Origin of the sequence: Acinetobacter sp. B51(2017) (assembly GCF_003711395.1) — a bacterium.
GTDB lineage: Bacteria > Pseudomonadota > Gammaproteobacteria > Pseudomonadales > Moraxellaceae > Acinetobacter.
Genome location: NZ_PJRJ01000004.1, coordinates 1 through 57,671 on the forward strand (window position 1 = coordinate 1; position 57,671 = coordinate 57,671).

Annotated in this window: 50 protein-coding genes and 3 tRNA genes; 21 read left to right on the forward strand and 32 right to left on the reverse strand. The window is 41.7% G+C overall.

What is annotated here, in order from left to right; all coding sequences use genetic code 11:
- Positions 1–500: 500 nt before the first annotated feature.
- The gene (locus tag CYK47_RS02910; protein WP_122898765.1) at positions 501–2,021 is read left to right on the forward strand and encodes a catalase; all 1,521 of its coding nucleotides are present in this window, start codon (positions 501–503) and stop codon (positions 2,019–2,021) included.
- A gap of 46 nt (positions 2,022–2,067) precedes the next feature.
- Here CYK47_RS02910 and CYK47_RS02915 read toward each other — a convergent pair whose 3' ends face one another.
- The 8 genes from CYK47_RS02915 to hcaE form a co-directional block, all read right to left on the reverse strand.
- Complete coding sequence (locus tag CYK47_RS02915; protein WP_122898767.1) at positions 2,068–3,123, reverse strand: MBL fold metallo-hydrolase; 1,056 nt, start codon at positions 3,121–3,123, stop codon at positions 2,068–2,070.
- Between the two features lie 187 nt (positions 3,124–3,310).
- A complete protein-coding gene (locus tag CYK47_RS02920) occupies positions 3,311–4,216 on the reverse strand; it encodes a DMT family transporter (protein WP_122898769.1) in 906 nt (301 codons plus the stop codon).
- Between the two features lie 258 nt (positions 4,217–4,474).
- Positions 4,475–5,704 (reverse strand): 3-phenylpropionate/cinnamic acid dioxygenase ferredoxin--NAD(+) reductase subunit, encoded by a 1,230-nt coding sequence (gene hcaD, locus CYK47_RS02925; protein ID WP_122898771.1) that lies wholly within the window; start codon positions 5,702–5,704, stop codon positions 4,475–4,477.
- A gap of 7 nt (positions 5,705–5,711) precedes the next feature.
- Positions 5,712–6,677 (reverse strand): 3-carboxyethylcatechol 2,3-dioxygenase, encoded by a 966-nt coding sequence (locus CYK47_RS02930; RefSeq protein WP_122898773.1) that lies wholly within the window; start codon positions 6,675–6,677, stop codon positions 5,712–5,714.
- 56 nt (positions 6,678–6,733) lie between these two features.
- Positions 6,734–7,552 (reverse strand): 3-phenylpropionate-dihydrodiol/cinnamic acid-dihydrodiol dehydrogenase, encoded by an 819-nt coding sequence (gene hcaB, locus CYK47_RS02935; protein ID WP_122898775.1) that lies wholly within the window; start codon positions 7,550–7,552, stop codon positions 6,734–6,736.
- 2 nt (positions 7,553–7,554) lie between these two features.
- Positions 7,555–7,881, reverse strand: coding sequence for a 3-phenylpropionate/cinnamic acid dioxygenase ferredoxin subunit (gene hcaC / locus CYK47_RS02940; protein ID WP_122898777.1), 327 nt, complete (start codon positions 7,879–7,881; stop codon positions 7,555–7,557).
- Complete coding sequence (gene hcaF / locus CYK47_RS02945; protein WP_122898779.1) at positions 7,881–8,399, reverse strand: 3-phenylpropionate/cinnamic acid dioxygenase subunit beta; 519 nt, start codon at positions 8,397–8,399, stop codon at positions 7,881–7,883. The genes hcaC and hcaF overlap by 1 nt, the downstream gene beginning before the upstream one ends.
- A complete protein-coding gene (gene hcaE, locus CYK47_RS02950) occupies positions 8,396–9,763 on the reverse strand; it encodes a 3-phenylpropionate/cinnamic acid dioxygenase subunit alpha (protein WP_122898781.1) in 1,368 nt (455 codons plus the stop codon). The genes hcaF and hcaE overlap by 4 nt, the downstream gene beginning before the upstream one ends.
- A 282-nt stretch (positions 9,764–10,045) precedes the next feature.
- On the opposite strand from hcaE, the gene hcaR reads away from it, so the two are divergent.
- Positions 10,046–10,951, forward strand: coding sequence for a DNA-binding transcriptional regulator HcaR (hcaR, locus tag CYK47_RS02955; RefSeq protein WP_122898783.1), 906 nt, complete (start codon positions 10,046–10,048; stop codon positions 10,949–10,951).
- 343 nt (positions 10,952–11,294) lie between these two features.
- Here the strand turns inward: hcaR and CYK47_RS02960 are convergent, their stop codons facing one another.
- From CYK47_RS02960 to CYK47_RS02990, 7 genes are all read right to left on the reverse strand, one after another.
- On the reverse strand, positions 11,295–12,155 hold the full coding sequence (locus CYK47_RS02960) for an alpha/beta fold hydrolase (RefSeq protein WP_122898785.1): 861 nt from the start codon (positions 12,153–12,155) through the stop codon (positions 11,295–11,297).
- A gap of 275 nt (positions 12,156–12,430) precedes the next feature.
- Entirely contained in the window at positions 12,431–13,687 is a 1,257-nt protein-coding gene (locus tag CYK47_RS02965; protein WP_122898787.1) for an OprD family outer membrane porin, read from the reverse strand.
- A 403-nt stretch (positions 13,688–14,090) separates the two neighbouring features.
- Complete coding sequence (gene dmpG, locus CYK47_RS02970) at positions 14,091–15,110, reverse strand: 4-hydroxy-2-oxovalerate aldolase (RefSeq protein WP_122898789.1); 1,020 nt, start codon at positions 15,108–15,110, stop codon at positions 14,091–14,093.
- Positions 15,111–15,121: 11 nt separating this feature from the next.
- A complete protein-coding gene (locus CYK47_RS02975; RefSeq protein WP_004729408.1) occupies positions 15,122–16,018 on the reverse strand; it encodes an acetaldehyde dehydrogenase (acetylating) in 897 nt (298 codons plus the stop codon).
- Positions 16,019–16,043: 25 nt separating this feature from the next.
- Positions 16,044–16,841 (reverse strand): 2-keto-4-pentenoate hydratase, encoded by a 798-nt coding sequence (locus CYK47_RS02980; protein WP_122898791.1) that lies wholly within the window; start codon positions 16,839–16,841, stop codon positions 16,044–16,046.
- Between the two features lie 496 nt (positions 16,842–17,337).
- A complete protein-coding gene (locus tag CYK47_RS02985) occupies positions 17,338–18,006 on the reverse strand; it encodes an HAD-IA family hydrolase (RefSeq protein ID WP_122898793.1) in 669 nt (222 codons plus the stop codon).
- 303 nt (positions 18,007–18,309) lie between these two features.
- Entirely contained in the window at positions 18,310–19,275 is a 966-nt protein-coding gene (locus tag CYK47_RS02990) for an RluA family pseudouridine synthase (protein ID WP_122898795.1), read from the reverse strand.
- Between the two features lie 735 nt (positions 19,276–20,010).
- Here CYK47_RS02990 and CYK47_RS02995 point away from each other — a divergent pair.
- The 5 genes from CYK47_RS02995 to CYK47_RS03015 all read left to right on the forward strand — a co-directional run bounded on the left by CYK47_RS02995 (position 20,011) and on the right by CYK47_RS03015 (position 25,823).
- Positions 20,011–23,427 carry an Rne/Rng family ribonuclease gene (locus CYK47_RS02995; protein ID WP_122898797.1) on the forward strand — a complete coding sequence of 1,139 codons (3,417 nt, stop codon included), beginning with the start codon at positions 20,011–20,013 and terminating at the stop codon, positions 23,425–23,427.
- 145 nt (positions 23,428–23,572) lie between these two features.
- Positions 23,573–25,414: a long-chain-acyl-CoA synthetase gene (locus CYK47_RS03000; protein WP_122898799.1), complete on the forward strand. Its 1,842-nt coding sequence runs from the start codon at positions 23,573–23,575 to the stop codon at positions 25,412–25,414.
- 124 nt (positions 25,415–25,538) lie between these two features.
- Positions 25,539–25,614 (forward strand) — tRNA-Lys (locus tag CYK47_RS03005).
- Positions 25,615–25,638: 24 nt separating this feature from the next.
- Positions 25,639–25,714 (forward strand) — tRNA-Lys (locus CYK47_RS03010).
- Positions 25,715–25,747: 33 nt separating this feature from the next.
- A tRNA-Lys gene (locus tag CYK47_RS03015) sits at positions 25,748–25,823 on the forward strand.
- Positions 25,824–25,883: 60 nt separating this feature from the next.
- Here CYK47_RS03015 and CYK47_RS03020 read toward each other — a convergent pair.
- Positions 25,884–26,480 (reverse strand): hypothetical protein, encoded by a 597-nt coding sequence (locus CYK47_RS03020; protein WP_122898801.1) that lies wholly within the window; start codon positions 26,478–26,480, stop codon positions 25,884–25,886.
- Between the two features lie 248 nt (positions 26,481–26,728).
- Here CYK47_RS03020 and CYK47_RS03025 point away from each other — a divergent pair, with 248 nt between their 5' ends.
- Positions 26,729–26,968, forward strand: coding sequence for a PspC domain-containing protein (locus tag CYK47_RS03025; RefSeq protein ID WP_122898802.1), 240 nt, complete (start codon positions 26,729–26,731; stop codon positions 26,966–26,968).
- Between the two features lie 329 nt (positions 26,969–27,297).
- Entirely contained in the window at positions 27,298–30,363 is a 3,066-nt protein-coding gene (locus tag CYK47_RS03030; RefSeq protein ID WP_122898804.1) for an autotransporter outer membrane beta-barrel domain-containing protein, read from the forward strand.
- Between the two features lie 54 nt (positions 30,364–30,417).
- Here CYK47_RS03030 and CYK47_RS03035 read toward each other — a convergent pair whose 3' ends face one another.
- Positions 30,418–31,599, reverse strand: a complete 1,182-nt coding sequence (locus tag CYK47_RS03035; protein WP_122898806.1) for a hypothetical protein — start codon at positions 31,597–31,599, stop codon at positions 30,418–30,420.
- A gap of 199 nt (positions 31,600–31,798) precedes the next feature.
- On the opposite strand from CYK47_RS03035, the gene glyQ reads away from it, so the two are divergent.
- Positions 31,799–32,782 carry a glycine--tRNA ligase subunit alpha gene (gene glyQ / locus CYK47_RS03040; protein WP_122899009.1) on the forward strand — a complete coding sequence of 328 codons (984 nt, stop codon included), beginning with the start codon at positions 31,799–31,801 and terminating at the stop codon, positions 32,780–32,782.
- Positions 32,782–34,851, forward strand: coding sequence for a glycine--tRNA ligase subunit beta (gene glyS / locus CYK47_RS03045; protein ID WP_122898808.1), 2,070 nt, complete (start codon positions 32,782–32,784; stop codon positions 34,849–34,851). Before glyQ ends, glyS begins: the two co-directional genes overlap by 1 nt.
- Positions 34,852–34,892: 41 nt before the next feature.
- Here the strand turns inward: glyS and CYK47_RS03050 are convergent, their stop codons facing one another.
- Positions 34,893–36,026 (reverse strand): DUF4268 domain-containing protein, encoded by a 1,134-nt coding sequence (locus CYK47_RS03050; protein WP_252150241.1) that lies wholly within the window; start codon positions 36,024–36,026, stop codon positions 34,893–34,895.
- Positions 36,027–36,151: 125 nt separating this feature from the next.
- Between CYK47_RS03050 and CYK47_RS03055 the strand changes: the two genes are divergently transcribed.
- Both CYK47_RS03055 and CYK47_RS03060 read left to right on the forward strand, forming a co-directional pair.
- The gene (locus CYK47_RS03055) at positions 36,152–36,541 is read left to right on the forward strand and encodes a hypothetical protein (protein ID WP_122898812.1); all 390 of its coding nucleotides are present in this window, start codon (positions 36,152–36,154) and stop codon (positions 36,539–36,541) included.
- Between the two features lie 231 nt (positions 36,542–36,772).
- Positions 36,773–37,249: a hypothetical protein gene (locus CYK47_RS03060; protein ID WP_122898813.1), complete on the forward strand. Its 477-nt coding sequence runs from the start codon at positions 36,773–36,775 to the stop codon at positions 37,247–37,249.
- 26 nt (positions 37,250–37,275) lie between these two features.
- On the opposite strand, the gene CYK47_RS03065 is transcribed toward CYK47_RS03060, so the two are convergent.
- The 3 genes from CYK47_RS03065 to CYK47_RS03075 all read right to left on the reverse strand — a co-directional run bounded on the left by CYK47_RS03065 (position 37,276) and on the right by CYK47_RS03075 (position 39,881).
- Positions 37,276–38,229, reverse strand: a complete 954-nt coding sequence (locus CYK47_RS03065) for a 2-hydroxyacid dehydrogenase (RefSeq protein WP_122898815.1) — start codon at positions 38,227–38,229, stop codon at positions 37,276–37,278.
- 75 nt (positions 38,230–38,304) lie between these two features.
- Complete coding sequence (locus tag CYK47_RS03070; protein WP_122898817.1) at positions 38,305–38,499, reverse strand: hypothetical protein; 195 nt, start codon at positions 38,497–38,499, stop codon at positions 38,305–38,307.
- Between the two features lie 116 nt (positions 38,500–38,615).
- A complete protein-coding gene (locus CYK47_RS03075) occupies positions 38,616–39,881 on the reverse strand; it encodes a hypothetical protein (RefSeq protein WP_122898819.1) in 1,266 nt (421 codons plus the stop codon).
- A 121-nt stretch (positions 39,882–40,002) separates the two neighbouring features.
- Between CYK47_RS03075 and CYK47_RS03080 the strand changes: the two genes are divergently transcribed.
- Positions 40,003–40,779 carry a class I SAM-dependent methyltransferase gene (locus tag CYK47_RS03080; RefSeq protein ID WP_122898821.1) on the forward strand — a complete coding sequence of 259 codons (777 nt, stop codon included), beginning with the start codon at positions 40,003–40,005 and terminating at the stop codon, positions 40,777–40,779.
- A 19-nt stretch (positions 40,780–40,798) separates the two neighbouring features.
- A complete protein-coding gene (locus tag CYK47_RS03085) occupies positions 40,799–41,326 on the forward strand; it encodes a hypothetical protein (RefSeq protein WP_353653404.1) in 528 nt (175 codons plus the stop codon).
- Here the strand turns inward: CYK47_RS03085 and CYK47_RS03090 are convergent.
- Positions 41,323–42,522, reverse strand: a complete 1,200-nt coding sequence (locus tag CYK47_RS03090) for a TIGR03862 family flavoprotein (protein ID WP_122898823.1) — start codon at positions 42,520–42,522, stop codon at positions 41,323–41,325. The genes CYK47_RS03085 and CYK47_RS03090 overlap by 4 nt on opposite strands.
- Positions 42,523–42,525: 3 nt before the next feature.
- A complete protein-coding gene (locus tag CYK47_RS03095) occupies positions 42,526–43,167 on the reverse strand; it encodes a class I SAM-dependent methyltransferase (RefSeq protein WP_171407290.1) in 642 nt (213 codons plus the stop codon).
- A gap of 81 nt (positions 43,168–43,248) precedes the next feature.
- Between CYK47_RS03095 and CYK47_RS03100 the strand changes: the two genes are divergently transcribed.
- Both CYK47_RS03100 and CYK47_RS03105 read left to right on the forward strand, forming a co-directional pair.
- Positions 43,249–43,434 carry a DNA gyrase inhibitor YacG gene (locus tag CYK47_RS03100; protein ID WP_122898827.1) on the forward strand — a complete coding sequence of 62 codons (186 nt, stop codon included), beginning with the start codon at positions 43,249–43,251 and terminating at the stop codon, positions 43,432–43,434.
- Between the two features lie 120 nt (positions 43,435–43,554).
- On the forward strand, positions 43,555–43,734 hold the full coding sequence (locus tag CYK47_RS03105; protein ID WP_122898829.1) for a hypothetical protein: 180 nt from the start codon (positions 43,555–43,557) through the stop codon (positions 43,732–43,734).
- Positions 43,735–43,769: 35 nt separating this feature from the next.
- On the opposite strand, the gene CYK47_RS03110 is transcribed toward CYK47_RS03105, so the two are convergent.
- The 5 genes from CYK47_RS03110 to CYK47_RS03130 form a co-directional block, all read right to left on the reverse strand.
- Positions 43,770–44,414, reverse strand: a complete 645-nt coding sequence (locus tag CYK47_RS03110) for an MBL fold metallo-hydrolase (protein ID WP_122898830.1) — start codon at positions 44,412–44,414, stop codon at positions 43,770–43,772.
- A gap of 9 nt (positions 44,415–44,423) precedes the next feature.
- The gene (gene hemH / locus CYK47_RS03115; RefSeq protein WP_122898832.1) at positions 44,424–45,443 is read right to left on the reverse strand and encodes a ferrochelatase; all 1,020 of its coding nucleotides are present in this window, start codon (positions 45,441–45,443) and stop codon (positions 44,424–44,426) included.
- A 63-nt stretch (positions 45,444–45,506) separates the two neighbouring features.
- Positions 45,507–46,535 (reverse strand): DUF4062 domain-containing protein, encoded by a 1,029-nt coding sequence (locus CYK47_RS03120; protein WP_122898833.1) that lies wholly within the window; start codon positions 46,533–46,535, stop codon positions 45,507–45,509.
- 42 nt (positions 46,536–46,577) lie between these two features.
- Positions 46,578–47,444 carry a glutamate racemase gene (murI, locus tag CYK47_RS03125; RefSeq protein WP_122898835.1) on the reverse strand — a complete coding sequence of 289 codons (867 nt, stop codon included), beginning with the start codon at positions 47,442–47,444 and terminating at the stop codon, positions 46,578–46,580.
- Between the two features lie 40 nt (positions 47,445–47,484).
- The gene (locus CYK47_RS03130) at positions 47,485–48,096 is read right to left on the reverse strand and encodes a DUF1285 domain-containing protein (RefSeq protein ID WP_122898837.1); all 612 of its coding nucleotides are present in this window, start codon (positions 48,094–48,096) and stop codon (positions 47,485–47,487) included.
- A 184-nt stretch (positions 48,097–48,280) separates the two neighbouring features.
- On the opposite strand from CYK47_RS03130, the gene CYK47_RS03135 reads away from it, so the two are divergent.
- A complete protein-coding gene (locus tag CYK47_RS03135) occupies positions 48,281–49,993 on the forward strand; it encodes an electron transfer flavoprotein-ubiquinone oxidoreductase (RefSeq protein ID WP_122898839.1) in 1,713 nt (570 codons plus the stop codon).
- Positions 49,994–50,122: 129 nt separating this feature from the next.
- Here CYK47_RS03135 and tusA read toward each other — a convergent pair whose 3' ends face one another.
- Positions 50,123–50,374, reverse strand: a complete 252-nt coding sequence (tusA, locus tag CYK47_RS03140; RefSeq protein WP_122898841.1) for a sulfurtransferase TusA — start codon at positions 50,372–50,374, stop codon at positions 50,123–50,125.
- 157 nt (positions 50,375–50,531) lie between these two features.
- Between tusA and CYK47_RS03145 the strand changes: the two genes are divergently transcribed.
- Both CYK47_RS03145 and lnt read left to right on the forward strand, forming a co-directional pair.
- Positions 50,532–51,371, forward strand: coding sequence for a CorC family transporter (locus CYK47_RS03145; RefSeq protein ID WP_122898843.1), 840 nt, complete (start codon positions 50,532–50,534; stop codon positions 51,369–51,371).
- Entirely contained in the window at positions 51,368–52,927 is a 1,560-nt protein-coding gene (gene lnt, locus CYK47_RS03150; RefSeq protein WP_122898845.1) for an apolipoprotein N-acyltransferase, read from the forward strand. Before CYK47_RS03145 ends, lnt begins: the two co-directional genes overlap by 4 nt.
- Before the next feature lie 78 nt (positions 52,928–53,005).
- On the opposite strand, the gene CYK47_RS03155 is transcribed toward lnt, so the two are convergent.
- The 3 genes from CYK47_RS03155 to gspF all read right to left on the reverse strand — a co-directional run bounded on the left by CYK47_RS03155 (position 53,006) and on the right by gspF (position 55,306).
- Entirely contained in the window at positions 53,006–53,341 is a 336-nt protein-coding gene (locus tag CYK47_RS03155) for a hypothetical protein (protein WP_122898847.1), read from the reverse strand.
- 283 nt (positions 53,342–53,624) lie between these two features.
- Positions 53,625–54,089: a type II secretion system major pseudopilin GspG gene (gspG, locus tag CYK47_RS03160; protein ID WP_286206917.1), complete on the reverse strand. Its 465-nt coding sequence runs from the start codon at positions 54,087–54,089 to the stop codon at positions 53,625–53,627.
- A gap of 11 nt (positions 54,090–54,100) precedes the next feature.
- Positions 54,101–55,306 (reverse strand): type II secretion system inner membrane protein GspF, encoded by a 1,206-nt coding sequence (gene gspF, locus CYK47_RS03165; RefSeq protein ID WP_122898851.1) that lies wholly within the window; start codon positions 55,304–55,306, stop codon positions 54,101–54,103.
- Between the two features lie 154 nt (positions 55,307–55,460).
- On the opposite strand from gspF, the gene CYK47_RS03170 reads away from it, so the two are divergent.
- The gene (locus CYK47_RS03170) at positions 55,461–57,665 is read left to right on the forward strand and encodes a primosomal protein N' (protein WP_122898853.1); all 2,205 of its coding nucleotides are present in this window, start codon (positions 55,461–55,463) and stop codon (positions 57,663–57,665) included.
- The last annotated feature ends 6 nt before the right edge of the window (positions 57,666–57,671 follow it).

Sequence of the window (57,671 nt, forward strand, 5' to 3'; positions counted from 1 at the left end):
TTTTTTCGCAAGAGATGCGATGGATGTCTGGTGATTTATAGTCATAAATTTTAGTCCCCACTTGTTTTTAAGTGGGGACTAAATTAAGGCTTATAGGATGAATTCATAAGGTGTGTTCAGCGGACGCCTACTTAAAGCTTAAATCTTTAAGCCATACTTTATACACATCAGCTTAAAACAGTTCATCTACGTATATATTATTAAAAAAAATTAATCATCAGAAACTTATATCATCGAATTAAGTAGGTGATTAAAACCATATACACCATTGGTGAAAAGCATTATTTTGCTTTAAAATATAGCTTAAGCCTAGGCATATACTGATGGAAATGACCATCCACAGCAAGGCATCAGCACAAGATTGTGACCTCAATTTGTCATATCACGACTTTAGAATCAGTTAACAAAATAGTTAATGTCTGTCTGGGTTAAAACTGTTATTGATCTTTATATTTGTCTGACTTTTTTATATCCCATAAACATAATAAGGAACCAAACTCATGAGCAATGACATCAAAAAATGTCCCGTCACCCATTTAACCACGGATGCTGGCGCTCCTGTGGTCGACAACCAAAATAGTATGACTGCAGGTGCACGCGGTCCATTGCTTGCCCAAGATTTATGGCTGAATGAAAAACTTGCCAACTTTGTCCGTGAAGTGATTCCTGAGCGTCGTATGCACGCTAAAGGTTCAGGGGCATTTGGTACATTCACCGTCACCCATGATATTACCCAATATACCCGCGCTAAATTATTCTCAGAAATTGGCAAAAAAACCGATATCTTTGTACGTTTTTCAACGGTAGCAGGTGAACGCGGTGCAGCCGATGCTGAACGTGATATCCGTGGCTTCGCGATGAAGTTTTATACCGAAGAAGGCAACTGGGATTTAGTAGGTAACAACACCCCTGTGTTTTTCTTACGTGATGCCCGTAAATTCCCAGACTTAAATAAAGCGGTAAAACGCGACCCTAAAACCAACAAGCGCAGCGCTACCAATAACTGGGACTTCTGGACTTTACTACCTGAAGCCCTCCATCAAGTGACGATTGTCATGTCTGATCGTGGTATTCCAGATGGTTATCGTCATATGCATGGTTTTGGTAGCCATACCTTTAGTTTTATTAATGCCAACAATGAACGCTTCTGGGTAAAATTCCATATGCGTACCCAACAAGGTATTAAAAACTTAACCGATGCTGAGGCTGAAGCACTGATTGCTAAAGATCGTGAAAGCTCTCAAACTGATTTGTTCGATGCAATTGAACGTGGTGATTTTCCAAAATGGACCATGTACGTGCAAATCATGCCTGAAACTGATGCAGAAAAAGTCCCGTATCACCCATTTGACTTAACTAAAGTTTGGCCTAAAGGGGATTATCCACTGATTGAAGTAGGTGAGTTCGAATTAAATCGTAACCCTGAAAACTATTTCCAAGATGTTGAACAAGCCGCATTTGCACCAAGTAACTTAGTCCCAGGCATTAGCTTCTCGCCTGACCGTATGCTACAAGCACGCTTATTTAACTATGCTGATGCAGCACGTTACCGTGTGGGTGTGAACCATTCACAGATTCCAGTCAATGCAGCACGTTGCCCTGTACACTCTAATCGTCGTGATGGTCAAGGTCGTATGGATGGTAACTATGGTGCCCTGCCGCATTATGAACCAAACAGCTTTAGCCAATGGCAAGAGCAACCGCAATACAAAGAACCACCTTTGAAAATTACAGGTGATGCTGATTTTTGGGATTATCGTGAAGACGATAATGACTACTTTAGCCAACCACGCGCTTTGTTCAACTTAATGAATGATGAACAAAAACAAGCGTTGTTTAACAACACAGCGGCGGCAATGGGCGATGCTTTAGACTTTATTAAGTATCGTCATATTCGTAACTGTTTCTTGTGTGACCCAGCGTATGGTGAAGGCGTTGCCAAAGCATTAGGAATGACCGTTGCAGATGCACAAGCAGCGCGTGCCACTGACCCTGCGCAAGGGAATCCTGGTTTACTATAAAAGCTAAAGATCAAGCCTAAAAAAACCGCCCAAGTGGCGGTTTTTTTTACACGATAATTTTTTTGCCTTCATGCAAACAATAAAACGGATTAATAAATTTTGAGGTTTTTTGCATGACTTTATGCAATTCATGTTCAGGCTGTTCCCGCCCCTCTGAATTGACTTGAAAAGTACGATAACGCACAGCAACCGAGCACTTAGAATGTAGGTCTTTATGGGCTTGGAAAGCATCTTCAGGGCTTAAATGTAAATAACGTAAAACGTCTTTGGCTTCGTAGCAATTCACAGGCAACAACGCCACGCGTGGTGGTCCTAAACGCTGATGAATGGTTTTAAAGTGACTGGAATAGCCCGTATCACCTGCAAAGAAGCAATAATCTGCGCCATGCTTAATCGCAAAACTACCCCATAACGCACGATTATAATCTCGTAAACCGCGCCCAGAAGAATGTTGTGCTGGAGTAAAGACAATCTTAAACTCACCTAACTCTTGCCATTGCCACCAGTCCAGTTCAGCCACATCAAACTCTTCTGGTAAATAACTGGCATTGCCCAAACCCGTAAAAATTGGCATGGCAAACTTTTCGTGTAACCATGTGAGTGTTGCTAAATCCATATGATCATAATGGTTATGACTCAGCAGTACAGCATCAATCGGGGGGAGCTCTTCTAAAGCAAGTCCTGCAGGGCAAGCACGTTTTGGACCACGCCCTTGTTGTGGGCCTGCAAATTCTGCCCAATTAGGATCGGTTAAAAAATTATACGGCCCTATTTGAATTAATGCTGTGGCATGCCCAATAAACCACACTTGCCAATCGTCTAAGCTGGCATGTGGACGCTCTTGGGGAACGAGGCGACCTGCAACAAGGCGCTGTTCTAATTCTGCCGAATAATCAACTTGCCAAGTCGCTCGTTTACGACGCAACAGCCATTTGACCAAACTGCCACGGCTGGGCGCCTCCGGTGGATTACCCGGATTAAAAAACACCTGACCATCATGGTGGTCAGAGTGTAAATAATTCGACGTTGGCTGACGCCAAGTGTGCGTCCAACAAGAAAGCGTCGGCAATTGGAAATGATATTGTTGTAAATCTTGTTTCATGTCATCCAAGTTCTAAGCATGGTTTAGGCGAACGAATTTTGGCATTTATCGCATCTTTACTGCACTTTGCCATAGTGCCACACTTTTTGCATTAAGCAGCCAAAAAATGCTGCGCTTGATTTATCTTAACCAAAGTTTATGCAAAGTTAGTGGGTGTTTTTGTTGCTGTGGCAAAAATCAGCTTTACTCATCTTTTGAAAAATTGCTCACGCCATTCTTTAAAGAAATACAGCACAATACCACACATCACAACCGCAATACCTAACACAGCATGACTGCTAATATGTTCATGATTTAAAGTCGCACCTAAGATCAATGCAATAATAGGGGTCATCACATTACTCAGCGACACGGTAGATGCCGCCAAACGACGAATCAACCAGAAATAACACAGCATTGCTACAATAGATGACATGATCATGGTAAAACCAAAACCTAGCCATGCTTGCACACTTGGCATCTGATGCGGAAAATGCTGCCAAATAAAAGGAATCAGCAGTAATGAACCAAGCGCAGACACCAATAATGAACCTGTGGCTTGTGACATAGGTTTAAGCGGTGCATTAATTTGTTTGACCCAAAAAATTGAGCTGATATAAGACACCATACTAATTAGCATTAAAACTACGCCCCACGGGTTGATGTGACTGTCCGCAGAATCAGCAAAAACAAAACTTAAACCCGCAACTGCAATCGTCATGCCGAGCCATTGTAGCCAAACTAGCTTATGGGTTTTTAAAATCAGATGCCCAATTAAACCCGCCACCAACGGTGAAAAACCAAAAATCAGCGCCATTAAACCCGAAGTTAAATAATTGGCAGCCAAGTAAATAAACAACTGTGCGCCAATCAAATTTAAGCTACCTGCCACATAGCTTTTCATAGACGTGCTATCAAATGGCAAAGGGTTACGCATGATGCCAAGCAGAGCCAAAGCAATGACACAAGCGCCAAAATAGCGAATGATTAATACCCACATCGGATGGACTTCTGCCACACTCCATACGATAGCAAGTGGCGTAGTTGCCCAAATTAAAACCAATAAGGCATAAATACTTGCAGTGACGATCATGGGAGATGAGTTTGAATTCATATACAACTCAATTAAATCTAAAAAAATAAATTGCAGGCATTTTTGTTTCAACCCATCATAAAAATGAGGGTGGCGACATGAATGTCAGCGCAGAATAGAGATACAAGGACATCTGGTAAAGTATACTTCTCAGCCTACGCAAATCCCATCTAAATTCATCCCATCAAGGTATGATCATTAAGGCCTAAAATGCACATAAAAAAGCAGACCTAGGTTGCCCAAGGTCTGCCCTTTTGTAAACGATTTATAACAACAAAGTTACTTCACCAATTTACGAAGATCTTGGCTAAGATCCAAATATTTATCTGCTTCAAATGGCGCATTTTTGCTAATCAGCTTTTTCAAGTGACGCATTTCTTTGGCAGCATTCACAGTAATACCACCGACAATCACACCATCCGTTACACCAAACAATACAAATGATGATTGCTCGCGTAGCTCAGGATTAATTTCACCACGAACTTGCCATTCACTCGCTGCCATATCACCAACAAATTGGTAGTTGATATTCAGCTGATCTGTCCAGAACCATGCAGGATTTGCTACAGGATGCTCAACATTCATGATGTGACGCGCAAAGATACCCGCTTGAAGGTTGGCATTTTCCCATGTTTCTACACGGCGGAATTCACCATCTGCACGCAGCTGAGTTGCAACATCGCCTGCTGCATAAATATCAGCATTTGAGGTTTGGCAGTTTTCATTGACTTTAATTGCAAAATCAACATCTAAACCTGCTTCAACTGCAAGTTGTGCATTTGGCACAATGCCAATGCCGTAAACCACAGCATCTGCACGAAGTTCTTCGCCGTTTGCTAAGGTTACAACAACTTCTTCACCGTCCAATTTGCAATCTGCAATTGAAGTCGACAAACGAACATCTACGCCTGCAAGTTGTTGCTGAGCAAGTAAGAATTCGCTTAACACGCGTGGTGATGAACGACCCATCACCATTGGACCCATTTCGATCACTGTTACGTCACATTCTTTGTAACGTGCAGATGATGCAAGCTCAAGACCAATCACGCCACCACCAATTAAGATGATACGTTGACCTTTTTGCAATACAGGGACAAGGGCTTGTGAGTCTTCAAGATTACGCAGCGTGTAAACGTGTTTACCTAAAGCATCAAAGTTTGGTAGACGACGTGCTGCACCACCTGTTGCAAGCAACAATTTGTCATAAGCAACAACGTCACCATTTTGAAGTTCAACCGTTTTTGCAGTCGCGTCAATTTTTTGTACGCCATTGCCACGGATAGTTTCAACGCCAAGTTCTGTCAATTTTTCTTGTGACAAAATTTCGATTTTGGTATCAGAAGGTTTTAAAATCACATCTTTAGACAACGGTGGACGTTCATATGGAAGATGTGTTTCATCACCAATCAGGATGATTTTACCTTCATATTTATTGCCACGAAGTTCTAAAATTGCGCTTGCGCCTGCTTGACCAGCACCAACAATGACGACAGTTTCGATGTTGCTCATATTACTTTTAACCTTTTAACTCTGCAGATACGATGCCGAAGCCCGCAATCCATTCACTGATGTCTTCGTAGCAGTGCGCTGTCATTTCATATTCGCCCACTTCATGTAATGCAGCAAATGCCGCCATCCATGAACGAACTTCTTGACCGCCACGACCACCGTCACGACGGATGTCAGCTTCTGTCATCGCTTCCATGGCAGCGAAATCAGCTTTCTTAAAGGTTTCAAGTAAAGCACGATCCCACTCTGGGTTTAATGGCACTGCAACAGATTTGTCACCAGCAGCCAATTTTTGCCCTACAGCAATGATTTTACCTTGACGTGCATTACGTGCTTCAGGCGTTGGGTTACGACCTGCAATTAAGAACTCTTCCACTTCTGGTGGAACTGAACCCACTTGCGGCGTTGGTGGATCATGTGACAGACCACCTGTCCCTAAAACAAGTACACGCTCATTTTCAAGATTTAAAGATTTAATAAACTGACCTACAGCACGGCCCAAAGCGATGGTACGCTTAGTCGTTGGCATTGGTGCTGCAGCGCCATTGATAAATACTGGAATCGTTGGATAACGATCTAAATGACCACCACATAAGAAATGTAATGGTTGTGTTACACCATGGTCAGCTTGCATACGGTATGAGTAGGCAACATCAACACCTTCATCTAATACACGACGTACGAGGTTGATCGCTGTTTCTTCAGGTACATTAATATGGTCGTTATCTTTACCGTAGTCCCAGTCACCAGCTGCTTTGGCACGAATACCTACACAGAAACTTGGCATCAAATCGTAGAAGAAACCATTGAAATGGTCTGGGCCAAAAGTAATGATTAAAGTTGGATTGTAGTCTGCAACTTCTTTGGCAAGCTTGGCAAAAGTTTCGCGAACTTTATCTTCTTTGTATTTTTCTTGCGGTGAAGCAAATTCCATTAACGGACTGTGCGATGCACAAATGAGTTTAACGGCCATGAGAGACTCCTAAACGGAAGGCAGCCAAAAGGCTGCCAAGGGAAGTTCGTTGAATATTAGATTTCGTCAAAGAAACCCGCACGTGGTTGACGTAAACCACGAATACCCAAACCGCATTCTGCATTAATTAACACACCAGTGAGCGGGCGGTTATTAGCACGAGAGGCCAATAACACATATGAACCGGTCATATCTTCTGGTTCTGGTAAGAAGTTCAGCGGCATGCCACGTGCAATTTTCTCAGGATCACGCGCATCAAGTAGACCAAGATTTTCTTGACCTAATGACGCAGCACCTTTGATATTGACATTCATACCTGACGGCGCAACTGCATTCACTCGTACTTTAGGCGCAAGCTCATAGGCTAATTCTTTCATAATACCCACACCAGCATGCTTAGACGCTGTATATACAGGGCCTCCGCCAGCTGAGTACAATGCCGAATTAGACAAAGTAAATATGATAGAACCTTCAGAAGCGATCAATGCATCAAGCGCAGCCTTAGCACCAAGGATTAAAGACTTGGTGTTAATGCCCATAATTTCATCAAAGGCTTTTTCAAGTTGCTCACCTGAAGTATTGACGATATCAGCGTAGTGATCCCAAATACCCGCATTACCAACAAAGCAATCAAGTTTGCCAAAACGTTCTACAGTCGCTTGAACTGCACGCACGTTATCTGCATAGCTGGCTACATCACCTTCGATCACAAGAACTTTTCCACCGAAGTGTTCATTTAATGCATCTACTTTAGCTTTTGAACGCTGAAGAACTGCAACTTGGGCACCTTCTTCTAAGAAACGCTCTACCAAAGCCCAGCCTAAGCCTGAACCACCACCAGTAATAAGTGCAACTTCGCCTTGTAGCCAACCCATGATTACTCTCCTGCCATCTCTACAAACAATTGACCATCTTCAACAATCACTGGGAAAGTTTGGATTGGATCAGTTGCAGGTAGACATAGTGCCTCACCTGTTTTTAAGCAGAAACGTGCTGAATGTAATGGACATTCAACCGTACCATCATCTTCAAGATAACCTTCAGACATAGAAGCGTTACCGTGGCTGCATTTATCATTCATCGCGAAGAATTCGCCATTGTTGTTAAATACAGCAAGTGCTTCAATACCATTGACGCCGCAATCTACTTTTAGCGCTTCGCCTTCGTCTAACTCGTCAACTTGGCAAACAAAAATCTTATTCATTAGAAGAACACACTCAGGTTATGTGAGTTATAGGTAACTTGGTCAAGGGTGATCTTACGGTTGAAGATTTGGAAGCCTAAGCCGCCTTCAACTTTACGAATCTTGTCATGACGTTTACCGCAGTAAATGACAACGTCTTTCTCTTTTTGCGTACGATATAGGAGATAAGTCACGTACACATCGTATTCGCCTTCAACTTCAGTTGGCTCAACAATCACGTTAGATACCATATGCGTGGTACGTGATGGAGGCTCTTCAGCCCAAGCCATGCCTGTTTCAAGACGCGCAACACGACGCTCTAAAAGATCTTTCGTATCGTTGAATACCCAGGTTGTAGGTGGTTCAACTGAACGACGACGGTCACGTGTTTGTGCGTTTGGTGTGGTACGTAGCGTATAAGAAATGTCTTCAGCTAACGTATCTAACCAGTCGCGGAATTTCCAATCGTCAAGCAATTTTGCTTCACGATACAAGAACTGACTAATTTGGTGATGAAGTTCTAAGCTGATTTGACTCATTTCATAAGCTCCTTCTCATATTCGTCAGCTGCTTTTTCCACGTCTTCCCATTTTTCATGGATCAATAAATCTGCCCAGCGACGGTACATACCGCGTGCTGCTGTTTCAGAGAAAATGTAGTTGGTAATACCCGGAATACCATCTTCACGTACTTTTTCGTTGCCTTTACCCATTTCCATAATGAGTTTGTTTTGACGCGCTTTATAACCACGTAAAACTTTTTGAATCTCAATCCAGTTCTCAGAGTCATCTTGCTCGAGGAAACCAGCTGGACCAAAGGCACGCGTTGCAGAACGTTCAAATGCTTCTTTTACTTCTTGCGATGCTTCAGCATCCGCAATACAGAATGCCCACACTTCAGTTTTGTTTGGACCGCGTGGGTGCCATACGCGTAGTGTTGCTGTACCGTTCAACCAAGACATGGTTGGGAACATGGTGTTGTGACCTGCAAGACGTAATGCACGAACTTCACCAAGACGCTCTTTCACTTCTTCGTATGTTTCACGGAAGTAATTCGCAACTTCGCCATCTACCCATACGTTTGCATCTGGTTTTTCGGTAAAGAAGAAACCTGAACCGTGACCACGTGAACCGTACTGAAGTGCGTCTTTAGCAGTTTCCCATACCGGACGAGCCGTTTGCGCTGCACCTAGTTTCTTAGATGCTTCGTCATCTGGTTTCGCGCCAAGCACTTGGATCGCAGATGCGTGAGAGAACAATGCGTGATACTGGTCAGATGCAAACTGTTCCGCTGCAAACTTCCAGTTACATTCGATTTCCCACTTGTGCACACCACCGATGATTTCAGTACCACCTGGACGACGATCAACCACACCATCTAAGTACCACGCGATATCACCCATGTATTCGATTAAATCAGGCGTAGTTTCATCCCAGCAACCGAAGATTAAGCCTTTGTAAGACTCAACGCGGTTTACTTCAACTAGACCCCATTGCTCTTTACAAGCACCATGTGGGAATGCACGTTCTTCAAGTGGAATATCTTTTAAAGAACCATCAATACCGTAAGACCAGCCGTGGTATGGGCAAGTAAATGCACGCGTATTACCACAGTCTGCGAAGCTCACACGCATAGAACGGTGACGGCATTGGTTTAAGAATGCTTTGATTGAGCCGTCTTTTTGACGTGCTACGATAATTGGATCTTCACCCATGTAGGTATTGAAGAAGTCACCCGCCTTAGGAATTTGGCTCTCGTGACATAAAAACAACCATGTACGACCGAACACACGTTCGAGTTCTAATTCATAGATGTCTGGATCAGTATAGATAGATGGCGTTACACGACCATTTTGTGCATCGACTAAAGCGTCGATTTCGCGCACATCAATTTTTCCGCTCATGAAAAGTTCTCCTGTGTCCGGTAACGGCACAAAAAGTAATAGACTCAACTTGAGACGATAATCGTTTTTTGAACAGGGTTAGTGAAATATTTTTTTTGTTTTAATTAAGATATTTTACAGATTATTATTTTTTATTGTTTTGTTATTAAAACACCAAACTGCCGCCATATAGTATTTATTTTCTAAATAGCAGAATCATCTTCACCTAATAGTTGTTTATAGTTTATACTCAACAGAAATCATAGTAAGACATTTTTTGGATTACTCTTCTGGATTGGTGATATGGAATTACGACACCTTCGATATTTTATTACCGTGGCTGAAGAACTTAACTTCAGTAAAGCGGCTTTAAAACTTTTTACAGCACAACCGTCATTAAGTCAGCAGATTAAAGACTTAGAAGAGGATGTGGGTGTGAAGTTATTACACCGTACCAAGCGTAAGGTTGAACTCACGGAAGAAGGTGCTGTGTTCTTAGAACAAGCGCGGTTGACGCTTGCTCAAGCAGACAAAGCCGTTGCCATGGCACGCCAAGTCTCACAAGCCAAACAACAGATGCTACGCATTGGTTTTGTGCCTGTGGCGGAGATGAAAATCTTCCCTTATGTCCTGCCAAATCTACGGGTACAAAACTCTGATCTTAAAATCGAATTGCTCAGTATGAACAACTCAGATCAGAGTAAAGCCATCAAGAAAGGTGAACTCGATATCACTTTTACCCGTCAAAGTTTACAAAGCGATGAAATTGAGAGTCAATTTGTATTGCGTGAACCGCTTATTTTTATCTTGCCTAAAGATCATCCTCTAGCAAAATATGAGCGAATCCCTGTTAAAGCATTGAATGGTATGGATTTTATTATCCCTTCAGCTGAACAGTCCCAAACGCTGCACAATCTAATTTTAGACTTTGCGCAAAACAATAATATTGAACTTAATATCGTGCAAAAAGCCGATAACATTCTGTTTAATATTAACTCGATTGGTATGGGTCTAGGCTGCACCATTTTACCTGGTTATATTGCCCCACTTACCATGAGCAATACAGTGATTCGTCCTTTAGATGTTGAGCTGCCGCATTTGGATTTGTATGTCAGCTACCGTAAAAATAGCTCATCTATTGCAGTCACTAAATTTATGGAATTATTAACTCGCGTGTTTTATTTGGGTTTTAGCCGCGAAGCTGAATAGTTTTACCACGCTAGAGTCATATTATAGGCATCATTATTTTATCAATAAATAATGGTGCTTTTTTATGGTTTATAGTGCTTAAAATTCACACAAATTAGACTTAAGTCTAAGATGAATTTTATATTCTAAAAGCAGCTTTATTTGAAAATAACTTATAACAAAATGTTTTATTATGGCTGTGATCTGCTTTTTACATCCTCACTACAACTTAAGTCTAATAAGCTTGATCTTGGCCTAAATTTAAATTCAGTCCTATAAATGAGAATAAGACTTATTTAATATCACTATTCTTTAGTTTAAATAAAAAAAAGGATGACATATAAGTCATCCTTTTTTATTTGGCTTATTTTACACCATGTACTGCAAGGTAGTTTTTAATCACAGTATTGAATTCTTCTGCTTTTTCAACTTGTGACCAGTGACCACATTGGCTGAAGATATGCGCATCAGCATTTGGCACAATGTTTAAAATATCCCAAGTACGTGACACAGGAATCACCACGTCTTGTGTACCGTGAATGAGCAATACAGGAACTGTAATGTCTTTCATTTTTTCGAAATCTAACGGGAATTCAAAACGATCACGGTCACGCGCGCCAACCACGTCCATCAAGCGGTTTGATGCATAGTCATTTGCAGCAGAAGCAAAACGTACTTTTACAAGTTCGTCAGTGATCAAGTCTTTATTCACAACGAACATAGAAAGGGTCTTTTTGATCCCTTCTTCAGTTAACACAGGATTTGCGTGAGCTTTTAATGCTGCGGTTTGTTTCGCACCACCAGTACCCATAGATACGATACCTAAAACGCGCTCTGGATAGTCAAGCGCCATTTGGAAAGCTAACCAACCACCCAGTGAGTTACCTACTAACCACGTTTTTTCAATACCTAAAGCATCTAAGGTACGTACTGCGTGGTCTACCCATGCACGGATGCCATAAGCTGTGTTTGGTGCAACGACAGTTTGACCATAACCAATGGTATCAATGGCGATACAACGTGCTTGCTCACCAATTGATGGTAAATTTAACCACCAGTTTGCCGCAGCAGATACACCTGTACCTGAACCATGTAAGAATAAAATTGGTGTACCTTCACCAATTTCATGGTAATGGGTCAGCTCGCCTTCAGCTGTTTCAATCCATTTATCTTCTAAACCAAAGAATGCGTCTGTAGTGTATTCAGGGATTTGTACAGTGCTCATACTTATTCCTCGTATCGCGTAAAACTTTGCTGGGTTAACCCCAAGCGTCGTGATTTTATTCAGTATATGACTGGTTTAACTATTCCATATTACCTGTTCATTGGCTTAAAACTGATATAAATTTACGATAAAATCGTACAAAAAAACGATAATTTAACTTATTGTTTTTCAAAGTGTTTAACTTTAAATAAAGTCTTATTTTTATTCAGGTATTTTAAACAAAAATGTCATGCAATAAAAAAGAGCAGCGATTGCTGCCCTTTTTAAAGCTTCACTTAAAATTTATAGGTATAAGTGGTGGCTACGCGATACTCTTGTAAATCTGATTTGTAATCAAAGTCGGCATCAATATACATGGCTTGAATACCTAAACCTTTGAGTTTGCCTTCAGGTACTGTGTAATTCACAATTGCATTCAACTCTTGTGAATCCTGATCTTTTTTACCCGCTGTATCGGCGTCAAAGCCCATCATATATACCGCATTGGCATTTAAACCTGGCACACCCAATGCAGAAAAATCATAGCCATAAGTTAAACCTACTGATTTTTCGTTAGCAGCTGTAAAAGTTGCAATGCCCCAGTTGACTAAATACGGCTGTGGCACCCAACCACCCAACGTTGGGAATGAGCTATCCCCCATCATGTGTTGGTAACCTAAGCCAAATGTATGTGCGCCATGATTTAACTTTGCACCCACTGAAAGCGCTTGGTTATCAATCTTGCCATAGAGTTTGTCGCCCGATTCTGAATTGTCAAAATAACGCGCATGGCTAGTCAGTTTGGTTTTTTCGCCCAATGTGGTGTTGTAGTTTAAACCGACATAATGCTGCTGATAGATGTCTTGTACATCTGCATACCAATAGCTTAGCCCCACCTCTTTGCTTAATTGATGATCGATCCCCGCAAGCCACATACCATCTGCTGCTTCACCATTATCATAATAATTTTTACCTTTGGCTGGCGCAAATAAAGTTAAATCACGGAATTGATTGTCATAACGATTATTGATGCTATCAATATAGGCTACAGTAAATTTAGTATCATCCAATAGATCTTTAGATTCTAACCATGCACCATTATAGGTGGTCAGCAATTGACGTGATGGGTCGAATACCAATACTGGTGATACTGGCAGCAACTCACCTACTTTTAGTTCTGTTTGTGAAATTTTAGCCTTTAAGGTTGCACCAATTTTACCAAATTGATCCTTTGACTCTTTCCCATCATGTGGCAAAATCCAATCTGGATTTTTATCACGACCATTCAATTTAAATGCATGTTGTACTAATAGGTCTGCACCCACTTGTACGCCGCCACCAATATCGTGATAACCCGACTTTGCATCTAAAGTCACACCCTGTGACCAAGATCCCCAGTTATTTTGTGGTTGATCTTTAATTTGGCGATCTAAGTAAAAGTTTTTAAACTTAAGCTGAATTTGGCTATCGTCAATAAAATCTGCTTGTGCTGCAGTGTTTGCGAGTGCTGCTGTAGCAAGACAGATAGCTGTCCATAATAATTGGCGACGCATGGCTACAATTCCTAAAGTCTACGTTATGCTTAGGCTCATCATGCAAAAATGAGCAACATAAAAAAATCCGACTAGAGTAGTAATTCAGTTTTATATGCCAGCGCTTAAGACTCTGTTCAATTTTATTAATTAGAGATTTTAACAATAACTCTTTTTTATTATTTTTCCATTTAATCAAATTAACATTCTGTTATATCAAACATTTTTATACTTTTTATTTTTATGTGTATTTTATCAGCAACTATTAAGTGCTTTTAGCTGTAAGCAAAAATTAAGCGTTCACTTAAATCGCCGATTATTAATATAATTAAAATCTAATATCATATATTTTATATATAAATCAATATTTTAACCAAAAAAAAGCGTCCCAAAGGACGCCTTTTTAAAACTTGCGTTTTAACAATTAAGCTTGAAGCTCACGCGCTTTTGCCATTGTTAATGCTAAGTCTTCGATCATGTCTTCTTGACCACCAACCGTACCACGGCGACCAAGTTCCATTAAGATTTCACGCGCAGATACGCCATATTTCGCTTCGGCACGTTTAGCAAACAATAGGAATGAAGAGTAAACACCCGCATAACCTAAAGTCGCCGCATCACGGTCGGCACGAATTGGGTTGTGCATCATTGGAATCACAAGATCTTCAGCAACGTCTTGTACTTTGAACAAGTCAACACCAGTGTCCATACCCATACGGTTAGCAACAGCGATGAACAATTCAAGTGGTGTGTTACCCGCGCCTGCACCAAGACCCGCAGATGCCAAGTCAACACGTACCGCGCCTGCTTGAACAGCAGCAACAGTATTAGAAACACCCATACCTAAGTTGTGGTGCCCGTGGAAACCTAACTCAATGCTTGGGTCTAAATGTTGACGTAAATGACCAACACGATCAATCACATCTTGAGGAAGCATGTAACCTGCTGAGTCTGTTACATAAATACAGTTTGCACCGTAAGACACCATCTTCTTCGCTTCTTCTAAAAGACGCTCAGGAGATGCCATGTGAGCCAACATTAAGAAGCCCACTGTGTCTATTTCTAATTTACGTGCAGCGGTGATGTGCTGTTCAGAACAGTCCGCTTCCGTACAGTGTGTTGCAACACGAATGGTCGATACACCAATTTCGTGCGCCATTTTCAAATGGTCAACCGTACCGATACCAGGAAGAAGAAGCGCAGAAACTTTGGCATTCTTCATACGTGGCACAACAGCAGATAGATATTCTTCGTCAGTTGCAGCAGCAAAACCGTAGTTGACTGATGAACCACCAAGACCGTCACCGTGTGTCACTTCAATTAAAGGTACGCCTGCATCATCAAGTGCTGTTGAAATTGCAATCATTTGCTCAACAGTGGTTTGATGGCGCTGTGGGTGCATACCATCACGCAAAGTCATATCATGAACAATAATCTTAGACATGTGGTTGCTCCTTAAGCTTCTTCTTTGTTGAATACGTGTTCAGCAAACATTTCTGCAGTACGTGCAGCTGCTGCTGTCATGATGTCTAGGTTACCTGCATATTTAGGTAAGAAGTCACCAAGACCTTCTACTTCTAGGAAGATAGAAACACGGTTACCATCAAAAATAGGACCGTTTACAAGTTTGTAACCTGGTACATATTTTTGCACTTCTTTAATCATCGCGTGTACTGATTCAGTGATCGCAGCTTGATCTGGTTCACCTTCAACTAAGCAGTGAACAGTATCACGCATCATTAAAGGTGGTTCAGCAGGGTTAATGATGATGATCGCTTTACCTTGCTTCGCACCACCCACTTTCTCAATTGCACCCGCAGTTGTACGCGTGAATTCGTCGATGTTTTTACGTGTACCTGGACCTACAGACTTTGTAGATACAGTCGCAATGATTTCACCGTATTCAACAGGTTGAACGCGAGAAACCGCAGCAACCATAGGAATTGTTGCTTGACCACCACAGGTTACCATGTTCACGTTTGGCACTTCGCCAGCCGCAAGCAATGCTTCTAAGTTTACTGGTGGTACGCAGAATGGACCAATTGCAGCAGGTGTTAAGTCAATCATTAACACGCCAAGTTCATTTAATTTGCGGCTGTTTTCTGCGTGTACGTATGCAGAAGTCGCATCAAATGCAATTTTAATATCGTCTTCTAAAACGTGTGGTAATAAACCATCTACGCCTTCAGCAGTGGTTTTTAAGCCCATTTTTGCAGCACGCGCCAGACCTTCAGATGTAGGATCAATACCCACCATCCATACTGGCTCTAACCATTCGCTGCGTTGCAATTTATAAAGCAAGTCAGTACCAATGTTACCTGGACCGATCATTGCACATTTAATCTTTTTCATGAATGTACTCTCTTTGAATCTGGGATTATTCAGCAGCGAAAGCAGCTGTTACAGAACCGAAGCCTTCAATTTCAACTTTGAATTCGTCGCCTGGGTTCGCGACGACCATTGGACCTAGCGCACCTGTGAGTACGATGTCACCTTTAAGTAATGGACGACCACGGCGTACCATTTCATCTGCTAACCAAACAGCAGCATTTAAAGGGTTGGCTAAGCATGCTTTACCCACACCTTGAGAGACAACTTCTTCACCGCGTGTCATCACCATCTTGCAGTTTACAAGATCAAGGTTTTCAAGTTTTACTGGCTGAGAACCTAAAACAAAAGCCGCTGAAGACGCGTTATCAGCAACAGTATCAATCAGGCTGATTTTCCAGTTTTCGATACGGCTATCTACCACTTCTACCGCAGGAAGCGCATAATCAGTCGCACTGATGATGTCGGCATAGGTGTGTTTTTCTTGGCTTAAGTCTGCTTTAAGAACCAATGCGATTTCTGCTTCAACTTTTGGCTGAATCAAGAGACCCGCAGGAATCGCTTCACCATCGCCATACGCCATATCGGCAAATAACATACCAAAGTCAGGTTGATCTACACCAAGTTGTGCTTGGACAACTTTTGAGGTTAAACCAATCTTACGACCCACTAAACGACGACCCTCTGCGAGTGCACGTTTGGTATTGATTTCTTGAACTGCGTAAGCAATATCTACATCAGCAGTTTCACCGCCTAATTGTGGACGGATCGGTGCGATAGCAGCTTGATTAACTTCTGCATCACGCAGCGCTTGAGCAACTGATTCAACAACAGCAGAATTCGACATCAATGTTTCCTTAAACTGCAAAAATTGGACATATACCATGCATAAATTACAGCTCAAACTATGCCAGCTGAAGAATGCTTGTACAGTAAAAATGCTGAGTATTTGCGATGGATATATGTATAAACGCATTTAGAATCTTCAATCTAGCGTCTTTATGCCAATACTTATTTTATTTTTTACAATAGTTAAAGCCTATAAAGCGTTTTTAGAATTTTAAGAAAAATTAATAACCTAATATAAATAGACTGCTTTTCTTTGGCTAAACATTGCCACAAAAAAAGCCAGCAATTCAAAAAAATCCTGCCTCTAAGACTAAAAGATAATAAAAAATTATCCTAAGTTTGAAATTGGGGTCACTACCCACCCTGTTGATGCTTGAGCCTCAGCCAAGAATTTTGCTTAAGCTTATGACTAACGGCTTGAGAGAATTTTTTGTCTAGAACAGCTTAATAAAGGATGCATAAGTCATCCTTTATATCGGTTTAATATTGAAGTCTTAAGCCACTTCGGCTGGCTGAATTTTGCTGAATAAAAACACCGCTAAGTCAGCAACAGTATCGGCAATGTAAATTGGCTTAAATTGCTGTAACACCGCAACACTATGCACCCCATAAGCAACGCCAATGCTTGGCATCCCAATATTGGCTGCCATATTTAAGTCATAACTACTATCACCGACCATAATGGCTTGTTCAGCCTTTACACCTGTCAGCGCTAAGATTTCAGCCAACATTAATGGATCGGGCTTGGATTTGGTTTCGCTGGCAGCACGGGTCGCCACAAATAAATCTTCACTCTGGGTCTGTTTTAATACGCGATCTAAACCTTTACGGCTTTTACCTGTAGCAACGGCAAGTTGTACACCTTGGGCAGCTAAGCCATGCAACATGTCACTTACCCCTGCAAACCAAGCATCGCCTTTAGAGTTTGCAACATAATGCTCCGAGTAGCTTTGCAAAATATCAGCGTGTAATTCAGGCACATTTGGAAATAGCGTATTTGCCACTTCTGGCAAGCCTAAACCAATAATGCTTTTGGCAGCCTCATCAGTTAAAGGTTGATTAAACTTTTGGGCAGCAAATTGTAGGCTTGCCACAATTTGACCAACTGAATCAAATAAAGTGCCATCCCAATCAAAAATGACCAGTTTTACAGGTGAGTTCATAGAGATTTCCTAATATTTGATTTGGCTTTGAAGCCCTCTCCTTTTAGGAGAGGTGAGCTAAATAAATTCATCACCACAATTCGCTTCAATAAACCGCTTTTTTCGCATAGGTATGATCTACTTTTCAAGGATGAAAAGTAGCAAAAATCCTTTGTTATTCTGATAGAACATCCCTGTACTACAGAGTAACGACGACATCCATGTCGCCTGTCATGTGTTTTAAATAAAAGGCTTAACCTTAAAATTTCGACAAATAAACGAGTAGATTTTTATACCCCAATAGAGAAAGCAAAGATGCTTGAATTACTCATCATCTTCTACAGGAGCAACAACCTTATCCGCCTTCTGCGCGCGAAGCTGTGCAATCAAACTCTGCATATCTTCAGGCATCGGGGCTTCAATGGTCGGATAACCCGGAATTTCTAAACGCATCGCATGTAAGCATAAACGACGTGGTTTTGGACCACGGTATTCTGTTTCATGACCGTATTTTTCATCACCCACTAAAGGATGACCAATACTTAAACCATGCACACGAATTTGATGGGTACGACCTGAAAGCGGTGAAGCATAAACCAGCGTGGCATGCATAAAGCGTTCTTGCACATTCCACTGGGTTTTTGACTCTTTACCTTCTTTAGACACGCGCACACGACGCTCACCATTTGGTAATTCATAACGGTGTAAGGGCTGATCAATCAATTGCTTGTCTAAAGCGACTTTGCCTTTAACAACAGCGGCATAGGTTTTTTGGATTTTGTGTTCACGTAACAGATCTTGTAAGGTCTTTAACACGCTACGCTTTTTAGAGATCATTACCAAACCTGAGGTATCACGGTCAATACGATGAATCAGCTCTAAATACTTTTTACCGCTTGCAGCACGCAAGCCTTCAATTAAGCCATATGCCACACCGCTACCGCCATGTACGGCAATACCTGAAGGTTTATTCACCACCATTAAGCCTTCGTCTTCATACACTACACGGGCAAGTAAGCTTTGCGCCACTTTATCAGAGACAGGTGCGGCTTCTTCTTTTTGTTCAAAACGGATTGGTGCGACACGAATTTGATCACCAATTTTAAGTTTCGTTTCTGCCTTCACACGCTTTTTGTTAATACGAACTTGACCTTCGCGGATTAAACGATAGATACGGCTTTTTGGCACGCCTTTTAAACGGCTAAATAAAAAATTATCAATCCGCTGATCTAATTGATGTTCATCAACTTCGAACCAAGTGACAGCTTGCCATTGTTGGGTAGAATTCATACAGTTACTATGACCTAAAAAAATACTAAAATTGAATAAAAAATGTTCGGTTAGGCTATTCTTTTCACAAGAAAGATCAGTTTAGCCCATAGGCAGATGATGCAAGGTTTGATATAGTCAGCGCACGGAAACCACCGTAACTGAGTCGGAATTTAAACAAAAACCTGTTTTTAGGCTTTGTTCAATTAAATGAATCACTCAATTAGCTCGGAAAGGTCCCAAAAGAATATGCCAACGCCGAGGGCTTATTATATCGGCAAAACCTGCAAACTGTTGCGTTAATTTGTACCTCGGTACATAAATCAGTTTGCCCGAAAAAATATGTCGCCAACCTTAGGTTGGTTTTTAAACGTAAACTGATACACATCAGATTCGTCGCCCCTGCACTATTTCAGGCTACAGCGTTTGATGCATTGGATCTGCACAATTTGTAAAGATACGACGTTCATTCCGTATCAAGACATTCTATCTAAAAGAGAGGGATGCTCTTCGAGCAATGTGACAGTGAAAGTTATTCATCCAATGCACCGCATGTCCGCCAGTGAAACACGTAGGTTGACTTTAATCGTTTAAAGATTGAAGCCGTATTGCTTAACCATCAATACGAGAATCATACGCCTTCGCCAACCCATTTGGCAGGTTAAAAAAGCTTAGAACAAATCTAAGCATTGATCCGTGATGTTTTATAAGCAAGTCGCGACCTTATGCTGTGTATCACTATAAGGTGTTACACCCATGAAACGTATGTTGATTAATGCAACACATGCCGAAGAAATTCGCGTTGCACTTGTCACTGGTCAGCGTCTTTACGATTTTGATTTAGAAAACCGTACCCGTGAGCAGAAAAAATCGAATATCTACAAAGGTCATGTGACTCGCGTTGAGCCATCACTTGAAGCTGTCTTTGTCGAATATGGTGCACAGCGTCAAGGCTTTTTGTCGATGCGCGAAATCGCCAATTCTTATTATCAAGCTGACCCACGTCAAACTACGAACATTCGTGAATTGATTACAGAGGGTACTGAGCTTTTAGTACAAGTTGAAAAAGAAGAACGTGGCAATAAAGGTGCTGCGCTTTCGACCTTTATTTCATTGGCTGGTCGTTATTTAGTTTTAATGCCAAACAATCCAAAAGGTGGCGGTATTAGCCGTCAAATTTCGGGTGCGGTGCGTGAAGAACTCAAAGAAATGCTGGCAGCACTCAATATTCCTCGTGGTATGAGCGTGATTGTACGTACTGCGGGTATTGGTCGTTCACAAGAAGAATTACAGCTTGATTTACAACACCTGATGGATCTTTGGGCACAAATCCAAAGCACCTCTAGTTCAGGTCCTTCACCTATGTTGGTGCATCAAGAAGCGGGTGTGGTGACACGCGCGATTCGTGACTATTTACGTGATGATGTTGCAGAAATTTTAATTGACTCAGAGCAAGCCTATAACGAAGCGTATAACTTTGTGAAAGCAGTGATGCCACGTCAGTTAGATAAGCTAAAAACATACACGCTCAATGAACCTTTATTTGCGCATTTTGGCGTCGAAAGCCAAATCCAAACCGCTTATGAACGTGAAGTGAAATTGCCTTCTGGCGGTTCAATCGTGATTGACCAAACTGAAGCATTAGTGTCAATTGACATTAACTCAGCAAAATCTACTCGCGGTCATGACGTAGAAAAAACTGCGTTAAATACCAATTTAGAAGCTGCTGAAGAAATCGCACGTCAACTTCGTTTACGTGACATCGGTGGTTTAGTGGTGATCGATTTTATCGACATGACGAAAGACCGTAACCAACGTATGGTTGAAGCCAAATTACGTGAAGCAACGCAAAGCGACCGTGCACGTATTCAATTTGGTCAATTGTCACGTTTTGGTTTAATGGAAATGAGCCGTCAACGCTTACGTCCATCTTTAGAAGAAGCAACAGGTTACGTGTGCCCACGCTGTCATGGTACAGGTATGGTACGTGATCTTCGTTCTTTATCACTTTCGATTATGCGTAAAGTGGAAGAGATCGCGCTACGTGAACGTCATGGTGAAGTTCAAGTTCAAGTGCCTGTAGAGATTGCCGCGTTCTTACTCAACGAAAAACGTCATAGTCTGGTTTATTTAGAACAAACCTCGAATGTTCGTGTAACCGTATTACCGCACCCGCATTTAGAAACTCCACACTACGAAATTTCGTACAACCCTGAAGGCTTTGCGCCAACCAGTTATGAACGCACCGAAGCGACACGTAACAGCGAAAAAGAATTGGGTTATGAATCGTCTGAGTGGCATTTAGAAGAAGCAGAGCATAACCATGCCCCTGCTCAAGCACCACAACAAGAAAAAAACAACAAACGTAACAGTAAACAGCAGCACAACCAAGTTGCTGCACAGCCACAAGTGGCCGCTGCACCTGCTACGCCAGCCGTTGCTGCATCTAGCCCATGTGCATGGTTAGAAAACTTGTTTGTTCAAAAACAAGCCAAAACTGTAGATCAAGCACGTACTGCCAATAACGCTGCCGCTGCAATTGAACAAATGGTCAATGGCGGTGCAGTGAGCCGTGGTCAATTTGGTCAAGTGAATCACACAGCAGTTGCACCAACAGCATCTATTGAAAGCAGTAACGCATACCTTGCGCCTTCAACTGTGGCTAAAACTGAACGTGATGACAAATCTGTAGAACGTGAAGAAAAACCACGTCACAACAGCAACAACAAAAAGCCACGTAACAATAAGCACAAAGAACCGCGTGAACAAGTTGCTGCACAAGAAGCTGTACATCAAGTGCATGAAGAAGTGGTGCAAATCTCACGTCAAGAGCAACGTCAAGAAGCGCGTGAAAACAAACGCAATTCACGTCGTCAGCATCACAATAATGAGCCAACACAAGTACAGCCAGAAGTTCAAGCGTCTGAACCAGCTGTGCAACGTCGTGACCGTCGCAATCAACCGCGTCCTGAACGTCCAGTACGTCAACGTGATCCAAGCGTATTAAACGATACGCCTGCTCCAGCACCAGTAGCTGCGGTTGCAAACAATGACAAGCAACCTAAAGTGGAAGTGGTTGAAGTGCCACGTCAAGACATCACCCCAACTGCTTTGGTGGTGAATATTGATCAAGCGCAGAGTGATATTGTCGCTTTAGCACCTCAAGCTGCTGCAGTAAAATCTGAACGTCAAGAACGCCCGCAACGTGGTCATAAAAACGAAGCGCGTGAACGTCGTAGTGAAAAGGTAGCAGTTCAATCCCCTGTAGAAGTTGCAGTGGTTGAACAAGAAGTGGTGGCTGCGCCTGTAGTAGCTGTGGAAGAAAAACCACAGCAACAACAACCGGTAAAACGTGCCAGCAATGACCCACGTCAACGTCGTCGCGAGCAACGTCAAACTAAAACTCAATCTGCTCAAGCACCTAAACTACGTGCCACTGAAGTACCCACTTTAGCGCAGTACAGCATTGGTAGCTTGATTCGTCAGGTGTACGGCGAAGATTGTTCAGTGCTGATTGAACAATTTGGTTTATTACCAACCTTTAACCGTGCTTTGCAAAAGTTCACTGATGAATACGCAGCTAGCCTTGCCAAAAGTGCAACATCTGTAGAAACGCCAGCAGAGAAAAAGCCTGTTACTCGTGATGTAGAAGTTGCCAAGGCACAACCTGAAGCTGAGCCTGCACCGGTGTTAGCGCTTACGCCACCTAAAGCGGTCGCGCGTGTTGCTAATGATCCGCGTGAGCGTCGCCGTTTAGCCAAACAAGCTGCTGAACAAGCGTTTGAGCAAGCGAAAAAAGCACAGGAAGTTGCACTACAACCTGTTGAAGTCGAAGCTGTCGAAGCACCTACGACACCTGAAACTACTGCGCCTCTAGACGTTGCCATTGATGCGCAAGCACAAGGTGTGGTTGAGCCTGTAGCAGAACCAACACCTGTCATAGATGACAAGGCTACAGCATCAAGTATGCCTGAGTTAGCAGAACCGGTTGCGGTAAAAATGCAGGCTGAAGAAGTCGAAATCACGGCTGTGACCACTGCAGAAACTGAGCAGAATGTTGCCACTGATGAAGCCAGCAGTGAAGATGCAGCCAAAGTTAGCAAAGACAAAAACGCACGTCCACGTCGTCCGCGTGGTCGTCCGCCAAAAAAAGCGACGCCAACTGCTGAATAAAGCATGCTGTAAGCTAAAGTCTTAACTAAACCTAGCCGCTTCGGTGGCTGGGTTTTTTTAATCGTGTTAATGCGTTATTGTTATAAAATTGAATCACCTAACCCCAATCATCCAGCAGATTAGATGACGAATAAATAGGATTCTTATGAGCCAAACATCACAGAGCGATCTTATTGGTATTGCTGAAGTTGCAGCAAAATTACCGAAATTTATGCGCAAAGTGCCACACTTAATTAGTGGTCTCAAACAAGCTTATTTGCGGACGTTTAATACGCCTGCTGGACTTGGTCTGGCCTTTGAAAAAGCAGTGAAACGTAACCCACATGGCTATGCTTTACTCTTCGAAGAGCAAAAATTTACCTATAACCAACTCAATGCATGGGCCAACCAAATTGCCCATTATTATTTGTCATTGGGTGCGCGTAAAGGCGACGTCATTGCAGTGATGCTGGAAAATCGCCCTGAGCTGATTGCCACTGTTTTAGGTCTTGCCAAGCTTGGGGTCACTGCTGCTTTAGTGAATACCTCACAAACAGGTAAAGTTTTAATTCACAGCATTAATTTAGTCAAACCGATTGCACTCATTGTGGGCGAAGAATGTCGTGGCGCAGTAGATGAAATTCGTCAAGCGCTAGAAATTAATGAAGATCGTTTCCATTGGTTTGCTGATCAACCGACGACTTTACAACATGGCACTGCCCCAACAGGTTATTTAAACCTTGCTCAATTGGTGGATAACTTTGCCCGCTTTAACCCACCAACTACAGGCAAAGTACAGGGTAAAGATGGCTTATTCTATATTTATACTTCAGGCACCACAGGCCTACCGAAAGCCGTGGTGTTTAGCAATAGCCGTTGGACGCTGGCTTATGGCACCTATGGCCACGTATTAGCCTTAAATAAAGATGACGTCATGTATGTGACGCTGCCGCTGTATCACGCGACAGGCATCGTGGTGTGTTGGTGTGGCGTGATTGCCAGCAGTGGTGCACTTGCCATCCGTCGTAAATACTCAACTTCTTCTTTCTGGCAAGATGTAAAAAAATTTGATGCTTCTGCCATTGGTTACGTCGGTGAGCTGTGCCGTTATTTAATGGATGCACCTGAATCTGAGCTTGATCACGATCATCGTGTGAAAAAAATGATTGGTAACGGTATGCGTCCTAATATTTGGGACAAATTTAAAGCCCGTTTTGGCGTAGAAGAAGTCTTAGAACTGTATGGTTCAAGTGAAGGCAACGTCGGTTTTAGTAATGTCTTTAACTTTGACAACACGGTTGGCTTCTCACCTACTCCTTATGCTGTGATTGAGTTTGATAAAGACAAAAATGAACCAATTTTGGATGAACATGGCTACTGTAAACGGGTCAAAAAAGGTGAAACAGGGCTACTGATTGGAAAAATCACCCGTCGCTCACCGTTTGATGGCTATACCGATAGTAGCAAAAACCAAGCTGTAATTATGCAAAATGTGTTTAAGCAAGGCGATGCCTTCTTTAATACCGGTGATTTAGTGCGTGACATTGGTTTCCGTCATGCGCAATTTATCGACCGTTTAGGCGACACTTTCCGCTGGAAAGGTGAAAACGTCTCGACCACCCAAGTCGAAAACATTGTCAGTGACTATCCTAAAATCGCCAATGCCGTAGTTTATGGGGTAGAAGTACCGCATACCAATGGTCGTGCCGGCATGGTGGCCATCACTTTAGCCGAAGATGCCACACTCACTGAGCAAGATTTAAGCGCTATGTTGACTCATTTTAAAAATGAGCTGCCTGCTTATGCGGTGCCACTGTTTGTACGTGTACAAGAGCAAGTCGAAACCACCGGTACCTTTAAGTACCTTAAAAACAAATTAAAGACTCAAGGTTTTAATATTCACGAAACCGATGAGCGAATTTTAGTGTTATTGCCAGGTCAAAAAAGCTATTGTGATTTAACGGCAGAAATCTATCACAATATCCAAGCTTACAAATACCGCTTCTAAATCGGTTGTTTTTTGACATAAAAATCGCAATTTGTTGCATTTATAAGCAACCATGCAAAACTTTGTGATTTTTCCCTTGCGCTCCCCTGAAATCTTGCTACAATACGACCCATCAAAACGAGATGGGTCGTTAGCTCAGTTGGTAGAGCAGTAGACTTTTAATCTATTGGTCCCGCGTTCGAGTCGCGGACGACCCACCACTTATTTTGATAAATCTTTGAGATGGGTCGTTAGCTCAGTTGGTAGAGCAGTAGACTTTTAATCTATTGGTCCCGCGTTCGAGTCGCGGACGACCCACCATCTTATCAAAGATTGATGTATTACATTTTGAATGGGTCGTTAGCTCAGTTGGTAGAGCAGTAGACTTTTAATCTATTGGTCCCGCGTTCGAGTCGCGGACGACCCACCATTCAATCCAAATATTCAATATTACATAAAGTAATGTTGGATTTTTTTTTGCCTGTTGGTTTTACTCAATCTTCAACAATTTATATGCCTGAGTTGGGAAACGCTTGGTTTTGGCAAAATAATCACGATTCACTTGGCTGGCATTGGCAATCTTATCTAAGTCCATAACAATATTACCTTCATGGTCAATATTATAAAAAAACTCTACTCCACTTGCACGATGTAAAGTAATTTGATGAGTCTGTGAGTTATAAGACCAAGTGTCTTGACGATATTGATCTTCAGATGCAGATTGAATACTGCCTAAATAGATAATAGTACGGTGTGCGGTGCCATCTTCTAATAAGCTAATCATAAAGTCTGCTGTACCCTCTTTACAGAAAATAAAAGGGTCATCACAGCGCATCACCACCTTATAGCGCCCGACATAAGGACGAGCTTGTTCAGGTACTTTAGCATTACTCACACGATTGTGCCCAGGTAGTACGACTTCACTGGCAATTTGCCGCAGCTTTTGCCCTTCGACTTGTTGAGCTATTTTTTCACGTAAAGCTTCATCCACAATAGGATGATGACTCGCGTATTGACTATCACAGGCAATGAGGGCTGATACTAAAATACTTAGCCCTGCTGTTATAGTTGACTGTTTTAATCGCACTTAAATTTTCCTTATACGATTAAGTTCAATCTTCCTGTACCCAATCTTAGTGATGTTATTGGCAATAATTTATATGTTATGTGATTCATAGCTTAATGCCATTTATTTTATGCAACTATTGTCCTCAACGAGAATGACTGTTTACATAAATTAACTATTTTTTTCACCTAGCAGGCTTTAAAGAAAATTTAATTAACCCCATCTTATAATGAGATGATTTAAGTCGCTGATATTTTTAGGAGAACTCAATGGCCAATGTTGGTTTATATCGCTCACAACGCTCAAACATGATTGCAGGTGTTATGGGTGGTATTGCTGAACGTTTTGGTTGGAATGCGAATTTATTGCGTATTATCTTTGTCTTAGTATCAGTTATGAGTGCTGCCTTTCCTGGTATTTTAGTCTATTTGGTTTTATGGTTGGTGATGCCTAAACAACAGGCAATACCCCATACCCACCTGCGCACTGTCTACGACAGTAAAAAATAATAGCAAGCCAGGCACTACTTTATGTCGTGCTTTGTTGGATATTGTCTTTAAAGTTTTTATCTATAATATAAAAGCCTATAATTGTAGTTTGTAGGCTTTTTATCATTTATTTTATTTTATAAAGAAAATAAAAATTATTTAAAATTATTATATATAACAAATACATAAAAACATTTTATTCTTGCAATCCCCTCTTAAAACTTAAAGTAATTGATTCTTTTTTATGTGATTGATTTATATGTATTTTAGTTTAAAGCATTGTGCTCTTCATTTACAAAAAAATCAAAAAATGTTAATTATGTCGCAAATCTTCTTACGAGATAATAACAATGAATCGGGTATTTAAAAATGTCTTTAACAAAGCAACTGGGGAGTACATTGTTGCATCAGAACATGCACGGGGACACAGCAAAAGTCAAAAATTAATGACCAGTTGTGTAGCAGCAATTACATTACTTATTGGAAGTGTTAGTTTTTCGCATGCCAATGCTATTTTGCAAAATGATGTAGTTAAAATTTCTATTGCAGAAAATGGCACTATTGGGTCAGGACATAAAAATGATTTAGGTATGCTGTATGATCCTAATGAAACTGGTTCATTTAGTAGCTCTAAAGACTACTTAACGCCAGGTACTCCCTGGCAAATGTTTTCTGTTTCGACCAATGAAACAGGTATTCAACGTAATCAAAATGATACTGCCAATGGTCCATATTGGCGCAATGATTTCACCACAACCTCTGTCTTAGATAAGAAGGTTATTGATGATAGTAAAGGCCAACAAAGTGCATCTTGGAGCGGTGAATACAAACTAGGTGATACGGTATATTACACCATTGATCATGAATATAGTGTCGATAATAGCCTGCATGGTATTGCTATTGAAACCAAAATTACTGCTCAACAAGATTTAACAGACGTTAAATTTGCAACAGCTATTGACCCCGATCCAGATGGTTTAACTCCACCTTCTACCCCAGGGCAAAGCTATTATGTTACGCAAAATATTCGTGGGGATGACAGCAAACCAGGCTATGATGCGAACAATTGGGTCTATGCAGTTGGACCTGAAACCAATAATATTTTAGGAATTTATTCAAACTCTGATTATCATCATACTACTTCTGTTCTAAACCCATGGTCTACTAATCCTGACTTATATTTAGAGGGCAAAGATAATGAGGAAATTGGCGACTTTGCTATCGGTATGGGTTTTTATGTTGGTGATTTAAAAGCACAAGAATATGCCGTGATTGATTATGCATATATCTTTGGTTTCCCAAATACACAACCTCCTGTAAATCCACCAGTTAACCCGCCAGTAGAAGCATGGACCAATATTGATTTAGCGCAAAGCTACTATCAAAGCACGAAGCTAAATGGTTCAAGCACTTATATTCCAGATTTAGGGCTAAACGTACGCCCTATTTTTGAAGGTGGTACTTTAAAAATGGATCATGGCAATGAATCACGCTTCTATGCCAGTGATTTCACCATGAATGAATTGGGCGGTAAGATTGATGCTAACGGTACTACCAGCCGCTTTAAAGGTGTGTTTAGTAACACCGAAGGTGTGACTCAAGCGGGTGATTTCCATATTGTCGATCGCAGCAATCAAAATGGTACGGTCATTTTTGAAGGGAAAAACACCTATAACGGTAAGACCATTATCGAAAATGCAACCTTAGCCTTAGCTCAAGGCGGTGATCTACAACATAGTTCAGGCGTACATTTGACCCATAAAGATGCTGTGTTTGATGTGAGTAAAGTCACTGCCAACCTAACACAAATTCAAGATTTAAGTAGTACTGCGGGAACTGTATATACAGGTAATACAGTACTCACTGCAGGTACAGGCAACGATACCACTTTCGCAGGTCAATTTACTGGTCAAGGCGGTTATAACAAAGTTGGTACAGGTACTCAGCACATTACTGGTCAAAGTAAAGACTTTGCAGGTATCACCCATGTAGCTCAAGGTACTCTACGTGTTGATGGTCTCCTCAATAACCAAGCTTTAAATGTATTAGATGGCGCAACTTTAAGTGGTCAAGGTTTTGTCGGTGGTTTAGTTACAGGTCAAGCCGGTTCATTTATTGATCCAAATGGCCGTGATTTTGGTCGTTTAACCTTAATGGATGATTATATTGGTCAAGCCAATTCTAATATCCTGATTCAAACCGTATTAGGTGATGACAACAGTAAAAGCGACGTATTGGCCATTCAAGGCAATACGCAGGGCACTGCTTTGGTTCATGTGGAAAATGTAGGTGGACAAGGTGCTTATACGCAACAAGGCATTAAAGTGATTGATGTCGATGGCGAATCTAATGCCCAATTTGTGCTAGCCAATGGCCCAATTAAAGTCAATGCTTTTGAATATAACTTGCTACAAAATAGCCCTGCCAATCCAAATGATGGCGATTGGTATTTATATAGTACTTATCGTGCTGGGATTGGTAATTATATTTCAACCTTATCTTCAAATATTGAAACTGGTTTAACCACCATTGGTACTTTGTATCAGCGTATTGGTAGCCCATATGAGCCAGATGCGAACTACAAAACCACATGGGGTCGTTTACTGGGTAACAGCGTTGATAAAAACGGTAACAAGCAGTTTGACTATGATCAATACAGCATGGGTTATCAATTAGGTGGTGAGTATTTAGCGATTGATAAAGCCAACAGTAAACATCGCTTTGGTTTAATGAATCATCTTGTACATGCCAATGCCAAAACCTATGACAATGAGCGTTTAAGCTTAGGTTTGGGTCATCAAAATAGTTCTATTGACACCGATAGTTTTGGTTTTGGTGCTTACTACACGGCGACCTTTAATAACAACATGTATTTAGATTTAGTTACTCAGATGAATTACATCGAAAACTCAATTGAAGTACAAGAAGAACCTGATTTCACTTGGGAAGCATGGCAAACTGCGACGTCACTGGAGTTAGGTCGTGCCTTTAACTTAAGCGAACAAACCAAAATTGAGCCACAAGCGCAGTTGTCGTATATCTACACCACTTATCGCGATACCCAAGATGCGTATTCTCAAGTGATTGCAGATAGTACCAGCAGTGTATTAGCGCGTGTAGGTGCACAAGTGAATCATGGCTTTAACTATAAACAACGCCCAGTGAGCGTGTATGGTTTACTGAACTATCGCCATGAATTTGCGCCTGATCATAAGCTTAGTTTAGTGTCATTAACGGATGGAAGCGAAATTCGCTTAACTGAAAGTTATGAAGAAAGTTCAATTGAAGCAGGTTTAGGTATTCAAGCTCAACTGGCCAATTTGTACTATGTCTATAGCGATGTACGCCATTTGGCAGACGTCAATGGTGACAGTAGTCGTACCCAAGTCAATTTAGGCATGAAGGGTCGTTTCTAAGCCTTTGCCCATAAAAAATGCTGCTTGATGCAGCATTTTTTATTTGTATAAGTTTTAGTTTTTTAACCATGCGATTTGCTGTGGCACTACATCAAGCTGAATGCGCTGCACAATTTGTGCTGTGTTTAAATCAATCTGCAGAATTTGCTTGGTATTGGCATCATTAATAAAAACATGATCCTGCGTACCATGCATGGCCAATTGTGCTTGAGATAACGTCGTTTCTTGATTTAAAAGCGGTAAATAGTGCAGCACTTGCCATGTGCTGCTGTCTAAAATAGATAGCCCACCTTGATCATCCAAAATCACAAAGTACTTGCCGCTCGTGCTAAAACTTGGCTTTAAGCGTTTTAAATTTTGATCATTCCACGCCACTATATCCGCCTGTTGGTTAACTGGATCAACAATAAACAGCTCTTGTTGTGTGGAGGCTAATGCCACTAAATCACTGACTTTTTCATGCCCAAGTAAGGTTCCGATGCGTGCTGGCGTCGCAATTTTAGTATCAATAAAGCGTTGCCCTTGTTGCTCGACTAACAGCACCCCATCTTGGCAGCCAAAGCCAATAAAGTTTTGATTAGATGCCGCACCATGTAAACCTGAACAGGCATGCGTCATGGTTTGTTCTTCATGGTAATGATCGCCATGTTGCGCATAGCTTTTCACTGTGCTGACTTGGGTTTCAGTTTCAGCTAAATAACTACTTAAAACCATATTGCCGCGTGGTTCTGCTACACCATGATGCTTATAGGGTAACCGCTGTGAAGCCACTAAACCTTGAGCAACATCTTGGTCAGTAAAGACATCAAATTTAGAACTTTGAGTGTCGTTGCCATCATAAAACACTGCCGCTTGTCCATTGATTTGACGGTAATGCGTTGGCGCTGCACCATATAAACGGTAATCTAAAATTTTGGGCTGCGAACCTGCAGCAACAAAGCTTACCTCGCCTGCCACTCGATCCATAAGTACGGCATAACCGTAGCTTGGGCTGCTATAAGTGGCGAGTGGTAATTGTTTTAATGGGGTATTGAATACGGTTTTATTTTGGCTTAAATCATAGAGCGACAATGCGACACGCTCATTGTCCTGACTCACGATTGCCAAGTGCCCTAAGCTTAAATCTGGCTGCGGCTGTAGCTCATCTTTTACTTGTTGTTGTGAAGAGCTTCCGCCCCCACACGCTGTTAATAAACCAGCTATAACCATGCACCCCAACAGATGTAAATGTTGCATATTTCCCTCAAAATTGGTTTCTTGTATAATTTTGAAATGTTATAACATAACATTAGATAATTACCAATCTTGATTTTTCATTCATACAGCAACTTACCCATTCAAGCGATACAACGGCTTTTCAGTGGAAACCTTTGCCACTCCCTAGCAAAATCCTTATACTTAAGGGCAATTTTTCTCTAATTTTAAGTGGATGACCATGAGTCGCGCCATATCGCATATTGATACCTTCCAAGGCTTAATTCTTGCCTTACAAAACTACTGGGCCGAGCAAGGCTGCGTTGTATTACAACCTTATGACATGGAAATGGGCGCAGGGACATTCCACACTGCAACATTCCTACGTGCTTTAGGGCCTGAAACATGGAACGCGGCTTACGTTCAGCCTTCACGTCGTCCGAAAGATGGTCGTTATGGCGAAAACCCAAACCGTTTGCAACACTACTACCAATTCCAAGTGGTACTTAAGCCAAACCCAGACAACATCCAACAGCTTTATTTAGATTCTTTAAAAGCAATTGGTATTGATCCTTTAGTTCACGACATTCGTTTTGTTGAAGACAACTGGGAATCTCCAACACTTGGCGCTTGGGGCTTAGGTTGGGAAGTTTGGCTAAACGGCATGGAAGTAACGCAGTTCACTTACTTCCAACAAGTTGGTGGTGTTGAGTGTTACCCAGTAACAGGCGAAATCACATACGGTCTTGAACGTCTTGCAATGTACTTGCAAGGTGTAGACTCAGTGTACGATTTGGTTTGGACCAAAGGTCAGTTCGGTACTGTGACTTATGGCGATGTATTCCATCAAAATGAAGTTGAACAATCGACCTATAACTTTGAATATGCGCCAGTCGATAAGATGTTCGAACTATTCGACTTCTATGAAGCTGAAGCAACGCGTTTAATCGAAGCTGAACTTCCACTTCCTGCATATGAACAAGTGATTAAAGCATCACATAGCTTTAACTTACTTGATGCGCGTGGCGCGATTTCAGTGACTGAACGTCAGCGTTATATCTTACGTGTACGTACTTTGGCACGTTCGATTGCAACCAGTTATGTGGCAGCGCGTGCGAAGCTTGGTTTCCCAATGGCTGAACCTGCACTTCGTGACGAAGTTTTGGCGCAATTAAAAGCACAAGTTGAAGCAGAAGCAAAAGTTGAATCTAAGGAGAGCAAATAATGTCTAAACATACCGTTTTGTTCGAATTAGGCTGTGAAGAACTTCCACCAAAAAGCTTAAAAAAATTACGTGATGCACTGCAAGCTGAAACTGTAAAAGGCTTAAAAGATGCAGGTCTTGCATTCGATTCTATCGAAGCCTATGCAGCACCACGTCGTCTTGCACTTAAAATCGTCAATGTAGATGGCGCGCAAGCTGACACACAAAAACGTTTTGACGGCCCTGCTAAACAAGCAGCCTTTGATGCTGAAGGCAACCCGACTAAAGCTTTAGAAGGCTTTATGCGTGGTCAAGGCATCACGGTTGATCAAGTATCAACGTTCCAAGCGGGTAAAGTTGAAAAAGTTTGCTACTTAAAAGATGTCAAAGGTCAAAGCCTAGACGTGCTTTTACCGCAAATTTTACAAGCAGCTTTAGACAACCTTCCAATCGCGAAACGCATGCGTTCAGCAGCAAGCCGTACTGAATTCGTACGTCCTGTAAAATGGGTGGTATTGCTTAAAGACAACGATGTGATTGATGCTACGATTCAAGATCACAAAGCAGGTAACGTCACTTTCGGTCATCGTTTCCATGCACCTGAAGCAATTACTTTAACGCATGCTGACGAATACTTAAGCAAGCTTAAAGCAGCTTACGTTGTGGCGTCTTTTGAAGAGCGTCAAGCGATTATCGACGGTCAAGTCAAAGCATTGGCTGATGAAGTGAATGCGATTGCGATTGTGCCTGCGGATCTTCGTGATGAAGTAACAGCATTGGTTGAATGGCCTGTTGCGCTTCGTGCGAGCTTCGAAGAACGCTTCCTTGCGGTTCCTCAAGAAGCATTGATTACCACAATGCAGGACAACCAAAAGTACTTCTGCTTAGTGAACAGCGACAATAAACTTCAACCGTACTTCATTACTGTGTCAAACATTGAGTCGAAAGACCCGACACAAATTATTGAAGGTAACGAGAAAGTGGTTCGTCCACGTTTGTCGGATGCTGAATTCTTCTTCTTACAAGACCAAAAACAACCGCTTGCTTCTCGTAAAGAGAAACTTGCAAACATGGTCTTCCAAGCAGAATTAGGTACGCTTTGGAACAAGTCTGAACGTATTGCAAAACTCGCTGTAGCTTTGGCTCCTATTACAGGCGCTAACGCTTCCGACGCTGAAAAAGCTGCCCTGCTTGCAAAATGTGACTTAACGTCTGAGCTTGTAGGTGAGTTCCCAGAACTTCAAGGCATCGCGGGTACTTACTACGCACGTCTTGAAGGCGAAAATGATGAAGTTGCTGAGTCTTTAGGTGAGCAATACTTACCTAAATTCGCAGGTGACGTTCTACCAAAAACTAAAACAGGTACAACGATTGCCCTTGCAGACCGTTTAGATACTTTGACGGGTATTTTCGGTATTGGTCAAGCACCGACAGGTTCTAAAGACCCGTTTGCACTGCGTCGTTCTGCTATTGGTATTTTACGTCTAGTAACTGAAAACGAGCTTGATGTATCGATTGAAGACCTGATCAAACTTGCTCTTGCTGCATATGGCGATGTATTGAAAGATCACGACAAGACTTTGGCAGATGCAGTTGCATTCCTTGAAGGTCGTTACCGTGCGAAATACGAAGACCAAGGCGTTGCTGTTGATGTGATTCAAGCAGTTCAAGCGTTATCACCAAAATCTCCTCTTGATTTTGACAAGCGTGTAAATGCGGTAAATCACTTCCGTACATTGCCTGAAGCGGCTGCACTTGCTGCTGCGAATAAGCGTGTTGCAAACATTCTTGCGAAAGAAGCTGCACCGACAGGTTCTGTAATTGAAGCCAACTTGGTTGAAGATGCTGAAAAAGCATTGTTCGCTGAACTTGCGAAAATTACGCCTGTGGTTGAGCCGTTATTTGCTGCCAAAGACTACACTGCTGCGTTGTCTGCTCTTGCTGCACTTCGTGCGCCTGTAGATGCATTCTTTGACGGTGTAATGGTAATGGCTGATGATGCTGCACTTAAATCGAACCGTTTATTGATGCTTGCTCAACTTCGTGACTTGTTTACGAAAGTGGCTGATATTTCAGTGTTACAGCACTAAGTATTTAGCATTAAAAAACCCGCTTTAGAGCGGGTTTTTTATCAATTTGAATTGACCTTTATAAGATTATATGCACTCCTCAAATGAGGCGTTAAAGATTCTTTAAATTTGATCATATGATCTATATGCCACTTACTAATATTCTCCCAATTATTTTTATCATAGGCGTCTGTATTACAAGAGTATTGAATACGGCAAGATTTTTTTCCTATCAACTCTAGCCATTCAAGAGGACAACCAAATTTATTTTCTATCTCAGCATTCTTATTGCGTAAATAATTAAATACTTTCACATTCTTCTTTTCATCCGAGGGCAATATGGTCATTTCTACTCGAATTTCCTTTTTACCAAATATAAAGCTATAAGGCATACCAGAGAAACCTGAACCAGCACTAATCCACTGCTCATTTGTCGCACTTACATTATCAAAAATATTTAAATTGGAATTCTTTAATTTTTTAAGCAAATACTGCCAATATTCTTTTCTTATGACCTGAGCATGAGTTTTCTCAGTCTCACTGATTTTCTCCTCAATGCCTTTTTTTGCTAACCCGATCATAAACTCTTGACTATCAGCAGGTGGTAAGATTTTATCAACTGTTAAGAATTTATCTTTTTCATGAATATAAGGTGTGACTCTAAAACACTGACAATCCAAACCATATTGGCTTAAAAGCCATAGCATTGTATTAGTCACCTCTTTTCTATAATTAGCTGCCACTAAGATAATACGTTGAGTGCCTACACCATTTAATTGGATCTCGCTAATTTCTTCATCTAAAAACTTAGATATAATTTGTTCAGCACTTCTATTTTGATTTTTAACTTCATTAATACAGTTTTTATCAAGATAATTTTGGAATACTTTTACAATATCTTTGGTATCTAAATTAGAGCAATAGCCTGCATATTTTAGTGCTTGCCAAACAGCATCTTTCCCTGAGTCATCCAATTTATTTTCAATAATGACAAGGTTTTTATTTTTATCTAAAGCCAATAGATCTAGCCGTTCATTAGTATCATCAAATCCAGCAAATTCTTTTTGAATAATTAATAGCTCCTCACCAAAGATATTAGGATTATCAGCAATCCATTCTTGTAAATGTTTACGCTCTTGTACTTTAATTTCAGTAAAAGTCGTTTTTTCAACTTGCTGTATTTTGTTACTTTCCATATTGATCTTATACATATTCACTACACTAATAAAATGCTTATTCAAAATTTTCTTTAGATGAGACTACCAATCAAGGAATATGAAATCTATACTCAACCCAATAATTAACCAACAAGAACCGAGCTATGAAATTTAAAACGCTACTACTTACAGGTCTTACTTGTCTTTCAATTACTGCATGTACCTCTGCACCCAAAATTCCACAGCTACAAGCAGGCGTATTACAAGAAGTGACCGACCTCGAAGTCTATCCTGACACACAAAACAATAAAGCTAAACTTACCAAACTCAATAACAACTGCGTGATTGAATTTACTGGCTTTATGCAAGGCGGCAAAGTCGTAGAACAATGGACATTCTCGGGCAATAGCTTAATTTCAGGTGGTTCTGCAGTCTTTGCCAAAGATGGTACAAGTACTGCCACTAAATTTGATCTTTACGATCAAGACAAACAAGCTAACTTTATGGCGCTCAAAAACCATTTCCATAAAGATGCATTAAATCAATGCCAATAAAATAGTCGTTTTATCCCTAAGTTTCGGCTTAGGGATAAAAGTGATATAAATCACATAAAATAATAATATTAAAATTTGTATCACATATTGGTTAAAAACTTTACAATTCTCGTGATTTTAAAAGCTCTTCGTTTATCAATGACTATGATATTTAAACTACGCTTTACAACTCACATCCTTATCAGCCTGCTACCCCTGACACTGGCTACAGCAAGCTTTGCTTCTAGCCATATGGCATATCAGCAACCGAGCTATGGCGATAATCCCAATTTAATGCGTGTGCTGCTGTATAAAACTAAGCAAAAGCTCATTGCGCCTAGACAAGCCGCAGATCAACCAATTCTCGTTGAACAGGTCAATCTATCTGAAGATGTGCCTATTATCACTGAACAATCTGCAGTATTAGAGCAGCATATTGTTAGCTTGCCACTGACCCCACAAACGGATTATTCAACTCGCACGGTTGTTGAGCCTCAAACTCAAACTCAAACTCAAACTCAAACTCAAACTCAAACTCAAACTCAAACTCAAACTCAAACTCAAACTCAAACTAAGGTAATCAGCTTAGCGCCACTCTCGACAAATAATATTATTCATATTCCACAATTAGTCGATTTATCTAGCTTAAGTGGCAGAGAACCACGCATTATTATTGAGCAAATTCCAACTGAAATTGAAGATGACTATTTTTCTAATCAGCAGCATTAAAAAAGCCGTGCTGAGCACGGCGCAAATTAATTGACTTGGCGAATCGGCTGACCTGCCTGAAAAGCAGCAAAGTTTTCGCGCATTTGCTCGACAATACGTTGCCGAGCATCGACACTGCCCCATGCACTATGTGGAGTAATCAGTAAATTAGGAATGCTATCATCAAGTAATAGATGACCGTGCATAGGCGGCTCTACTGTTAAAACGTCTGTTGCTGCACCGGCAATTTCACCACTCACGAGCGCTTGTTTTAAGGCCGCTTCATTGACAATGCCACCACGGGCACAGTTAATTAAAAACGCAGAAGATTTCATTGCTTGTAGTTCTGCACTCGAGATCAAATCACGCGTGTCATCGGTTAATGGGCAATGCAGCGTTAAAAAGTCTACCTGTGGCAGCAACTCTACCAAGGCAACCCGATCCGCTTGCAAAGGACGATTCGGTAATTGCGCCACCCTCACTTGCATACCAAACGCTTCAGCCAGTTTTGCCACCGCTTGACCCAGCTCGCCAAAGCCCACAATCCCCAAGGTTTTGCCGGCAAGCTCAACAATAGGAAAATCCAGTAAACAAAATTGCTTGGCTTGCTGCCACTTGCCTGCCCGTACCGCGCGATCATACTGCACAAAAGACGTGGCTAAATTCAGCATCAGCATTAAGGTATGCTGTGCCACGGCAGCCGTACCATAAGCTTGGCAATTACACACTACTATGCCCTGCGCTTTGGCTTGGGCTAAATCAATATTATTGGTGCCTGTGGCAGAAATTAAAATCAGTTTCAGCTTAGGACACTGCTTTAAAATAGGAGCATCTAGTTTAACTTTGTTGCTAATCACCACATCAGCGTTTTGAATGCGTGCTAAGACTTGCTCAGGTTCGGTTGCGGCAAATAATTCTAAGTGGCTAAAGTCTTGAGCTAAACCTGTTAAATCTAAATCGTTTTGATCTAAAGATTGATAATCTAAAAATACCGCCTGCATCGGGCTATCCTTGGCAATCACAAAGCTTTATTAAAGCCAATTTAGTGCTGCATATTCAAGCACTAAAAAGCCTGCTTAGTCGGCAGGCTTATTGTGATGTTGACGAATCAGATAACGCATTTGTTTAACAATATAGAGCGCTAGTCCAATCACCACCAAAATACCACTACCCATGGTGATGTACGCCGCTGCACTAATACTCTCTGCAAAGGCTAAACTCGGACTGCATGCAGCCAATAGCACCCACATCATTGAAATACTCTGCGGCATTACACTCTCCTTCTGTGCCATGCTCATGACCTCATTTCGATCTTAAGACATCCACACATAAAAGCAAGTGCTTAAATTTTAGACTATAGTCCCAACTTACATGGCACAATGCGTGCTTAATCAAGCTGCGTCACAAACTGACTACGCTCGTTTAAACTGTCGCTAAATTCGGTGGCACCAAAGGCATTACTGCTTAAATTCAAGTCTTTATAGCTTAAAACATAGTAATCGCTATATTTCTTTAACATTAAAGGATGCATCCCCACCCCTAAAGGATCTTGCACTTTACACAGTTTCATAATGTGCCGATCATTCATAGTAATTAAATAAGGTTCATCATTAACCAAAATTCTCACCAAAGCATTATGTTGAGCATAAATAGGAATCAAGAACTTATGATTGAGGTCAATCGCATCGAAAGTATAGCTTTCGATATTTTGACTAATGACATTAAATACCAAAGCATGCCCAAAACTATCTAATAGATGATTTTGATTTTCTTGCGGTAAATTAAACTGAATGCCAAGCTTTTCTAAATCTTGCTGGCTGACTTGCTTATTGCTGAGTAACTCACGCACCAAACTTTGTTTGAGTTTGCTGTCAAAAAACTGCTGATCTAAAGCTAAGTGGTTGTTCTTTAGAATGCGCCCTAAAGCAAAACGGTGTCGTGGCAGTAAGTTTTCAATCACTTTACGATAATAAAATTTACTATTCTTTTTGACTTGACGCATTTTTTGATAGAAAAATTCTGCATCAAATTCGCGGGTTAAAAATTCATTGAGTAGCTCGGAACTGGCCAATACAGCAATCGCATCATGCCCTGTAAAGGGTAAATTGAGCGTATGCAGATTGGGCAACACTGCTTTTAATTTTTCATAATGACGACGATCTTCGACACAGTAAGGATCATAGACAATGATATATTCGCAGGTCGCCGACACATCTTCAGGATTTACGCGCATATTATGGTTATGTTCTTGATGAAAGAACATGTTATAGCGTGGATCATCCACATCATTAGGATCAATCGAATATTGCGGTACTAATGCGACAACTCGCTGGCACTGTAACATGTTGGAATATTTAATCGCGGCATAGCCACCCATCGAGCCTGCATAAGCAACCCGCTGTTTAAACTTGGCCAATAGCGGGGTAATTACCTCTAACATGGCATGCATCGACTGCTCTGGAAACCACGAACGCTCCTTCGGCATAATACCAATCACATTAAATTGATACTTAGCCAGTGATTTTTCGGCATTAATGTTATTGCCTTTGGCTCGGGTAATTAAATCACCAAACGAGAAGATGAGTTGCTCGGAACTGCCCGGCATCCAAATCACACGTATATGCTGATCTTCAAAAATAATCTGTTTTTCCATGTCTCAACCCAAAGCGTTAGGCGCTTATTTTTATTCCCAAGGTTACAATCCGCAAACCTACTTGTCAGCGCGATGAATAATGCTATTTTATAGATATCAAGCAGATTAAAAAGCACAAAATATGACACAATCATTGCATCCTGCCGCAGCACAAGGATTTAGTCTGGCAGCAGCGCTTTATGAAAATGTGCGACCGAGTTATCCCAATGCCATGACCACTTGGTTGTTACAAGAGCTGAATTTAAGCAGCCACAGCCATATTGTTGATTTAGGTGCGGGGACAGGTAAGTTTTTGCCGTATTTACAACCCATTAGTGCCCATATTAACGCAGTTGAACCGATTGCCGAAATGCTGGCGCAACTAGCAGATAACTTTCCAGACATTGCAACCTTTCAAACCAAAAGTGAACAATTGTCTTTTCCAGATCAAACTATGGACGCAGTGATTTGCGCGCAGTCTTTTCATTGGTTTGCCAATCCCACCGCCTTGGCAGAAATTTATCGGATTTTACATCCCCATGCAGCCTTGGGCTTAATTTGGAATCAACGTGATTGTCGGGTCAATTGGGTCAAAGCTTTAGCTGACTATATTGCCCCTTTGGAACGTGATACACCGCGTTATCACAATGAACAATGGAAAAAAGTCTTTGAAAATCAAAATCTATTTGATATTGTAAGTTTAAAAGTATTTCCACAGCAACATATTGGTACAGTCGAACAAGTCGTGTCTAAACGTTTGCTGTCAACCAGTTTTATTGCTGCCCTGCCTCAGGATGAGCAACAACACCTTAAGCAACAATTTGAAAAAATTGTCTTTGACTATACGGGGCTTCGACCACATGAGGAAATTTGCTTTCCTTATGAAACCTTTGCCTACCATTTTAAAAAATTGCCTTAAGTACAATAACGAGACGATGATGCATATTAGGTACCTTATTTTTCCTGTTTTACTCGGTACTGTAATCAGCCTAACCGCTTGTCAAGAACCATCAGAATCGCCTAAGGCGCAAGATAGTTTAATGCAAGAATTAATTACCCAACCTGTCAAGCGCTTTGCACTGACTGCCGATGATCTAGATGATCTCACCACCTTAACTGATTATGAACAGCGTTTTGCTGCCATGAGTGATGCCACCGAAGATGAACTGATTCAGATGCGCCAAGAGGGTAGCTTAAGCGAAGATTTTGCCTTATTGCGTAAACGTGACAATATTCAGTCTGCTCTGCTCATGCTCAAGGATTTAAATCTTAAGACCGAACAAGGTCGCTATATTCAAGGCATTATGTATAGCTATTGGGAACAGCAAAATCAACTTTATGCTAATAAAATCACAGGCAATAGCCAACTGACTCAACAGCAAATTCCGATGCAAGGCATTGGCGACTTTCTACATGCGCATGAACAACTAGAACATTGGCAAGCGCAATATAGTCAGCAAAATTAAGCCGTAGTGCCTTGCAAATAGGCGTGCACACCTTGCCCTGCGGCACGACCTGTCGCAAAGCAAGCCGTGAGTAAATAGCCACCTGTGGGTGCATCCCAATCTAGCATTTCGCCACAAGCAAATAAATAAGGCTGCTGCTGAAAAGCCAAATCGGAATTCAGCACTTCACGGCGTATTCCACCTGCGCAGCTAATGGCTTCTTCAATCGGGCGAAAACCGCTTAAGTTAAGCGTTAAGTGTTTAATGGCTGCCGCTAAAACTGGTGCATCATGCCATACTGCTTTGGGCACTAACTCACGGACTAAGTTGGCTTTGGCACTATCTAAACCGGCTTTACGCCATACATTGGTTAAAGACTGCTTTTTATTTGGGGCGAGCTTTTGTGCTAATTCCACAACGCTTAACTCAGGCATGAGATCTACACTGAGTTGCATTGCAGTGCTTTTTAACATGCTACGTAAAGCACGGCCTTGTTTATAAATCAAACCACTTTCTAAGCCATAATGACTAATCACAATATCGCCTGTGCTTTTTTCGCCATCCGCCACCCATGCCGCTACACGTTTTAATGGCTGCCCAAATACGGGCTGCATAAACTTTGACCATGGATATTCTACGCCGGCATTACTGGCTTGAAATGGCTCAATCTGCTCTGGCGCCAACCAACTTTGCCATGCACCATCACTACCAAGTTGTGACCAAGATACCCCCCCGCAAGCTAAAACAATCGCATCAAATTGCTCAACACGCGCTTGATCCTGTTTTAAATCCAACACAGTTAAGCGGTTGTGCTGCAATTTTTTAACTTGATGGCGATAAAAGAACTCGACCCCAGCCTCGTTCAGACGTTTTAGCCATGCGCGTAATAAAGGTGCAGCTTTCATTTCCAGCGGAAAAATCCGCCCCGATGAGCCCACATAAGATTGAATACCCAAACCCTGCATCCAATTTTGAATCCAGTTGGCATCCCATTGTCGAATCCAAGATGCCAGCCATTCAGCTTGATCATAGCGCGCAATAAACTGCGCCACATCTTCAGCATGTGAAATATTCAGACCTGTTTTACCGGCCATTAAAAATTTTCGTGCCGCAGAGGGTTTTTGCTCAAATACCTGAATCTGATAATCAAATTGACTCAGCACTTCTGCTGCCATTAAACCGGCAGGACCTGCACCAATAATTGCAATGCGCTTCATGGTTTATTCTGCAACCGCATTTTGCCCTTGCAATGGGGCAAAGTCGTCAAAACGTGTGGTGTAATCCGCAGGCTTAGTAATAATTAACTGCTGACATAATTCACCGCGCTCTAAATATTTCACTTCAAAATGGGTACGTGCCGAACTCGCAGCGATTTTTTCTTTGACAAATGGTAGCTGCCACACGTCAATCAATTGTTGCTGGGCCTCTTGAATATATTCTGGAATATTGCTGGCTAAGGTAATCTGACCACCCGGCTGTAAGCGCGACAATAAAAATTCAAAAAACGGCATATTCAGCCAACGCTGCGCAGGATTATGTGGCTCAGGATTTGGATACAAAATAAAGAATTGCTGCACTTGCTGCGGAAACAATGCATGCACCACCCAAGGCAACGCATCGGCATGTACAGGGGTTAAATTGCTTTGACCTTCAATTTGATGCTGCTTTTGCATCGCCAAAAACTTTTCACGCGTACGTTCAATAGCAATCAATTGCTGTTGGGGATGACTGGCACTAAACAATAAGGCATGCTTACCTTTACCCGCACCAATTTCAACACAAATTGGGCTGTTGCTAATCGCTTGAAAGTCACGGGGCGCGCGCATACGTTGGGCTTGAAATTGACGAATTGGCATAATCAGATCAAACTTAAAAAAATCTGCACAAGTCTATCAAGTGTGCTGGTTTTTGCCTAATCTATTGCTCATTTTCAGGAGAAACTTATGCCGACCACATTGCAATGCCCACGCTGCGCTGCTCAGACCACATGGCAAGATAATGATTTTCGTCCTTTTTGTTCAGAACGTTGCAAGATGATTGATTTAGGTGCTTGGGCAAATGAAGACTATAAACTCCCTACTCAAGATGCACCTGCAGCTTTAGGTGATCAAGATGAAAATCAATATTAATTACAAGTGTAACTAAGAAATATTTTGTTGTGATTTGTACTGGCATTTGTGTAGTGTTTGACCAATAATAACCGCGACCCGCAGCAACATCATTCTTTATAACGACAGGGGGATATAAAAATGACAGCGCTCACGCTAAAAATTATGGTCATATTCTTAGCCAGTTTCGGTTTATTTTTCTTAAGCATTGGCATCTATGCTTCAGATCTGATCTGTATACTAATTGGTGCTTTACTTGAATGTGCTGCCTTATTGGTACTACCCGAAATTAGACGCATTCATCGCCATCCATTTCGCTAAAAAAAGGCCAGTTTAACTGGCCTTTTTTCTATGCATCAACCCGCTTGACTGGCCACAAATGGGTTATGTTGTTTTTCATAACCAATAGTTGAAAGTGGGCCATGGCCTGAAATAAATTGTGTTTCATCTGGCAGACTAAAGCATTCACGTTGAATGGAGTCTAATAATTGCTGATGATTACCACGCGGAAAATCAGTACGTCCAATTGAACCTTTAAACAACACATCGCCTGTCCATAATAGACCGTAGTTTTGGTTATAGAACATCACATGCCCTGGAGTATGCCCTGGCGCAAAACGTACTTCAAATTTTTCTTCACCTAAAGTCAGCACTTCGCCCCCTTCTAACCACTGATCTACCGTGACTTTTTCAGGAATCGGGAAACCATAGCGTGCTGAAACTTCTTGGATTTGATCTAACCAAAATGCATCGTCTTTATGCGGGCCAATCACAGGTACATTCCAAAGTGCTTTGAGTTTACCTACTGCACCAGCATGGTCTAAATGGCCATGGGTTAACCACAGTGCTTTGACATTTAAACCAAGCTCTTCTACCACAGCTTGCAGTTTGTCGGGTTCACCACCTGCATCAATTAAAATGGCATCTTTGCTGTCTTTATCCCAAACAATCGAGCAATTTTGGGAAAATGCCGTCACCGGCACAATTTGAACTTGCAACATAGGCAATCCTCAAGGCGAAATAGCCAGTGTCTGGCGTAAGGCCTCAAGATTAGCTTGAAGCAATTGGCTTAGCAATTGTAAATGATCATCACGCTGATTGAGGGCTGGAATATAGGCATAATCTTGCCCACCTGCCGCCTTAAAGTTTTCGGCGTTTTCAATCGCCAATTCCTCTAAAGTTTCTAAACAGTCTGCCGAAAAAGCCGGACTCATAATGTGTACCGACTGAACGCCCTGCTCGGCCCACTCTTGTAATAAGGCATCGGTATAAGGTTTAACCCACTCTTGCTTACCAAAACGCGATTGGAAACTCACTGCCCACTCATCTGCGCTTAAGCCCAATTCTTTGGCCACTAGTTTGGCAGTGATACGGCAGCGATCAGCATAGGGGTCGCCTTTGTCGGCATAAGGCTGCGGAATACCGTGGAAAGACATCAACAGTTTTTCCGCTGTACCATACTCTGCTCTAAAGTCACGTACACTTTGTGCCAAGGCTTGGATATACAGTGGGTGCTGATAATAATCCCGGATAATATTAACACCTGGCAAATTGCGTTGCTTCAGCATCCATTTTGCCAATGCATCATAAAGTGGCGCAGTAGATGTTGCGGAATATTGCGGAAATAGCGGTAGTAAAATCACATGATCTTGTGGATCTTGGCTAAACTGCGTTAAAACCTGCTGAATCCCGGGATTACCATAGGTCATAGCAGGCACAATATTTAATTCAAATTCAGGAAATTGTGTGACTAATTGTTGTTGAAGCTGGGCAACTTGTTGCAACAAAATCTCTCGCATGGGCGAATCATCGCGCCATACGCTGGCATAAGCCTCTGCCACACGTTTAGGTCGAAATGGTAAAATAAATAGCCGTAAAATAATCTGCCAGAGGGGTTTAGGAATCTCGATGACACGTTGATCTGATAAAAACTGCGCTAAGAAACGTCTTACTGCAGCAACAGACGGTTCATCTGGCGTACCTAAATTGGCAACAATAATGCTCACTTTTGGCTTGTGTACAGACGTCATGACATGGGCACCCTTAGGAATGTGAGCCTACTTTAACAGCTTTTTAAGTGAGCTTTATATGGATTAATTCGAGGATTTTAATTGAGAAACACGATGACTATCCAGTAAGCGACTTTCTAATAACTTTTGTGCTTTAGGACTGATTTTCCACAATAAACGCTGGCGCTCATCTCGACTATAGGGGCTAATCCACTCGTTTTGACGCATCTGCGATTTGATATGATGTAGCGCGCGAATATTAATTTGCGCGCGTGCCACTGCATGTATTCGTGGCATCTGTACTCTCGCCTCATCCATCGCAGTTTCATTTAAATAATCATTTAAACGTTTACTAAAATATTCTTCTGGCATACTACGCGCAAAAGTTTCGCCCAACACCAACAGTAATTGAGCCCAAGTCATTTTACGCAGCAGTTTTAATTCTTTAAAATTACCATCTTGATAAGCATGAATCCGATATTCAAACTCAAAATCATCATGCATCGCCACTTTTTGCACATTCATGACGGGGTCTGCATCACGGCGCCCTTGATCGATTTCTAGTTTAGTCAGTTGATGTTTGAGTTTTTCAATTTCATCCAACAATTTTTGCGTGCCTTCAGGACGCACCCACCCCATCGCAGGATAACGCTCTAACATTTGTGGCATTTGCTGACGCAGTACCAGCTCTAGATCGCGTAAAGTCCGATAACTAAATACATGCTCATTTTCACTGATCAATTGCTGACGGAAATTATTAAACTTTTCAATTAAATCAGCTTTGCTTTCACGCAACTCAACAGCACGACTGTCTGGTGCTTCATGCAGAATCAAAATAATCGGTTTCTGTTTACTTTTAGCATATAAATATTCTAGATGTAGGTAACTGACCCCAGATACAGAGAGCTCGCCATATTGGCTACCCAACAATAACAATACATAGTCACTTTCATCGATTTGACGACGCGCAAAAGCAGTACTTAATGGGGTACGTTGTTCAAGCCCCCATGAGAAAAAGCCCATTCCAATTAAAATTTGGCTCAAATTAATGCGTTCAGGGCGCATGTCCGACCCCGAAGTTGCAATAAAAACTTGATAGCGCTTGTCCTGCATGCCTGCTCCCCGTGTCATGCTTATCGTTGTCATTGTTGTGTACTAATTCAAATTAACAAGAGTCCATGAAATGTCTGTTGTTATTAAACGCTGCAAAATCGGTTGTAATTGGTCGGCATTACCACCGCTTACATAACAGCGAATTCGTGGTGTTGCTGTGTACTGCTGTTCAGATAATAAGCTATTTTTTATCAAAATTCGTGCAGTTTGTCGCGCTACAGCCAAACCTGAATCAATTAAGCTTAACTGCTCGGCAAATAAATGCTCTATCGCAGGTTTTAAAAATGGATAATGAGTACAGCCCAAAACCAAATGATCTGCCCCTTGCACGAGCACCGGATCAAGCAATGCTTGTAAAGTACTTAAGCAAGCAGGGCTCATTTGTTGCCCTGCCTCAACAAAAGGCACTAAATCTAAGCAGGTCACTGGCAGTACTTGTACCTTAGCAGGTTCTGCAAAACGTGCTATGACATCTTTAATCAATTTACCGCGAAATGTGGCAGGCGTCGCAAGTACCGCAACTTTTTTTGTTTTTGTCTGTAAAACCGCGGGCTTAAGTGCAGGTACTAAACCAATAATTGGAAAATTTTCGCCATAATGTTCACGTAAATAATCCAAGCTAAAAGCAGAAGCAGTATTACAGGCTACCACCGCCACTTTACACCCTTGGCGATATAACCATTCAATGGCATGTGCGGTGAGTTCGCGAATCTCTTGATCAGAACGCGGGCCATACGGAACATGCGCTGTATCAGCAAAATAGACAATCTGTTCGTTTGGCAAATAACGGGCAATCTCTTGCGCCACCGACAATCCACCAATCCCTGAGTCAAAAATCCCAATCGGCGCAGTCGCCACTGCCTTTGGCATAGGATCAGTTAAAGGAGGTAGAGGATAGCGCGTACTCATAGCTATAATAATGCGAGAAATAATCAGATAAGCTTAAACCTCAACTTTGTAATTGCAAGCGTAAATCACCACTTTGTAGCTGTAAAATTGTAGTGCCGTCGGCATTTTCAACAAGCTCGCCCATTTCGATTAAATGAAAGAATGCCGCGCGACCAATCAAGGCATTAATGCCAAAGCGAACATGCACATAAGGACGCGCTTGACCTTGGTAATCACGCATAAAAAGCTGATGTGCTTGGTCAACAATAATTTCATCGTCATGATTACTGCGCAGTTGAATATAGGTTTTGCCAGCAATTTCAACTTGGCTGGCAGATTGAATCAACAAAGGTTCATCTTCAACTTGAATTTCAATCATCTCGACTGGGGTCTTTAAATAAAACTTATCCTGCTCTTTCCAAAGTACCCGAGCAAATAAATCCGTTAAGGCTTTACGCTTAATCAATTGACCTTCGTGCCACCATTCACCATTGGCTTTTACAATCAAATCCATTGATCCACAACGAGTTGGATGCCAAGTCTCTAGAGGTGGAATTGACTTTTCGTGACCCGCCTGTCCAGTTTTTGCATATTGTGCTATTGAATTTAAGTTTTTATTATCAGAGCTGACTGGATTTTGCGTCGGATGATTGGAATTATTTTGATTTTCCATAGTTAAATACCTGTCTGACGTAAAAATAATAGGATTCAGCCAATTGGCTAGAACTCGGTTTAAAACTATACTAACCCACAATCAAGGTATGATCATCATCATGCCAAAGTATTAAGCACACTCATGGCAGCGCCGCTGAAGGAAATCATCGGTTGCCACCCTTAAATAATATGAGGAGTCCTACATGGAACACATCGAACGTGAATCGATGGAGTTTGACGTAGTCATCGTTGGTGCAGGCCCTGCTGGCCTTTCTGCTGCGATCAAAATTCGTCAACTTGCAATTGAAAATAACCTAAACGATTTGTCCGTTTGTGTCGTGGAAAAGGGCTCCGAAGTCGGTGCACATATTTTATCAGGCGCGGTCTTAGAACCACGCGCCATGAATGAACTGTTCCCAGACTGGAAAGAACAAGGCGCACCGCTCAATGTTCCAGTAACAGAAGATAAAACTTATTTCTTACTTTCTGATGAAAAATCACAAGAAATGCCACATTGGATGGTGCCAAAAACCATGCACAATGATGGCAACTATGTCATTTCACTCGGTAACGTGGTGCGTTGGTTAAATACCAAAGCCGAAGAGTTAGAAGTATCGGTATTTCCAGGTTTTGCTGCCTCTGAAATTTTGTATCATGCAGATGGTACAGTAAAAGGTATTCAAACCAGCGACATGGGTATTGGTAAAGATGGCGAACCAACGCATAACTTTATGCCGGGTTACGAATTACATGCCAAATACACCTTATTTGCTGAAGGCTGCCGTGGTCATTTAGGTAAGCGTTTAATTTCGCAATTTAATTTAGACAAAGATGCTGATCCACAGCACTACGGTATTGGTATTAAAGAGCTGTGGGAAATTGACCCTGCTAAACATAAAGCCGGTACAGTGATGCACGGTGCAGGTTGGCCGTTAACTGAAACTGGTTCGTCAGGCGGTTGGTGGTTATACCACGCAGAAAACAACCAAGTGACTTTGGGTATGATTGTCGATCTTTCTTACCAAAACCCGCACATGTATCCATTTATGGAAATGCAGCGCTGGAAAACTCATCCTTTAATTAAGCAATTCCTAGAAGGTGGTAAGCGTATTTCTTATGGTGCGCGTGCGGTGGTTAAAGGGGGTCTAAACTCACTACCAAAGTTTACCTTCCCAGGTGGTTGTTTAATTGGTGATGACGCAGGTTTCTTAAACTTTGCCAAAATCAAAGGCTCACATACTGCCATGAAATCAGGCATGCTGTGTGGTGAAGCGGTCTTTGAAGCGATTGCTGCCGGTGTAGAAAAAGGCGGTGATTTAGCCATTGCCCGTGTAACAGAAGGCGAAGACTTCTTTATTAAAGAAGTAACAGCATATACCGACAAATTTAACAATAGCTGGCTGAAAGAAGAGTTACACAGTGCGCGTAACTTTGGCCCTGCAATGCATAAATTTGGCACATTTGGTGGCGGCGCATTTAACTTTATCGACCAAAACGTATTTAAAGTACCGTTTACTTTACATGACTTAGTGCCAGACTTTAGCGCACTGAAAACTGTCGATGCAGTAAACTTTAAGCCAAACTATCCAAAACCAGATGGCAAGCTGACCTTTGACCGTTTATCTTCTGTATTCGTATCCAATACGGTACACGAAGAGAATCAGCCAGCGCATTTAAAACTCACCGATGCCTCTATTCCTGTCAATGTGAACTTACCAAAATGGGATGAGCCTGCGCAGCGTTACTGCCCAGCTGGAGTTTATGAAGTGATGGACAATGACGACGGTTCTAAGCGCTTCCAAATTAACGCGGCCAACTGTGTACATTGTAAGACGTGTGATATTAAAGACCCATCACAAAACATTACTTGGGTAACGCCTGAGGGTGGCGGTGGTCCGAATTACCCTAACATGTAATGTTAGGGTAAGCTTGCGAAGCATTGCTTCTCATACCCGAATATGTAATTCGTATTGAGCAGACATCTACTCTGCGCATACAAAAAAATCCCTGCTGCGGCAGGGATTTTTTTGTAACTACAAAGCCGATTAGCCTTTTTGTACTAAATAATGAAATTCTTTATTGCCATTTTCATCTAAGCGTTCTTCTTGTAATAACAACTCATGCCCTAAATGCATACAAAACTTAGGAATATCCCAAGAGGTTGAGTTATCTGTAGCAAACACTTCAACGACATCGCCCGATTTAGATTTACGAATCGCTTGATGCAACATCATCACTGGTTCAGGACAACGCAAACCGCGGGTATTAAGTTGAATACTGGGAACAATATCGTTCATGCTGACGCTCAGAATAAAAAACCTGAATTATTTTAACATATCTCAGACAAAGTTAAATTCTGCCGCGCTTCAGGCATGTTTATACATAGACAAGCGTATTTTCTTCGGTATGATTAAAATTATGTTTTTTTGATATTAAGAGTCTTTAGGAAAGATCATGCACGAGGAATCAGGCCCATCGTGGGGTATGCGCGGTTTACGTAAATGGTTAGGTACCGCCCCAGAAACCCGCGATGAATTGCTAAAATTAGTACAAGATTCACGTCGTTTTTTAGAGCCCGACACAGTTGCCATGCTAGAAGGTGTGCTTGACTTACCTGCGACTAAAATTCGCGAAGTCATGACCCAGCGCCCTGCGATTGTCAGTTTACAAGAAGATGATCAGCTCATCGATATTTTGCCAGTTTTGGTTGAATCTGCGCATTCACGTTTTCCTGTGTTTTCGGTGGATCAACCAGACAATGTGGTCGGGATTTTATTGGCCAAAGATTTATTGCCATTTTTAATTAATCCAAATCCAAACATTAATGTGCATGCCTTAATGCGTCAGCCGCTGTTTGTACCAGAAAGCGCTCGCTCTGACCAAGTGTTACGTATGCTGAAAAATACCCAAACTCATATTGCCATTGTGATTGACGAATATGGCAGTACTTCAGGTTTGGTGACTTTAGAAGATATTTTAGAAGAAATTGTGGGCGAGATTGAAGACGAGCACGATAAAGCTGATCCAGAATCAGAATATATTGTGCCAGATCAAGATCCTAAAACAGCCAATACATGGTTGGTACAGGCTTTAACCCCAATTGAATATTTTAACAATATGCTTGACACCCAATTCCCTGATGATGAAGTGGAAACCATGGGCGGCTTATTGCTACAAGAAATTGGTTTAGTCAGTGACTTACAAGGACAAACCATCGAAATTGATGATTGGCAATTTACCATTTTACAAGCCGATGCACGTACCATTCAGTTGATTCAGGCTGTACGTCAATGAGAGCTTATTTTAACAAATTAGCCCGTGATGTAGAGCAGAAAAAAGCTTTGCCGCTGATTTATCCAATCTTGCTCGCGCTATTTGCTGGCGCTATTTTTAGCCTTGCATTAGCACCGTTTGAGCAGTGGTACATTGCCCTGCTTTCACCCGCATTACTCTATGCAGCTTTGCATAAACGCTCTGCCAAACATGCGTTTGCCATTGGTTTAAGCTACGGAATTGGCTTATGGTTTGTAGGCGCTTTTTGGCTCTACACCTCAATCCATGTCTATGGTGATACCGCCGCACCACTGGCTATTTTAATGATTGCCATTATGGCTATCGTGATGGGCTTATTTAGCGCCTTGCAAACATGGAGCTACCGTCGTTTCTTCCCTGAAACACCACTGACTTTTGCACCACTTTGGGTACTGTTTGAATGGGCGAAAACTTGGGTGTTTACTGGTTTTCCGTGGTTATTTGCAGGTTATGCGTTTACAGGTTACTTCTTAGATGGCTATGCACCGCTGTTTGGTGTGTTTGGCGTGTCTTTTGTGGTGATTGTTTTAGCCTGTGCTGTGGTCGAGCTATGCCGTAAACGTTTTATTTGGGTGATTCCATCAGCCATTTTATTATTGGGTGCTTGGGCAGCCAGCCAAATTGAATTTGTTGAGCAAAAAACCACAAAACCCCTTTCTGTTTCCTTAATTCAAGGCAATATTCCCCAAGACTTAAAATGGCTCACCGAATACCAAGGCAAAACTTTGAGTATCTATGCCGATTTAAGCCGTAGCGAATGGGGCCGTGATTTAATCGTATGGCCGGAATCTTCTATTCCGATGTTCCAAACGGATATTCAGCCCTTTTTAGAAATTATACAACAACAGGCTAAAAATAGCGGTACGGCATGGGTAACCGGTATTCCGTATTGGGATTTAGCCGAGTCTAAACGCCAAGACCAAGCAATGTTCTATAACAGTATTATGGCATCGGGTGCAGAAGCAGAAGGATTATACAAAAAGCAACGTTTAGTGCCTTTTGGTGAATATATTCCATTGTCTGGTTTACTCAGCTGGGTATTACCTGCCTTGCAAAATGACCCATCTATGAGTGGTTTTAGCCGTGGTGCCAGTGATCAAGTGCCGCTTAAAATTAAGCAGCAAAACTTAGGTGCTGCCATTTGCTACGAAGTCGCTTATCCCAATTTAACCCGTCGTAATGCTAGCCAAAGTGATTTCTTGGTGACTGTGTCTAATGATGCTTGGTTTACAGACACGGCAGGCCCGCTGCAACATTTGCAAATGGTGCAAATGCGCGCTAAAGAAAATGGCCGTTGGTTTGTACGTGCAACCAATACTGGGGTCACAGCCATCATTAACCATGAGGGTCAGATTGTTAAGCAAGCCGCAATGGATCAACGCACCGTGTTACGCGGTGAATTGCCTGCAATGCAAGGTCAAACCTTATATAACCGTCTAAGTGATTGGCCTATTTTAATCTTGTCATTATTATTGCTGATTTTGGGTTGGATGTTCCGTCCCAAAAAAGTCGATGTGTCATTTAAATCACGTCGTTAAAGTCTATAAAACCGAGGTCTAGGCCTCGGTTTTTTTAGCTTAGGTTTGCATTTTTTATCTAAATAAATCTTGCTGTTATTACACTTGTAATGCCAAATAAGATAACATACTCGCCAGTGACAACATGGGCACATAACGATATAACTGCACCACAGCTTGCTCAAAGCGGCTCATTTCAGCTTGCTCAAGCTTAGTCACAGTAGCCTGTAACGCAAAACAAAAACTTAATAAGGTTAAAGCGCTAAATAAGCTAATCGCAAAAAAGCCCAGCATGATTTGACTACTGCCTTCGGTGCTTTGCCATACATTCAAAAACAATTGGCTCATCGGTAATAAGCTTAATACCAGTAGTACCGACTTTAACATTGACCAATGGAATTGGTTGATTTCATCTGACAAAATTAATGTTTTCATTCCATCCTCCTTGGTCAAAAATAGTGCCTTGAGGACATTATGCGAGTTTATTTTTTAAATAAAAAGCCTATTTATCAGTATATTTTTCGATTATTGTAATCATTAGTTATGGGAATAATTCTTATTATAAGTCGCATCACGCAATTATTATTTTAATATATATAAATCAATAATTTAATATAATATTTCTAATTAAGATGTATTATCACTTCAGTATAAATAGAAAGATTCGATTAACTGAAGTGATATATTCCATCATTTAAAAATCTAAAATGATTCTCAATTAAGGCTGGTAGTAAATATCGGCGTCTGTACCTTCACCGCCTTCTTTACCATCGGCACCAAATGAATATAAATCGAAGGCACGACCTTCGCTGCCAGGCGCGATATATTGTAAGTCATTTTCCCAACTATCTTTTGGATAGCCACCTTTAACATAACCACCCGGCATCCAGTTTTTCGCTGACTCAGGTTGCGTCACCAAAGCTTCTAAACCACCATCTTGCATACTTGGATAGCGGCTGTTGTCTAATTTATACTGATCGAGTGCACCTGCCACACCTTTTAAGGTAATCACAGTCGTATCAACTTTGGCTTTTTCACCGCGCCCCATGACATTCGGCACAATCAGCGCAGCCAAGACGCCTAAAATGACAATCACCACCATCACTTCAATTAAGGTAAAACCCGCAGCACGTTTGAAACGTGGCAGAGCTTGTTTTGCTGTATTCATGTTTATCTCGTTCATACACGTTTTTGTTAAATCATATTATTCATATTGACGATTGGCAGCATCACCGCAATCACAATCACCAACACAATACTCGCCATCAGTACCAACATCAAAGGTTCTAATAAAACCAATAAAGTACTAATTAAACTGGTCACTTCACGGTCTTGCATGGTTGAAGAGCGCTCTAGCATACGGTCTAATTCGCCTGAACTTTCGCCACTTTTAATCATTTGTACCATCATAGGGGGGAAATAACCACTGCGCTCCAATTGCGTCCCTAAGTTGCCCCCTTCTGTAACTTTTTCCGCGGCCAAATTAACTGCATCACGAATCACCCAGTTATTACTGACTGCCGCGGCAATTTTTAAAGCATCTACTAAGGGCACACCTGATTGAGTTAAAATAGATAAGGTACTGGCAAAACGTGCTGCATTAACCCCGCGCGATAATTTACCTAACAGCGGTAACTTAAGGATCAGACGGTCAAAGGTATAATGCCCCGCACTGGTTTTTAAAAAGCGTAGCCACAGCACCAGTCCTACGCCACTCATCAGCAACATCGCTGGCCATGCCATACGAATCACATCACTGCTATACATCAGCGCCACGGTAATCCACGGCAACGCCTCAGGATTTTGATCAAAGGTTTTGACAATATCGGGCACCACATAAGTCATTAATCCCATGACAATAGCAAAGGACATCAGCATTAAAATAATCGGATAAATCATCGCCCCTTGAATCTTTTTTTGCATAGCAAAACGATTTTCGGTGTAATCGGCTAACTGTTCTAAAATAAGATCCAAATGACCCGAACGCTCACCTGCGGCAATGGTGGCAATATACAATTCAGGAAAATGCCCAGATTGATCTAAAGCGCGAGCCAATGAATAGCCTTCTAATACTTTAGAACGCACAGAAATCAGTAAGTTGCGTACATGGGCTTTTTCCGATTGTTTACTCACTGCACGCAATGCTTCTTCTAAAGGAATCGCAGCGGCAATAAGTACCGAAAGTTGGCGCGTCATTAAAGCCAAATCGTAAGCACTCACTTTTTTTTGCCACCATGTAGCGCGTGCCGCATCTGTTTTCTGTTCGACTGGCTCTACGCGAATCGGTAATAACTGTTGATCACGTAATTGCTGACGAATTTGCCGTGCTGAATCGGCTTCAAGTACGCCTTTTTGCTGTTTCCCTGCCGCATCAAGCGCAGTAAATTGATATGCAGGCATGTCAATGCTCTAATTTTTCCAAAAAATCCCTGAACTTCAGTTGCGTCTGTTGCGCAAAATCATTCATAGTGAGGGCTATAAAATTGTGTGATCACTCTAACATAACTACTTGTCACACACTCAGTTGATTATACTTGCTAAAGTTGAGCGTGCTATGTCCCATCTTCACTATCGTATCCGTGTTGCCATTCCGCTCCACCTCTACGATTGCTTTGATTATCTGCTGTCCGAAAGTCAATATCAGCAAGCCGAAGTGGGCGCAAGAGTAGCGGTATCTTTTGGGCGACAAAACTTAGTCGGCATCATTAGCGAAAAGTTAGCGCCTGATGCTCCCTTAGATCCTCATATTAAACTAAAAAGTATTACCGAATTATTAGACCAACACGCTATTTTAGATGCCAATAGCTTAAAACTGCTGAATTGGGCAGCCAAATACTATCAATTTCCACTTGGTGAGGTACTGCATAGCGCCTTGCCGAGTTTATTGCGTCAGGGTAAACCCTATAATTTATTAGCACGTATGTGGCGGGTATTAGATGTTATTGCCGAAGATAAATTAAAACGTTCGGAAAAACAGCGCGAAGCCTATAAAGTGTTAAAGCTGCATCCAACTGGCACGGCGGAAAATATTTTAAATTTAGCAGGTATTGAAACCTCCACCTTAAAAGCCTTAGAAAAAAAAGGCATTGTGGATTGTGTGCTTGAGCCGCAAGATTTTAGTCCTATGCCCATGACCTTGGCACAAATGCCACTGACTGCCAATGATGAACAAAAGGTCGCGATTCAAAGCATTTTAAAAGCCAAAAATAAATACCAAGCCTTTTTACTCGATGGTTTGACTGGTAGTGGTAAAACCGAAGTTTATTTGCAAGTCATGCAAGAGGTTTTAAAACAGGGCAAACAAGTCTTGGTATTGGTACCCGAAATTGGACTCACCCCACAAACCATTAGTCGCTTCCAATCACGTTTTCATTGCAATATTGTCTTAATGCATTCGGGTTTAAATGACTCAAAGCGCCTACAAGCATGGCAACATGCGCAAACGGGTAAAGCCTCGATTATTTTAGGCACACGTTCGGCCATTTTTGCTCCGATGGCCAATTTAGGCCTGATTATCTTAGACGAAGAACATGATTTATCGTTTAAACAACAAGAAAGCTTCCGTTACCATGCGCGAGATGTAGCCCTGTATCGAGCATATTTACAACAATGTCCGATTGTTTTAGGTTCAGCCACACCAAGCATCGACAGCTATGCTTTAGTCAAGCAAGGTAAAATGACCGCATTACAGCTCAATCAACGTGCTGGTTCAGCGATAATGCCCAAAATTCACGTTTTGGATTTAAAAGTCGAAAATAAAATCCATGGCATTAGCCAAAGCTTAATTGGCGAAATTAAAAAGCGTTTAGAAAAAAAAGAACAAGTCTTGGTATTTTTAAATCGACGTGGTTATGCACCAGTTTTAATTTGTGACAGCTGTGCATGGCAAGCCAAATGCCCCAATTGCGATGCTAACTTTACCGTGCATCATCAGCCTTATGTACATTTACACTGTCATCACTGCGGCACGATTCAACGTAAACCAGATACTTGCCCAAGCTGTAATCATCAAGAACTTAAACCGATTGGTTTAGGCACAGGCAAAGTCGAAGAACAGCTCGCAGAATTATTCCCCGATTATCCAGTGTTACGCGTCGATCGTGATTCGACAAGTCGAGTTGGCAGTTGGCAAAAAATTTATGACAAGATTCATAGCAGTGAACCCCTCATTTTATTGGGGACGCAAATGTTGGCCAAAGGACATCATTTTCCTTATGTGACCTTGGTGGCGATTTTAGATATTGACTCAGGTTTGCTCAGTGTCGATTTTCGCGCCCCTGAACGTACAGCACAGTTGATTATTCAAGTGGCGGGGCGTGCTGGACGTGGCGAACGTAAAGGCGATGTTTATTTACAAACTTTACGCCCCGATCATCCACTTCTCTCGACCATAGTGAATCATGATTACCGCGCTTTTGCCAAGCAAACTTTGGCAGAGCGTGAAATTGCGCAATTACCACCATTTCGTTATGCCGCTTTAGTGCGCTGCGAATCGCGTAGTCAAGATCAAAATCTAGATATGCTGACTCAACATGCACAATTTTTACGTGATATGTCAGCGCAGAAAATCAGCATTTGGGGCCCAATTCCCGCGCCAATGGAACGCAAAGCGGGGCGTTTTCATGCGCATATGGTGCTTTTAGCGACAGAGCGTAGCCAATTGCATTTACAGTTGGGGGTATGGTGGCCGAATCTGTTGCAACAAAAGCCCGCACAGATGAAACTTAGTCTAGATATTGACCCACAAGAACTGAGTTAATTCAGT

Coding starts and splice junctions, on each gene's coding strand:
- CYK47_RS02910 (WP_122898765.1), top strand. CDS start 501: ATGAGCAATGACATCAAAAAATGTCCCGTCACCCATTTAACCACGGAT.
- CYK47_RS02915 (WP_122898767.1), bottom strand. CDS start 3,123: ATGAAACAAGATTTACAACAATATCATTTCCAATTGCCGACGCTTTCT.
- CYK47_RS02920 (WP_122898769.1), bottom strand. CDS start 4,216: ATGAATTCAAACTCATCTCCCATGATCGTCACTGCAAGTATTTATGCC.
- hcaD (WP_122898771.1), bottom strand. CDS start 5,704: ATGAGCAACATCGAAACTGTCGTCATTGTTGGTGCTGGTCAAGCAGGC.
- CYK47_RS02930 (WP_122898773.1), bottom strand. CDS start 6,677: ATGGCCGTTAAACTCATTTGTGCATCGCACAGTCCGTTAATGGAATTT.
- hcaB (WP_122898775.1), bottom strand. CDS start 7,552: ATGGGTTGGCTACAAGGCGAAGTTGCACTTATTACTGGTGGTGGTTCA.
- hcaC (WP_122898777.1), bottom strand. CDS start 7,881: ATGAATAAGATTTTTGTTTGCCAAGTTGACGAGTTAGACGAAGGCGAA.
- hcaF (WP_122898779.1), bottom strand. CDS start 8,399: ATGAGTCAAATCAGCTTAGAACTTCATCACCAAATTAGTCAGTTCTTG.
- hcaE (WP_122898781.1), bottom strand. CDS start 9,763: ATGAGCGGAAAAATTGATGTGCGCGAAATCGACGCTTTAGTCGATGCA.
- hcaR (WP_122898783.1), top strand. CDS start 10,046: ATGGAATTACGACACCTTCGATATTTTATTACCGTGGCTGAAGAACTT.
- CYK47_RS02960 (WP_122898785.1), bottom strand. CDS start 12,155: ATGAGCACTGTACAAATCCCTGAATACACTACAGACGCATTCTTTGGT.
- CYK47_RS02965 (WP_122898787.1), bottom strand. CDS start 13,687: ATGCGTCGCCAATTATTATGGACAGCTATCTGTCTTGCTACAGCAGCA.
- dmpG (WP_122898789.1), bottom strand. CDS start 15,110: ATGTCTAAGATTATTGTTCATGATATGACTTTGCGTGATGGTATGCAC.
- CYK47_RS02975 (WP_004729408.1), bottom strand. CDS start 16,018: ATGAAAAAGATTAAATGTGCAATGATCGGTCCAGGTAACATTGGTACT.
- CYK47_RS02980 (WP_122898791.1), bottom strand. CDS start 16,841: ATGTCGAATTCTGCTGTTGTTGAATCAGTTGCTCAAGCGCTGCGTGAT.
- CYK47_RS02985 (WP_122898793.1), bottom strand. CDS start 18,006: ATGAACTCACCTGTAAAACTGGTCATTTTTGATTGGGATGGCACTTTA.
- CYK47_RS02990 (WP_122898795.1), bottom strand. CDS start 19,275: ATGAATTCTACCCAACAATGGCAAGCTGTCACTTGGTTCGAAGTTGAT.
- CYK47_RS02995 (WP_122898797.1), top strand. CDS start 20,011: ATGAAACGTATGTTGATTAATGCAACACATGCCGAAGAAATTCGCGTT.
- CYK47_RS03000 (WP_122898799.1), top strand. CDS start 23,573: ATGAGCCAAACATCACAGAGCGATCTTATTGGTATTGCTGAAGTTGCA.
- CYK47_RS03025 (WP_122898802.1), top strand. CDS start 26,729: ATGGCCAATGTTGGTTTATATCGCTCACAACGCTCAAACATGATTGCA.
- CYK47_RS03030 (WP_122898804.1), top strand. CDS start 27,298: ATGAATCGGGTATTTAAAAATGTCTTTAACAAAGCAACTGGGGAGTAC.
- CYK47_RS03035 (WP_122898806.1), bottom strand. CDS start 31,599: ATGCAACATTTACATCTGTTGGGGTGCATGGTTATAGCTGGTTTATTA.
- glyQ (WP_122899009.1), top strand. CDS start 31,799: ATGAGTCGCGCCATATCGCATATTGATACCTTCCAAGGCTTAATTCTT.
- glyS (WP_122898808.1), top strand. CDS start 32,782: ATGTCTAAACATACCGTTTTGTTCGAATTAGGCTGTGAAGAACTTCCA.
- CYK47_RS03050 (WP_252150241.1), bottom strand. CDS start 36,026: ATGGAAAGTAACAAAATACAGCAAGTTGAAAAAACGACTTTTACTGAA.
- CYK47_RS03055 (WP_122898812.1), top strand. CDS start 36,152: ATGAAATTTAAAACGCTACTACTTACAGGTCTTACTTGTCTTTCAATT.
- CYK47_RS03060 (WP_122898813.1), top strand. CDS start 36,773: ATGGCATATCAGCAACCGAGCTATGGCGATAATCCCAATTTAATGCGT.
- CYK47_RS03065 (WP_122898815.1), bottom strand. CDS start 38,229: ATGCAGGCGGTATTTTTAGATTATCAATCTTTAGATCAAAACGATTTA.
- CYK47_RS03070 (WP_122898817.1), bottom strand. CDS start 38,499: ATGCCGCAGAGTATTTCAATGATGTGGGTGCTATTGGCTGCATGCAGT.
- CYK47_RS03075 (WP_122898819.1), bottom strand. CDS start 39,881: ATGGAAAAACAGATTATTTTTGAAGATCAGCATATACGTGTGATTTGG.
- CYK47_RS03080 (WP_122898821.1), top strand. CDS start 40,003: ATGACACAATCATTGCATCCTGCCGCAGCACAAGGATTTAGTCTGGCA.
- CYK47_RS03085 (WP_353653404.1), top strand. CDS start 40,799: ATGCATATTAGGTACCTTATTTTTCCTGTTTTACTCGGTACTGTAATC.
- CYK47_RS03090 (WP_122898823.1), bottom strand. CDS start 42,522: ATGAAGCGCATTGCAATTATTGGTGCAGGTCCTGCCGGTTTAATGGCA.
- CYK47_RS03100 (WP_122898827.1), top strand. CDS start 43,249: ATGCCGACCACATTGCAATGCCCACGCTGCGCTGCTCAGACCACATGG.
- CYK47_RS03105 (WP_122898829.1), top strand. CDS start 43,555: ATGACAGCGCTCACGCTAAAAATTATGGTCATATTCTTAGCCAGTTTC.
- CYK47_RS03110 (WP_122898830.1), bottom strand. CDS start 44,414: ATGTTGCAAGTTCAAATTGTGCCGGTGACGGCATTTTCCCAAAATTGC.
- hemH (WP_122898832.1), bottom strand. CDS start 45,443: ATGACGTCTGTACACAAGCCAAAAGTGAGCATTATTGTTGCCAATTTA.
- CYK47_RS03120 (WP_122898833.1), bottom strand. CDS start 46,535: ATGCAGGACAAGCGCTATCAAGTTTTTATTGCAACTTCGGGGTCGGAC.
- murI (WP_122898835.1), bottom strand. CDS start 47,444: ATGAGTACGCGCTATCCTCTACCTCCTTTAACTGATCCTATGCCAAAG.
- CYK47_RS03130 (WP_122898837.1), bottom strand. CDS start 48,096: ATGGAAAATCAAAATAATTCCAATCATCCGACGCAAAATCCAGTCAGC.
- CYK47_RS03135 (WP_122898839.1), top strand. CDS start 48,281: ATGGAACACATCGAACGTGAATCGATGGAGTTTGACGTAGTCATCGTT.
- tusA (WP_122898841.1), bottom strand. CDS start 50,374: ATGAACGATATTGTTCCCAGTATTCAACTTAATACCCGCGGTTTGCGT.
- CYK47_RS03145 (WP_122898843.1), top strand. CDS start 50,532: ATGCACGAGGAATCAGGCCCATCGTGGGGTATGCGCGGTTTACGTAAA.
- lnt (WP_122898845.1), top strand. CDS start 51,368: ATGAGAGCTTATTTTAACAAATTAGCCCGTGATGTAGAGCAGAAAAAA.
- CYK47_RS03155 (WP_122898847.1), bottom strand. CDS start 53,341: ATGAAAACATTAATTTTGTCAGATGAAATCAACCAATTCCATTGGTCA.
- gspG (WP_286206917.1), bottom strand. CDS start 54,089: ATGAACGAGATAAACATGAATACAGCAAAACAAGCTCTGCCACGTTTC.
- gspF (WP_122898851.1), bottom strand. CDS start 55,306: ATGCCTGCATATCAATTTACTGCGCTTGATGCGGCAGGGAAACAGCAA.
- CYK47_RS03170 (WP_122898853.1), top strand. CDS start 55,461: ATGTCCCATCTTCACTATCGTATCCGTGTTGCCATTCCGCTCCACCTC.